Raw genomic sequence first — 41226 nt, 5'->3', positions numbered from 1 at the left:
GTTCACGAAGGCGAAAGCAACGTCGCAGCGCTCATGCTGCAACCGCTCGCTGGTCGCCGTTGGCATCAAGATTGCTTGAGCTGCTTTGCAGCGGTTGCGACGGTTGGCGTGGAGGCCCATCCAACTGTTCGTTCTCTCGGAAAAAATTTGCAAAAAATGCCATGCGCCGTGGCATGGCATTGCTGACAGTTCCAAAATGTATCTTTCTGCGCAAGGGGCTCAAGAATGAAGATTTCAACGCGGTTGATCTTGCTGGTGGGCGTGATGTCCATGCTGCTTCTGGGCATCGGTCTGCTTGGCCTGCGCGGGATGGGGAGCAGCAATGAGGGTCTGAAAACGGTGTACGAAGATCGCACCGTGGCCTTGGGTCAGTTGGGACAGATCCAAAGCTTGATGATGACCAATGCCTATTTGGTCAGCGCTGCAACGCTGGATCCCAGCCCTGAGGTGGTGAATCAGCTCACCACGTCGGTCGACGCCAATATTGGCAGGATCACCAAGCTTTGGGATGAGTACATGGCCAGCTACCTCACGGTGCAAGAGGCCGGGATTGCCAAGAAGTTTGCCCAAGCCCGCGGCACGTACGTCCGGGAAGGGCTCAAGCCCGCAGTGGCGGCCTTGCGCGCGGCCGATATCCAGGAGAGCCAGCGCCTGTCTACCAAGGTGTTGCCGGCGATATATGCTCCTGCCAAAGACGAACTGGATGCGTTGATCCAGCTGCAGCTCGACGTGGCCAAGTCGGAATACGCTGGGGCGGTGGAGCGCTACGATGCTGTGCGCATGTATTCCACGGCATCCATCGTGCTGGGCCTGCTGTTTGCCGTCAGCTTTGGCTATTTCCTCATTGCCGGGCTGGTGCGTTCGCTGAAACAGGCCGAAGACCTTTCGCGTGCGATTGAATCTGGTGACCTGAGCGTGCCGGTGGCGATCACTGGCAAGGACGAGGTGGCGGCATTGCTGCACACGCTGGTGGCCATGCGCGACAGTCTTGCACGAGTGGTATCGCGCGTGCGCCAGGGTGCGGATGGCGTTGCCACGGCCAGTTCGGAAATCGCCCAGGGCAACCAGGATCTCTCGGCTCGCACCGAAAGCCAGGCGAGTGCGCTGGAGGAAACCGCGGCATCCATGGAAGAACTTGACTCCACGGTCAGGCAAAACGCCGAGTCTGCCCGCCAGGCCAACCAGCTGGCCGTGAATGCCAGCCAGGTTGCGACCCAGGGTGGTGAGGTGGTGGGGCAAGTGGTGGAAACCATGAAGGGCATCAACGAGTCGGGCCGCCGAATCGGCGACATCATCGGCGTCATCGATGCCATTGCCTTCCAGACCAATATTCTGGCCCTCAATGCTGCCGTGGAGGCCGCGCGTGCTGGCGAGCAGGGGCGCGGATTCGCGGTGGTGGCCAGCGAAGTACGTTCCCTGGCCGGGCGATCGGCCGAAGCGGCCAAAGAGATCAAGACACTGATAGGCGCGAGCGTGCAGCGGGTGGAACAAGGGACCACGCTGGTAGACAAGGCGGGAGAGACGATGGCAGAGGTGGTGAGCTCCATACGCCGCGTCACCGACATCATGAGCGAGATCAGCGCCGCCAGCCTGGAGCAGAGTGCCGGCGTCTCGCAAGTCGGTGAAGCTGTCATGCAGATGGATAAGGTCACCCAGCAGAATGCGGCGCTGGTGGAGCAGATGGCCGCTGCGGCCGGCAGCCTCAAATCCCAGTCCCGCGACCTGGTGCAGGTGGTGTCCGTGTTCAAGCTGAGCGACGGCGGCAGCCACTACGTTCAGCACCAGATGCTGGACGCCTCCACGGCCTCGGCAATAACTGACGTCGCAGCGACCAAAGCCCCTGCTGCACGACTTCCCGCGGCAAAAACGGCGGCATGGGTGAAAAAATCTCCTGCGGCTGCCGCTCCGGTCCCCATGGTCAAAGCCGCGCCGACAGCCTCCACTGCCAATGAGGCGGATTGGGAAACTTTTTAGCCATTGGCATTCCCACCTGCCATCTTGCAGCCAGCAGCGCGTCCCGGCGGCTCCCGAAAGGATCTTGCCGGCTGGCGCAGTTGCTGCGTGAAGCGCGGGCGGCCATCACCTTGCCATCCCGGGCCTGGTTGGCCAGGCGCATGCGCCGGGCGCGCGCACGCCCCACTGGCCATGGCTTCATCGGGACACCGACACGCATTCCGCGATGCGGATCAACCGCGAGGAGATCTTCGGTCGCGGGGCCAGCGTGACCTGCATCAATGATGCCGATGCAGGGCTTGGCGGAGCGAACGTCACGCCTCGGGCGCAGATCCCCATGTGCCGTTCGGCGGTCGCAAAGGATACAGCTGCGGTCCGCGTGAACCAGGGCGCTGCGCGGCCGGGTTCTTCACCAGCGTCACGACTGCCCAGGTCAACCCTTGAGACGTGCCAGGCGCTCGCGTACGGGCCTTGCGTGCCGGCTCGGCCGAGGCGAACGGGATGGGGCGGGATATGGGCTACATTGCGGCAAGTCGCAAAGCGATACGGTTGTGCCATGAAAGGAGTTTTCCCATGCCCATCGACGATTGCCCCACTCCCGCCGCAGCGCTGGGAGCGCTGTGGCGTGCGCAAGGCCTGAACAAGGAGGCGCTGGCGCGCATCGCTTTCACGGGAGCGGCGGCGGGCTTTACGAGCAGCTTGCGCGTCGTCGAGGCCGCGCAGGTCAGCGCCGGCGCGGCCGCGCTGGCGGCGACCGAAATCGAGCGCTGGCGCGCGCCGGGCCGACTGGCGCAGAGCGTGACTGTCGATGCCCAGCACGCAGCGTTCGAGACCAGCGGGTATTTCACGCTCGACGGCGTACAGCCCGATGCCTGGGCGCCAATCTCCGGCCTCTATGCCTGCGGCCAGGCCGCAGGCGCGCCGGGCTGGGTGCGCATCCATGCGAATTTCGATCACCACCGCGACGGCGCGCTGGCGCTGCTGGGCCTGCCGACCGGATCCGGCACGCCGCGCGCGGCCGTGGAGCAGGCCTTGGCGCAGTGGAATGCCGAGGACTTCGAAGCCCGGGCCGCGGCCAGGGGCCTGCCTATAGCCGCCGCGCGCAGCGCCGCGCAGTGGCAGGCGCTGGGCCACGAAGCCGTGCTGGCAGAGCAGCCGCTGGTGGCCATCACGCGCCTGGGCGATGCGCCGCCCTTGCCCTGGCCGGCGCTGGCCGAGGGCGACAAGCCGCTGGCCGGGCTGCGCGTGCTCGATCTCACGCGCATCATTGCCGGCCCGGTCGCGGGGCGCACGCTGGCCGCGCATGGCGCCGACGTGATGCTGGTCAACGGCCCGCACCTGCCCAACATCGAAGCGATTGCCGACACCAGCCGCGGCAAGCGCTCGGCCACGCTCGATCTGCGCGGCGACAGCGGCCGGCAGGCGCTGCGTGAACTGGTGGCGCAGTCGCAGGTGTTTCTGCAGGCCTACCGGCCGGGGGCGCTGGCGGCCAAGGGTTTTTCCGCCGAGGAGCTGGCACGCCTGCGCCCCGGCCTGGTCGTGGCCGAGCTGTCGGCCTATGGCTGGCAGGGCCCCTGGGGCGGGCGCCCGGGTTTTGATTCGTTGGTGCAGACCGCGACCGGCGTGCAGGCCGACGAAGCGCTGGCGCGCGGCCAGGCCGCGCCGCGCGCGCTGCCCATGCAGATCCTCGACTACAGCGCCGGCTTTTTGCTGGCCTGCGGCATACAGGCCGCGCTGCTGCGCCAGGCGCGCGAAGGCGGCAGCTGGCAGGTGCGCGTGACGCTCGCGGGCGTGGCGCGCTGGCTGCGCGGCCTGGGCGCAGTCGAAGTGCCGGATGGCGACTGGGATCAGCCCAAGCCCGATATCGCGCCCTACCTCGAAACCACCGCCAGCGGCTTTGGCGCGCTGCGCGCCGTGCGCCACTGCGCCGTGCTGTCGCGCAGTGCCCCGGGCTGGCAGCGCCTTTCCGTGCCGCCCGGCAGCGACGCGCCGCGCTGGGATTAGCGCGCGCGGCGCCCGGCGCGCGCCCTGAAATGGGGCATGTTAATTGCTTGCACGGTGGCCGTTCCTCTGTCACCTTGCGCGCGCCATGACCCCCTCCGCCTTGCCCCATCCCGTGCCGCTGAACCTGCGGCAGATCGAAGTCTTTCACGCCATCATGATGGCCGGAACGCTCAGCGGCGCGGCGCGCATGCTGTGCGTCTCGCCGCCGGCCGTGAGCCGCATGCTGGCCACGGCCGAGAGCCGGCTGCGCATGCTGATGTTCGAGCGCGTGCGCGGGCGGCTGCAGCCCACGCCCGAGGCGCGGCGGCTGTTTTCCGAAGTGCAGAGCATCATTGAAGGCGTGCGCCGCTTCAATGCGCTGGCCAGCGACCTGGCCGTGGGCACGCATGGCGAGCTGTCGCTGGTGTCCAGCCCGAGCTATGCCGAATGGCTGATGCCGGTGGCGATACGCCGCTTTCGCGCGCGCTTTCCCGAGGTGCGCATCAAGTACCGGCCCTTGCCCTTCGATGCCTTGCTGCCCCATGTGCTGCTGGGCCAGGCCGACCTGGCGATCTCGTCCATGCCCGCGCCGTCCAGCGCCAACGTGGTGGCGCGCGCCATAGGCCATGGCTTCATTGAATGCGCCGTGCCCGAGCGCCACCCGCTGGCCGCAGCCGAGTCCGTGGGCGCGGCCGATCTCGTCGGCCAGACCTTCATCAGCTACGGCGGCGATACGCCGTTTGGCAATCTGGCCGCGGATTTCTTTGCCGCCTCGGGCCTGGCCCTGCGCGCCGATGTGGAGATCCGCTCCACGCCCGAAGCCATGGGCCTGGTGCGCGCGGGCGTGGGCGTGGCGCTGATCGAGGCCTTTGGCGCGCGCCGCCCCAGCCAGGACGGCGTGGTGCTCAAGCCGCTGCGGCCCATGCTGTCGCACCGCATCTACCAGATCCATGCCAACACCAGCCCGCTGTCGGCCGTGGCCAAGGAATTCCTGGCCACCGTCAAGCGCCTGCTCAAGGAAGAGGGGCGCGACACCGCGCTGGCGCCGGCCGAGCATTGGGACGGCGAGGGCGCGGTGCGCGTGCTGGTGCATCGCGCATGAAGCAGACCTGTGGGCGGCCATCCACAGCCGCTCGCGTCCGCGCTTCATCTTTTGGCTTCAGGCCATAACGATTGGTTAACGGCGTGGACTTTGTGCAAGGCGCGTGATTGTCATTTTTTCCTTGTGAATCAACTGCTTGCGTGAGGTTTGAGGCGGATTGCGCAATGGCAAGAAAGGGGTTGCGGCGCGTTTGGCGCTGCGGCGTTCGGCGCAGATCATTGCCACAGATCCACTTGAAGACCGCCATGAAACGTCTTATCACCGTTGCCGCCGCCCAGCTGGGCCCCATCCAGAGAGCCGAGGGCCGGGATGCGGTTGTCGCCCGCATGGTCCGCCTGCTGGAGCAGGCCCACCAGCGCGGCGCCCATGTCGTGGTGTTTCCCGAACTCGCGCTGACCACCTTCTTTCCGCGCTGGTATGTGGAGGACCTCGATGAAGCCGACGGCTGGTACGAGCAGGCGCTGCCCTCGCCCGCGACCCAGCCGCTGTTCGATGCGATACGCCGCTACGGCCTGACCTGCTATCTGGGCTATGCCGAGATCGCCTACGAGCCCGACGAGAGCGGCGTGCTGCGCAAGCGCCGCTTCAACACTTCGGTGGTGATCGCGCCTTCGGGCGAGATCGTGCTCAAGTACCGCAAGATCCATCTGCCGGGCCACAAGGAGTTCTCCACGCTGCGGAAGGTCCAGCACCTGGAAAAGCGCTACTTCGAGGTCGGCAACCTGGGCTTTCCCGTGGTGCGCGCTCCCGTGGGCCCGGTCGAGGGCGTGAACCTGGGCATGCTGATCTGCAATGACCGCCGCTGGCCCGAGGCCTGGCGCGAGCTGGGGCTGCAGCAGGTGGAGCTGACCATGCTGGGCTACAACACGCCGGCCGTGAACCAGGAAAACCGCGGCTTCGAAGCCCACCATCTGCGCAACTTCCATTCGCAGCTGTCGATACAGGCGGGCTGCTACCAGAACGCGACCTTTGGCGTGGGCGTGGCCAAGGCCGGCAACGAGGACGGCTTCGAGCTCATGGGCCACTCGATCATCGTCAACCCCCAGGGCGAGATCATGGCCATGGCGACCAGCTGGGACGACGAACTGGTGGTGGCCGACTGCAACCTGGCGATGTGCGAGCTGGGCCGCACCACCATCTTCAACTTCGCCCAGCACCGCCGCCTCGAGGCCTATGCGCGCCTCACGGCGCAGACCGGCAGCAGCGCGCCGCCGACCTGGGCGCCCGCGCGGGAGGGGCAGTGATCATGGCCGCTTGCCTGCCTTCCTATATAGAGCATGAAATGCTGGGCACGCTGGCCGTTCCGCGTTTCGCCGACGTGCAGGCCGCGGCCGGCGCCATCGCGCCCCATGTGCTGCGCACGCCGCTGCTGCGCTCGGCGGCGCTGGACGCCATCGCGGGCGGCCCCGTGTGGCTCAAGTGCGAGAACCTGCAGACCACGGGCTCGTTCAAGCTGCGCGGCGCGTTCAACGCGCTGCTGGCGCTGAGCGCCGAACAGCGCGCGCGCGGCGTGGTCGCCTATTCGACCGGCAACCACGGCCAGGCCATTGCCTGGGCCGCGCGCCAGCTGGGCCTGCGCGCCACCATCGTCATGCCCGTCGATGCGCCGAAAAACAAGGTGGCGCGCGCGCTGGCCCAGGGCGCGCAGGTGGTGCATTACGACCGCGAGAAGGAAAGCCGCGAAGACATAGGCATGCGCCTGCTGCTGGACACCGGCGGCACGCTGGTGCCGCCCGGCGATCACCCGCAGGTGCTGGCCGCCCAGGGCACGGTGGCGCTCGAAGCGCTGCAGGATCTGCCCGCGGGCGTGGCCCAGACGCTGGGCCTGTTTGCCGCGCCCTGCGGCGGCGGCGGCCTGATGGCCGGCTGCTGCCTCGCGCTCGATGCGCTGAGCCCGCACGCGCGCCGCGTGGCCGTCGAGCCCGCGGCGTTTGACGACACCGTGCGCTCGCTGGCCAGTGGCCGGCGCGAAATCAATGCCGCGGGCGCGCGCACGCTGTGCGACGCGCTCCAGGCCGCGACGCCGGCCGAGCTGCCGTTTGCCATCAACCAGCCGTTGCTGAGCGAAGCCGTGGCCGTGACCGATGACGAAGTGGCGCGCGCCATGCGCTTTGCGCTCGAGGAGCTGCACCTGCTGGTCGAGCCCGGCGGCAGCGTGGCCCTGGCCGCGCTGCTTGCCGGCCGCCTGCGGCTCGATGGCCGCAGCGCCGTGGTCGTGCTGTCGGGCGGCAATGTCGACATGGCATTGCTGCAGTCCGTGATCGCCCGCACCGATGCCTGAATCCGCATTCCAGAACAACGAGGCCTACGCCGCCGCCCCGCGGTGCAGCGTTGCCCAGGAGACCGAAAGCCCTCTGTTCACCGCGTTTCAGAAAGTCCCCACCATGTCGCTTTTCTCTGTCTCCGTTTCGACTTCCCGCCGCCTGCTGCTCAAGGGCCTCGCGGCGCCGCTGGCGGCGCTGGCGCTTTGCAGCCAGGCCCACGCGGCCTTTCCCGACAAGCCGATCACGCTGATCGTGCCCTTCAACGCCGGCACCACGCCCGACATCGTCTCGCGCCTGCTGGCCGAATCGGTGGGCCGCGACATAGGCCAGCCGGTGGTGGTGATGAACCGCGTGGGCGCCTCGGGAATCATAGGCACCCAGGCCGTGGCCAGCGCCCCGGCCGACGGCTACACCATTGGTTTCGCGAATGTCGCGACGCTGGCCATCAACCAGTCGCTCTACCAGAAGCTGCCCTATGACGCCGACCGGCAGCTCGCGCCCATCACCTTGATCGGCGGGGTGCAGAACGTGCTGGCGGTGCGCGCCAGCCTGGGCGTGAAGGACGTGGCGGGCCTGATCGCGCTGGCCAAGCAGCAGCCGGGCAAGCTCACCGTGGGCTCGGGCGGCAACGGCACGACCGGGCACCTGAGCGCCGAGATGTTCAAGAGCATGGCCGGCGTGTCCATCGTGCATGTGCCCTACAAGGGCGGGCTGGAGGCGGACCTGGCGCTGCTGCGCGGCGAAGTCGATCTGGTGTTCGAGAACATCACCTCGATTGCGCCGCACCTCAAGGGCGACAAGCTGACGGCGCTGGCCGTGACCGGCGCGGCGCGCGACAGCCGCCTGCCCAAGCTGCCGACGCTGGCCGAAACCGGCCTCGCGGGCTACCAGGCCGTGGCCTGGAACGGCTATGTCGCGCCCGCGGGCGTTGACGCCAAGGTGCTGGATTTCCTCAATGCGGCCTTCAACAAGGCGCTGGCCTCGCCGCTCGTCAAGCAGCAGCTCAACGCCCAGGCCTATGAGGTGAACGTGGGCCCGCGCCAGCAGCTGTTCGATCTGGCGAAGAAGGAGCGCCCGGTCTGGGCCGAGGTGATCAAGGCGTCGGGCGCCAAGCTGGACTGAGCCGCGCCAGCTACTGCGCGCCCGCTCCGAGCCGGGCCATTGCCGGGCGCTGCAGGGCAATGGTCACGGTCTTTTCCTCGGTGTAGAAATGGCGCATGCCGTCTATGCCTTCGCGGCCCACGCCCGAACTCTTGTAGCCGCCAAACGGAAAGCGCAGGTCCAGGATCATGGGGGTGTTGACCAGCACCACGCCGGCCTCGATCGCGCGCGCGGCCCGGTGGGCCTGCTGCAGGTCGTTGGTCCAGAGGTAGGAAACCAGGCCAAACTCGGAGTCGTTGGCAATGGCAATCGCTTCGTCGAAATCGTCGAACACCTGGAAGGCCGCGAACGGCCCGAAGATTTCCTGCTGGCACACGCGCGCGGCATTCGAGGGCATCAGCACGGCCGTGGGCTCGAGATAGTAGCCCTTGGCGCCCAGGCCCGGCGGCCGCTGGCCGCCGCACAGCAGCTCGCCGCCGTCGGCGCGCGCCATTTCAATGAAGGAGCACACGCGCGCGTAGTGGGCGGCGTTGGACAGCGGCCCGAGCTCGGTTGCCATGTCGAGCGGGTCGCCCACCCGGATGGCGCGCGCGCGCTCGACGAAGCGGCGCATGAACGCGTCGGCAATCGAGCGCTGCAGCAGGATGCGCGAGCCCGCAAAGCACTGCTGGCCGTTGTTGGTGTAGATCGACGTCAGCGCGCCGTCCAGCGCGTCGTCGAGATTGGCGGTTTCAGTGATGATGTTGGCCGACTTGCCGCCCAGCTCCAGGTCGACGCGCTTGAGCCCGGGCGCGGCGGCCGCGGCAATCGCTCGCCCGGTCTGCGTGCCGCCCGTGAACGACACCACGCGCACGCCGGGGTCGCGCACCAGCGCGTCGCCCGTGACATGGCCGCGGCCGTTGACCATGTTGACCACGCCGGGCGGCACGCCGGCTTCGCTCAGGATGTCCATGAAGCGCGCCACCGCCAGCGGCGTGGTTTCCGCGGGCTTGATCACGCAACTGTTGCCGAAGGCCAGCGCGGCCGCGATCTTGGTCGAGGCCAGGGCCAGCGGCGCGTTCCACGGCGCGATCAGCGCGGCCACGCCCGCGGGCTCGCGCAGCACGAAGCGCAGATAGTCCTGGTCGGTCATGCCGGCCTTCTCTACGTTCTGCGACAGCCAGTCGGCAAAGAAGTCGAAGTTGCGCGTGATGCGCGGCAGCTGGCGCGCGCGCAGGTAGTTGAGCGGCAGGCCGCTGTTGAGGCATTCGAGCTGGGCCAGTTCCTCGATATGCTCCAGCGTCAGCGCGACGATGCGCTGGAACACGCGGCGCTTCTCGGCCGCGCTCTTGCGCGCCCAGATGCCGCTTTTCCAGCTGGCCTGGGCCGCGGCCACGGCGGCCGCGGTCTCGCGCGCATCGGCCTCGCCTAGCTGGGCCACGACCTCTTCGGTCGCGGGGTTGATCACGGGCAGCAGCAAGGCGCCCGCAGGCTGCCATTGGCCGTCGATGTAGCTGGTGATGGTGGTGCGCATGGGAGTGAAGGAGGAAGTGGTCATGCCATGAAGCTCCCGCCGTTGACATGCAGGGTCTGGCCGGTGATGTAGCTGGCCGCGGGGCTCAGCAGGAACAGCAGCGCATGCGCGATCTCGGCCGGCTGGCCCAGGCGCTGCAGCGGCACGCCCTGCACGAAGCGTCCCATGTCCAGTCCGGTCTGCTTGACGTCGCGGCCCGTGCCGCCGCGCAGGAACGCGGTGTCGATCACGCCGGGAGCGACGCCGTTGACGCGGATCTCGGGCGCCCATTCGGTCGACAGCGCGCGAATCAGGTTGATCACTCCGGCTTTCGAGGCCGCGTAGGGCCCGTAGCCCACATGCGGCACGCGCACGCCAAACGTCGAGGACACCAGCACCGCCGCGGGCGCCCGGCCCTGCGCCGCCGCGGCGCGCAGCAGCGGGGCGCAGGCGCGCGCCGCGAGAAACATGCCGCGCAGGTCGGTGTTGAGAATGTCGTCCCATTCGCGCGTCGACATGTCTTCGACGCGCACCCGCTCGCCGGTGTAGCCGGCCAGGTTGACCAGCGCATCGACCGCCCCCCAGGCCGCGCTGATCTGCGCGAACGCCGCCTGCACGGCGGTCTCCTGCGAGACGTCGCAGGCAATGGCCAGCACGCCCTCGGGCGGGGGAAACAGCAGGATGGAACGCTCGAGATCGAGCACCGCCACGCGCAGGCCCAGGGCCAGCGCGGACTGCACCAGCGCGCGGCCCATGCCGCCGCAGCCGCCTATGACCAGCAGGCGCTGGCCGGCGGTCGGTGTAAAGGATGGAAGCAAGGAAATCTCCGAATCAGTCATGGGGGTCCGTCTTTCGCCGGCGGCGTTCATTCGAGCGGGCCGACTTCGGCCAGCACCTTGTTCCAGTTGCGGATATCGGCGAGCTGGCGCTCGCGCAGCTGCGCGGGCGTGGCGCCCAGCCAGGGCTGGTTGGACTGGCTGCGGTACAGCTGCTGGGTCTCGGCGTCGGCCATGATGGTCTTGCCGGCCTCCTGCAGCCTGGCGAGCACGGGCGCGGGCAGGCGCGCCGGGCCGTACAGCGCAACGCCATAGGCCCAGTCCATCTGCCGGTAGCCGTGTTCGGTCAGCGTCTTGACCTCGGGCAGGAACTCGCTGCGCTGCGTGCCCAGCACGGCAAGAATGCGCAGCCGTCCCGACCTGGCCATTTCCCGGCCCTGGCCAATGCCCACCAGGCCCATGTCGACCTGGCCGCCCAGCAGGTCGGCAACCATGGGGCTTTCCCCGCGGTAGGGCACATGCACCATGTCGACCGCCTTGAACTGCTTGCCCAGCAGGTGCTGGACCACATGCGTGGAAGTCGCCGTGCCGTACGAGCCGTAGGCCAGCCGGCGCTTTTGCGCCAGCGCCTCGAGTTCCTGCATGCTGCTCACGCCCAGCGCGGGCGAGACGACAAAGGCCATGGGGGCGATGGTCAGTCCGGCAATCGGCACGAAGTCGGTGGCGGGGTCGTAGACCGGTTTGACGTTGGGCACGCTGCTGGTGAGCTGGGTGGTCACCGTGAGCAGCAGGGTGTGGCCGTCGGGCGCGGCGCGGTGCACGCTGGCCGCGCCTATGGTGCCCGAGGCGCCGGGCTTGTTGTCGACGACGACGGGAGTGTTCCAGAGCGCCGACAGCTTCCTGGCAAACACGCGCGCGATGTTGTCGCCATTGCCGCCGGCGGGGTAGGGCACGACCAGCGTGATGGGCCGCGAAGGGTAGGCCGGCTCCGAGGCCCGGGCCCAGGGCGCGAGGGCCAGCAAAGCCAGCGCGCCGAGATGGCGGCGGCGCAGCGGTGAATACATGAAGCGTCTCCTTGTTGTGGGGAGGTGCCGCCCGCTGCGGCCCTCGGCGTGGATTGTGGGCACGCAGGCGCACGCTTCCAACGCGCAATGCGCTTCAGTTCCGCAGGCCGGAATTGCGTTTCAGGGCTCGTAGAGGCCCGGAGGATTGAGCCGCGGGCGCGGCGCCTGGCGCAGCGCGGCGCGCACTTCGGCCACCAGCGCGACCAGGCGCGGGCCTATGTCCTTGCGGATGCGCGCCAGCGGCATGCGGCTGGCCGGCCCGGCGCAGTGGAAGGAATAGAGAACGTTGCGTTCATCGAGCAGCAAGGGCGCGGCCGCGCCGTTGACATCACGGCCCCACGAGCCCTGGGTGATGACAAAGCCGTGCGCGGCGAAGTCGGCGTGGGCGCGCTCGACGTTCTCGCGCATGGCCGGCCATTCGTCGGGAAAGCGCTTGCGCAGGCCTTCGAGAATCTGCGCGCGCTCCTTGACCGGCGCCGCGACGAGGTAGGCCAGGCCTATGGCCGTGGAGGCGATGGGCAGTACCGTGCCCACGTCGGCGTTGACGACCAGCCGGTTGCTCTGCGGCGGCAGCAGCACTTCAAGCAGCGCCAGGCCCAGGCGGTCGCGCGTGCCCAGCGACACCGTGAGCCCGGTCTCCTGGCTCAGCGCCTGCATGTAAGGCCTGGCCACGCTCAGCAGGCCCAGCTTGCGCTGCACGCTCAGGCCCATTCCCAGCAGCCGCGTGCCCATGAAGTACCTGCGCGTCAGCGGGTCGACGCGCAGATAGCCCAGCTGCACCAGCGTCGAGGTGAGGCGCGAGACCGTGGCCTTGGGCAGTCCCGTCAAGGCGACGAGCTGCTGGTTGCCCAGCAGGTCGCCTTCGGAGAACACCGAGAGGATTTCCAGGCCCTTGGCCAGCGAGTGCACCAGGGCGGGCGGGCGCGCGACGGCGTCGGCGTTCTTTGCGGGGCGGGCGGGAGTCGATGGCATCGCAGGGTCCAGGAAAAGGATTTCGGCAAGCTGCGGCGTTGGCGCAGGCCGCGCCGCCGAGCAGGCCCAGGCCGGATGGTACGCCTGCATCCCGCCATCAGGGGCATTGCGCGGCGCTGGCGCAGCGCGCGCCGGCATCTCGATTCCGCGTCGTGGAACTGCGCCGTTTGTGCGTGGCCAGACCGGGCCCGTCGGCACAAGAATCCGCCACCGCCGACAGAACCGGCGGCGCGCAGGCCCTGGCCGCGCAGCGCACAACACCATTCGAGGAGACATTTGCATGCGTATTACAACCAGAGACATGGGCATAGGCCTGGCATGGGCCTGCATCGGGGCCGCGGCCTCGGCCCAGTCGTCGGCGACGATCAGCGGCGTGGTCGACGCCGGCCTGCGCCATGTGCGCAATGCTCAGGGCACACTGACCTCGCTGTCCAGCGGCAGCAATTCGACTTCGCGGCTGATCTTTCGCGGCAGCGAGGACCTGGGCGGCGGCCTGAAGGCGGGTTTCTGGCTCGAGTCGACGCTGTTCACCGACAGCGGCACGGTGGGCAGCGGCGGCATGTTCTTCGACCGCGCCTCCTATCTGAGCCTGGGCGGCCACTGGGGCGAACTGCGGCTGGGCCGCGACTACACGCCGGGCTTTCGCGCCATTGTCGCGGCCGATCCCTTTGCCTATGTGGGCGTGGGCGGCATAGCGACGGCGTTCAACGCCGCGGCCACGACCACTTTCCAGCGCGCGTTCGGCACGGGTGCGACCACCTTCGCGCGCTCGAACAATGCCATCCAGTACTTCACCCCCAGGACCCTGGGCGGCGTCTATGCCATCCTGGCCTATGCGCCGCGTGAAAAGACCGGCAGCGCGGCCGGCTACGGCCACCAGGCCGCGCGCCTGGGCTATGCGGGCGGCGCGCTCGATATCTCCGCGACCGCGGCGCGCACGCGCATCGATGCGACGGGCGCTGACTTCGCGGTCGACTCCATGGCGGGCAGCTACCGGATGGGCGCGCTGCACCTGAGCGCCAGCGCGACGCAGACCTCCTACCTGTCTTCGCGCCACAACGTGATGGCCCTGGCCGCGAGGCTGCAGTCGGGGGTGCACGAGTTCAAGGCTTCTCTGGCGCGCGTGGACCAGAAGGGCAGCAATGCCGCGGGCGCGGCCATCGATGCCGACGATGCCCGCATCCTGGCCATAGGCTATGTGCACCACCTGTCCAAGCGCACGGCGCTTTACGCCAGCGCGGCCCATGTGGCCAACCGGGGCGCTGCAACCTATGGCGTGCCGGGCGGCATGGCCGGCGCCGCCGACGGGCGCTCGTCAAGCGGCTACGACATCGGCCTGCGGCACAACTTCTGAGCCCGTGCGGGCCCGGCCCAACGCAGTTCCGCAGCGCGGAATGCGCGCCGGAAAGCCGTGCCGCAGCGCCGGTTCCTTCCCACAATCGCGACCATCTGTCCTGCAGCGACGAACGGCTGCAGGGCCCACTTTCACCACCGAGCAACTGCCCATGTTCACTCCCTACCGTTTCCCCGATTACCAGGTGGCCGGCGACGCCGACACCACCGTGTTCCTGCTGCACGGCGCCTATGGTTCCAAAGACTATTTCCGCGCGCAAATCCAGACGCTGGTGGGCGCCGGCCTGCGCGTCGTCGCCTGGGATGCGCCCGGCTACGGCATCAGCCCGCTGCCGCCCGAAGGCCTGAGCATAGAGCGCCTGGCCGAAACCGCGGCCTGCCTGATAGACCGCGAAGGCAGCAAGACCAACGTCGTGCTGGGCCACAGCATGGGCGGCATCATCACGCCCGCGGTCTACGCGGCGCGCCCGGACAAGGTGCATGGCATCGTGATCTCCGCCACGGCCGGCTCGTTCTCGCAAAAGAGCGCCCGGGACCAGGAAACCTTTCTTGCCGAACGCGTGGAGCCGTTGCGCGCGGGCAATACCTTTCGCGACACCGCGGGCGCGGTGATCGACTCGATGTTTGCGCCCACCTCGCGCGGGCCCATGGTGGATCTGGTGCGGGAGGTGGCGCTGGCGACGCCGGCCGACACCTTCTGCGCGGCCATCACCGCGATCACGCGCTACGCGGGCGAGCCCAATCTGCAGAACGTCAAGGTGCCGGCGCTGCTGCTGGCCGGCGAGTTCGACCAGGTGGGCCGGCCGCAGAGCATGCAGCAGGTGCAGCAGCAGTTCATGCCGCATGCCGAGTTCGCCTGCCTGCCCGGCGCCGCGCATTACGCGTTTGCCGAGCAGCATGCGCTGTTCAACGAACATCTGCTGCGCTTCATCCGCCAGCGCGTGCTGGCGCAGGCCTGAGGCCGCAGCGTTTGGCATTCCCATGCGAAAGACATCCATGCACAAGAGATCCCTTCTTCGCCATCTGGTGGCCGGCGCGCTGGCAGCGCTGTGCGCCGCGCCCGCGCTGGCCGGCGCCTGGCCCGAGCGGCCCATCAAGCTGATCGTGCCGTACCCGGCCGGCGGCCTGACCGACATCGTCTCGCGCCTGGTCGGCGACGAGCTCGGGCGCGAGCTCGGCACCTCGGTGGTGATCGAGAACCGCGCCGGCGCGGGCGGGCAGATCGGCCTGCAGGCGCTGCTGCAGGCGCCCAGGGACGGCTACACCATAGGCCTGGTGGTGCCGGCCACCATGGTCACGCTGCCGCTGACCAACCCGGCATACAAGATACGCCCGCTCGAGCAGTTCGAGCCCATCACCATCGCGGTCGACACCTTTCTCACGCTGGTGGTGGACCGCAAGCTGGGTTTCAGGACGGTGGCCGAGTTTGCCGAATACGCGCGCAAGCACCCGGGCAAGATGAACTACGGCACGCCGGGCGCGGGCACGAGCTTTCATTTCAACAACGTGCTGCTGGCGCAGAAGCTGGGCATAGAGGCCCAGCATGTGCCCTACACGGGCGAGGTGCAGATGCTCAACGACATCGCGGGCGGCCAGCTGCAGTACGCGCTGGTCTCCAACGTGGGCAAGACCTTTGTCGAGAACGGCCAGGTGAGCGCGCTGGCCGTGACCTCGGCGCAGCGCGTGCGCTCGCTGCCCGATGTGCCTACGTTCCGCGAGAAGGGCATCGACTTCACCTCCGACGGCTGGGTCGGCTATGTCGCCGCCAAGGGCACGCCCGCGCCCGTGCTCGCGCGGCTGCAGGGCGCCTTCGTGAAGGCGCTGCAGGTGCCCGCCGTGCAGCAAAAGCTGGCCGAAATGGGCTACCAGGTCGTGGGCAACACGCCGCAGCAGTTCCGCCAGATTGTGCAGGACAGCAGCCAGCGCTATGGCGCCTTGCTGCGCTCGGGCGCCGTCAAGCTCCAGTGAGCCCGCGCGTCCTCCTGTTTTTCTCCGTCTTCACCGGATGACACCATGCAGAAAATCCTCCGCACCTATACCTCCACCCTCGCTCCCGACAACGACCATCCGTTCCTGCACGGCCCTTTCGCTCCCGCCATGGAGGAGTGGATTGCCGACACCGACAGCATGCAGGTGATAGGCGAGATTCCCAAGGACTTGCACGGCATTTACGTGCGCAACACGCACAACCAGGTGCACGAGTCGCTGGGCATGTACCACCCTTTTGACGGCGACGGCATGCTGCATTCCATGCACTTCGAGGACGGCAAGGCCACCTACCGCAACCGCTTCGTGCAGACCACGGGCTTTCTGGCCGAGCAGGCGGCCGGCCGCTCGCTGTGGCCCGGCATTCTCGCGCCGCAGCTGCAGGCGCGCCGCGGCTGGGGCTCGATGGGCGCAATGAAAGACAACGCCGGCACCGACGTCAAAATCCACGCGGGCAAGCTGCTGGCAACGATGTCGCAGGGCAGCGAGCCCTGGCGCCTGGACCCGGTCACGCTGGAGACGCTGGGCCCCGACGCCGACTGGGCGCGGCTGGTGCCCGACGGCGTGGCCTCGCACTACAAGGTCGACCCGGCCACGGGCGAGATGATGTTCTTCAACTACCCCGAGCGCTGGCCGCACATGCATTACGGCGTCGTCGACCGCAACAACCGCCTGGTCCACTACGTGCCCATCGAGCTGCCCGGCGCGCGCTGGCCGCATGACCTGGGCGTGACGAAGCGCTTTTCCATACTGCACGACCTGCCGTTCCATTTCGACGCCGAACTGCTGGCCAAGGGCCAGCGCAAGATGACGTTCTACCGCGACAAGCCCGCGCGCTTCGGCATCCTGCCGCGCTACGGCGACTCGGCCTCGGTGCGCTGGTTCGAGGGCACGCCCTGCCATATCCTGCACATCGCCAACTGCTACGAGGACGGCGACGAGGTGGTGATGGACGGCTGCATCATGCCCAATCCGCACAAGCCCAATGTCGGGCAATCGAACGAAGGCGGGCGCCAGGCCGCGTACGACAAGATCCGCGCCCATCTCGACAAGCACAACAACCCGACGCTGATGTATCGCTGGCGCTTCAACCTGCGCACCGGCCAGACGCACGAGGAGCAGATCGACGACGAGATCACCGAGTTCCCCATGGTCAGCAACGACTACGTGGGCCGGCCGTACCGCTACAGTTTCAACGTGCTCTACCAGCCCGGCGAATGGCTGTTTCGCGGCCTCAAGCGCTACGACATGTTGTCGCGCCGCACGCAGTCGCTTGAATACGGCAAGGGCTGCTACGGCAGCGAGCCGCAGCTCGCGCGCAGCGTCGGCGCCGTGGCCGAGGACGACGGCTACATCATCACCTTCGTCAACAACATGGTCGACGCGCGCTCCGAATGCTGGATCATCCCGGCCAGCGACATCGCGCGCGGCGCGGTGGCGCGCATCGTGCTGCCGCACCGCATCTCCGCGGGCACGCATACCGCCTGGGTCGAGGGCGACCGCATTGCGGGCGAACACCGCGACCCGCGCTACGTGGCGGCATGAAGGCGCGGCACGACACCCTGGTGCTGGTGCCGGGGCTGAACAATACCCGGGCGGTGTTTGACGGCGTCGTCGCCGCGCTGCCCGCGGGGGTCACGGCACGCGCGCTGGACAACCCCGCGCTCGACAGCGTGGAGGCGATTGCGCGCGCCCATCTCGCGGCGCTGCCGGAACGCTTCTGGCTCGCGGGCTTCTCGTTTGGCGGTTACGTGGCGCTGGCAATGCTGGAGCTTGCGCCCGAGCGCGTGCTGGGAATTGCGCTGCTGTGCACCGCGCCCTATGCCGACCGGCCCGAGGCCGCGCAAAAGCGCCTGGCCGCGCTCGACGCCGTGGCCCAGGGCCGCTACTTCGAGATGATTGCGCAGCAGGCGGCCAATGCCTTCCATCCGGACAGCCTGGGCAATGCGGCGCTCATGGCCGCGCGCCAGGCCATGGTGCTGGACTACGGGCCGCAGCGCTACGCGGCCCATGTGCGCGCCACGGCCGCGCGGCCCGACCGCAGCGCGCTGCTGGACGGCAGCCGTGCGACGCTGGTGCTGGCCGCCTCGCATGACCGGCTGTTTGCTCCCGCCATGCTGGCCGACTGCGCCGCGGCAATTCCCGGCGCCGTGCTGGCCGTGGTGCAGGACGCGGGCCATCTCGCGCCCATGGAGCAGCCGCAGGCCGTGGCCTCGCATCTGCTGCGCTGGATGGGCGCTGCGGAGCAGGGGGGCGCGGACACGCCGATGACGCGAAGTTGAAATTTTTGTAAATTTTTCTCTGATTTTCGTTTTTGCCCCATTTTGACGATGCTATGATTGCGGGCATTGAAGGGGAGTCGCCAAGTTGGTTAAGGCACTGGATTTTGATTCCAGCATGCGAAGGTTCGAGTCCTTCTTCCCCTGCCAAAATTCAAACCCCGGTTGCGCAAGCAGCCGGGGTTTTTTCTTTGGTGCAGCGCATGGAAGCCATGCGGCCAAGGGATTACCCTGATTGACCTCGCGCTGCTCAGGGATGAACGTGAATGGCGAAAATTGTCGATTGATCAGCCTGGCGTTGCTGTGCCCGTTGCACAGAGCGGACGATCCAGGCTGAGTGATTGGGAGTTGAGCCTTGAAAACAAAAACAATCCCGCCCCTTGGCGGTTGGCGTGTCTGGCTGTATGCCCTGGCACTGGTGCTGCTCGCAGCCGGACTGTTCCTGACCATTGGCGGCGCCGTGCTGGTGCAGCGTGGCGGCAGCCTTTACTTCTTGCTCGCAGGCCTGGTCATCACCGCCGCCGCGGTGCAGGTCGGCCGTGGTCGCAGCTCAGGCGCCTGGCTTTATCTTGCGGCGCTGGCCGGCACCGTGGTCTGGGCGCTGGCCGATGTGGGCCTCGACTTCTGGGGACTGATCTCGCGCCTGCTGGCGCTGGTGTTCCTGGGCGCCGTGGTGGCCTTCACCTTGCCGCTGCTGCGCCGCGCCCAAGGGCTGGCGCCCGCGCGTGCGCAAGGCGTGGCGATAGGCGGCGTGCTGCTGGTGCTGGGTGTGATCGGCTTTGGCGGCATGTTCGTCAAGCATCCCGAAGTCGTGGCCGCGGCGCCCGCTGCCAAGCAGGTGCCGGTGCAGCCCGGAGCAGAGCAGAAGGACTGGGCCCACTACGGCAATGACGCCGGCACGCAGCGCTTCGCCGCGCTCGACCAGATCAATGCCTCCAACGTCGGCCAGCTGGCCGTGGCCTGGACCTTCCAGCACGGCGACATTCCCCAGTCGACGGGCGCGGGCTCCGAAGACCAGCTCACTCCCATGCAGGTCGGCGACAAGCTGTTTGTCTGCACGCCGCACAACAACGTGATCGCGTTGGACGTCGACACCGGCAAGCAGCTGTGGCGCCGCGATTTCAACGCTTCCGTGGGCGGCGTCTGGGAACGCTGCCGCGGCCTGGCGTATTTCGACATCAACGCCGCGATTGCCGCGCCCACGGTGGCCGGCTCCAGCCCGGTGACGCCCGTGTCGCTGCCGGCTTCGGGCGGCTGCGAGCGCCGCGTGGTGATGAACACCATTGACGCGCGTCTGGTCGCGATCAACGCCGACAACGGCGAAATGTGCGCCGAGTTCGGCGACAAGGGCGAGGTCGACCTCAAGGCCGCAATGGGCAACATCGCCAACAAGGCGTTCTACACCATGACCTCCGCGCCCACGGTGGCCGGCACCGCCATCGTGGTCGGCGGCCGTGTCGCCGACAACGTCCAGGTCGACATGCCCGGCGGCGTGATGCGCGCCTTCGATGTGATCAGCGGCAAGATGCTGTGGCACTTCGATCCCGGCAGCGACAACCCCAACGCTCCTTTGAACGCCGAGCAGAACTTCCAGCGTTCCACGCCCAACGTCTGGGCCGGCATTTCCTACGACCCGACGATGAATGCCGTGTTCCTGCCCGTGGGCTCGGCTTCGGTCGACCTGTATGGCGCGACGCGCAGCGCGCTGGACCGCAAGTACGGCGCCTCGGTGCTGGCGCTGGACGCCGCGACCGGCAAGGAAAAGTGGGTCTACCAGACCGTGCACAACGACCTGTGGGACTTCGACGTTCCCATGGCGCCGTCGCTGATCGACTTCCCCAAGGCCGACGGCAGCAAGGTGCCGGCCGTGGTGGTCGCCACCAAGGCCGGTCAGATCTATGTGCTGGACCGCCTCACCGGCCAGCCGCTGACCGCCGTGGAAGAGCGTGAAGTCAAGCCCGGCCGCATCGCGGGCGAGCACTACTCGAAGACCCAGCCGTTCTCCGTGGGCATGCCGCAGATCGGCGCGCAGACGCTGACCGAGTCCGACATGTGGGGCGTGACGCCGTTTGACCAGCTGCTGTGCCGCATCGACTTCAAGGGCATGCGCTACGACGGCCTGTACACCGTGCCCGACACCGACAAGTCGCTGTCCTTCCCCGGTTCGCTGGGCGGCATGAACTGGGGCGGCCTGTCGAGCGACCCGAACAACAACCTGCTGTTCGTCAACGACATGCGTCTGGGCCTGTGGGTCACCATGGTCGAGCAGAAAAAGAACGACAAGCTGTCCGACGGCGGCGAAGCACCCAACGTCGGCATGGGCCAGGTGCCGCTGGGCGGCACGCCGTACTCGGTGATGAAGAACCGCTTCCTGTCGGCGCTGCAGATTCCTTGCCAGAAGCCGCCGTTCGGCACCATGACCGCCATCGACCTGAAGACGCAGAAGGTGGCGTGGCAGGTGCCGCTGGGCACGGTGCAGGACACCGGTCCTTTCGGCATCAAGATGCTGCTGCCCATGGAAGTCGGCATGCCCACGCTGGGTGGCTCGGTCGCCACGCAGGGCAACCTGGTGTTCTTTGCGGGCACCCAGGATTACTACCTGCGCGCGCTCGACACCGCCACCGGCAAGGAAGTCTGGAAGCAGCGCCTGCCCGTGGGCAGCCAGGGCACGCCCATGACCTACAAGTCGCCCAAGACCGGCAAGCAGTACGTGGTGATCTCGGCCGGCGGCGCACGCCAGTCGCCCGACCGCGGCGACTATGTGATTGCCTACGCCTTGCCCGACAAGAAGTGAACGCCGCCGGCTTGCCGGCACGCGCATGGAAAAAGGCCACCCCAGGGTGGCCTTTTTCGTGGGCGAATGCCGCGCTCCGGACTACTCTTCCAGCAGCGAGCGCAGCATCCAGGCCGTCTGCTCATGCACCGACAGGCGCTGGGTCAGCAGGTCGGCCGTGGGCTCGTCGGCGGCCTTGTCGGCAATCGGAAACAGGGCGCGCGCGGTGCGCGCCACGGCTTCGTGGCCGTTGACCAGAATGCGCACCATATCGAGCGCCGCCGGCGGCTTGATGGGCGCGTCGTCCAGCGAAGTGAGCTGGCCGTATTGCGCGTACGAGCCCGGCGCCACATGGCCCAGCGCGCGTATGCGTTCGGCAATCATGTCGGCGGCATTCCACAGCTCGGTGTACTGCTGCATGAACATCTGGTGCAGGCTGTTGAACATCGGGCCGGTCACGTTCCAGTGGAAATTGTGCGTGGTCAGGTACAGCGTGTAGTTGTCGGCCAGCAGGCGCGACAGGCCTTCGGCAATGGCCTGGCGGTCCTTGGCCGAGATGCCGATATTGATGGTATGGGCCTGGGCTGCGGGGATGACTACGGATTTCTTGGGCACTGCGGACTCCTTGGGGTTGAAACAAGCTGTGGTTGAAATCGCTGCTGCACGTTGTAGGGGCACTAGGCAGACTCTAGCGCGTAACGGCCAGGCTCGCCACCCGTCCATGGCGCGTTGTTCAAGGCGGCGGGCGCGCGCAGTTCGCGCGGGCCGGCACGGCGGGCGGCAGAAAGCGTATGCGCGTGCGCCGCACCAGTTCCTCGTAGCTGATGGGCGGCAGCGCCGTGGTGCCGGCGTCATTGGCCAGCCAGTGGGCCCAGCTCTTGCCGCTGCAGGGGTCGTAGACCAGCTTGAACAGATGGCTGGGCACCTGCACCTTGCCCGGGCCTATGGTGGGCGCGGGCGCGGCAAACACCGGTCCGGTGAAGACATAGACATCGGCCTGGGCGCGCAGCACATATTGGCGCGTGTGCTGCTCGATTTCCGACCAGGCACCGGCGTTGAAGGTCTGGTCCTGGGGCACCATGTTGGCCAGGCTGAAGCTTTGCGCCATGGCGTCGGGCGAGCCCATGTCGCCGGCCGGCGCCATGTGGCCGCGCGAATAGCCCGAATCGCGGTAGTCGGCCAGCTCCGCGCGCTCGCCGCGCGGCAGGCGCGCATCGGCAAAGAAGCGGTTGGCGCGCTTTTGTCCGCGCGCGGCGTTGATCAGCGCGCGATCCAGGTGTTCCACCACGAAGACCGGCGTCTTGGTCTCGCCGCTGTGCAGCACGGCAAAAGCGCTGTAGCACAGCTCGCGCAGCGCGGGCGCGCCCGGCACCACGGGAGGCTTGCGCGCAGGGAAGAACTGCGGGCATTCGGAGAACGCCGTATCGATGGGCGAGAGCTGCGGCACGGGCTGCAGCGCGCAGCCGGCGAGCAGTGCCAGCAGGCCGCTGGTGGCGTGCAGTTTCCAGCGCCCACGCGCCATGCCATGGCGTGTCTTCATTGCACCTCCTGCGTGAAGGGCGCGTGCATGACAAGGCGCATGTGTCTGGCATTGCCAAGGCCCCTGAATTTCCATCATAGGGGGACTATGTCTGCGCAAAGGGAAGAAACCATGGCCGGTTATCTGATGAAAAGCGCCGCATTTTTCGGCGCCTTGTGCCTGCTCGCGGCCTGCGCGCCCCAGCCCATACGGCCCGCGGGCCTGGTCAATCCCGCGACCAGCTACTGCCATGCGCGCGGCGGCAGGACGCTGCTGGGCTACACGGCCGAAGGCCGCGAAGGCCTGTGCTTTCTGCCCGATGGATCGCTGGTCGATGAGTGGCAGCTGTATCGCGCCGACCACCCCTGCAGATAGCGCGTTTACGGGGGGGCCGCGGCGGGCCCGGGAGCCGTGCGCCCGCCGAGGTCATGGCATGGCAGGCACAATGCCGTTCTGCGCCGGCCACCCCTGCTGGTTTGCTGTTTTGATTGAGTGCAATGAATACCAAGACTTTATATGCTGCCGCAGCCCCTTTCGAGGCGGCGCGGCAGCTGACCGGGCACGCGCCAGCGCACCCGGCATCCCGCCTGCATGGCCATGGCTTCACGGCCCGCGTCCAATGCGCCATAGAAGCCGGCTGGGCTGATTATCCCGGCGGCGAAGTGGAAAAGCTCCAGCAAAGGCTGGCCGCGGCCCTGGTGCCGCTGGACTATCGCCACCTGAACGAGCAACTGGCCGATCCCAGCGACATCAACATCGCGCGCTGGCTCGCCCGGCAGCTGGCCGACCCGGCGCTGGGCCAGATGGAAATCGGCGTCGACAGCACCGAGCGCCAGGGCGCGCTGCTTGACGCCGCAGGCCAGGCCCATGTCTGGCGCCGCTATGTGTTCCAGTCGGCGCACCGGCTGCCCAACGTGCCCGAAGGCCACAAGTGCGGGCGCATGCACGGCCATGGCTTCGAGGTCATTGTCCAGGCGCGCGCCGACGAAGGCGTCGATTACGACCGGCTCGACGCGGTCTGGGCGCCGCTGCAGCACGCCTTGCACTATGCCTGCCTCAACGAGCTTGCCGGGCTCGAGAACCCGACCAGCGAGATGATGTCCAGCTGGATCTGGCAGCGGCTGCAGGCGCAGCTGCCCTCGCTGTCGCTGGTCACGGTCTACGAGACCGCATCCTGCGGCGCGCGCTTCGACGGCCGGCAGTACCGCATCTGGAAGGACCTCACGCTCGACAGCGCGCGCCAGCTGCGGCGTGCGCCCGAAGGCAGCGTGCAGCGCCGCCTGCACGGCCACACCTATACGCTGCGCCTGCACCTGAGCGCGCCGCTGGACCAGATCATGGGCTGGACCGTGGACTTCGGCGACGTCAAGCAGCTGTTCAACCCCTTGTTCAAGGCGCTGGACCACAGGCCGCTGCACGAGATCGCCGGCCTCGAAGACTGCGATACCGCAACCCTGGCGCAGTGGATTCTGGCCCAGGCGCGCGCCGATCTGCCCCAGCTCGATGGCGTGGACCTGTTTGAAACCCGCGGCTGCGGCGCGCTGGTCGCGGCCCAAGGAGTGACGCCATGACCTATTCCGTCAAGGAAATCTTCTACACGCTGCAAGGCGAGGGCGGCCAGGCCGGGCGCGCGGCGGTGTTCTGCCGCTTTGCGGGCTGCAACCTCTGGACGGGCCGGGAAAAGGACCGCGCCAAGGCCATCTGCCAGTTCTGCGACACCGATTTCGTCGGCACCGACGGCGAGGGCGGCGGCAAGTTCGCCACGGCCCAGGCGCTGGCCGAGAAAGTGAAGTCGCTGTGGCCCGACTCGCCTTCGGGCAAGCCGCTGGTCGTCTGCACCGGCGGCGAGCCGCTGATGCAGCTGGACCAGGCGCTGGTCGATGCGCTGCATGCCTGCGGCTTCGAGATCGCGGTGGAGACCAACGGCACCCAGCCCGCGCCCCAGGGCCTGGACTGGATCTGCGTGAGCCCCAAGGCCGGCGCGCCGCTGGTGCTGAGCGCGGGCTCGGAGCTCAAGCTGGTCTTTCCCCAGCCCGGCGCCATGCCCGAGCAGTTTGCCGATCTGGCGTTCACCCACCATTTCCTGCAGCCCATGGACGGGCCCGACCAGCAGCGCAACACGCGCCTGGCCATCGACTACTGCATGGCCCACCCACAATGGCGGCTGTCGATACAGACCCACAAGGTGGTGGGCATCGCCTGAGCGGCAAGGCTGCAGCGAGCCCCTGCGGCGTTATTGCTCCTGGCGCTTGAACACGATCCAGGCACTCCAGAAAAGGCTGGAGAAAAACCGCAGCGGTTGGTCAAAGCCCGCGCCCTGCAGCAGCGACTCGACTTCGGCTTCCGAAGCCGGCGGCACCGCACCCTGGCGTATCTTGCCGAGCTTGGCCTCGACTTCCGCCTCGCTGGCACCCGCCAGGCGCCAGCGCTGCGCCCATGCGGCAAGAAACAGCGGCTGGGATTCATAGGCGCAGCGGTTGCAGGCCAGAATGAACGGCGCTCCGGGCGCGAGCCGGTCGGCGACGGCGCGCAGAATGTCCTTCTTGGCCTGCTGCTGCGGCAGGTGGTGCAGCACGCCGATCAGCGTCGCGGCATCGAAGGCGGCGCTCGCGGGCAGCGCGTCCAGCGTTCCCGCGAACGGCGTCACGCGCTCGCCCAGGCCGGCCCGGGCAATGCGCTCCATGGCGGTATCCAGCATGGTTTGCGCGGGATCGACGGCAACGAATTGCCAGGCAGGCTGCAGCTGCGCGGCGCTGATGATTTCCTGGCCCGTGCCGCCGGCGCCGCCCACCAGAATGCGCGCCTCGCCCGCGCCCAGGTGGGCCGACAGCAGGCAGGCCGCGAGCTCATGGCAGGCGTCGTAGCCGGCCAGCGCGATGCGGCTTTGGGTGGCGTACTCCTGGGCACGCGACTGATCGAACTTGGTGATGGATTCAGCGGCAGACATGCGGCTATCTTAGGCAGCTCCGATGCGCGCAAAAAGCCGTGGTCGGCGATTGGCGGCATCGCCGTTGCAGAAGCTCACTGCCGCTGATCGATGGGCACGAACGCCAGATCGTCGGGCCCGGTGTAGTGGGCGCTGGGGCGGATGATCTTGTTGTCCTGGCGCTGCTCGATCACATGCGCGGCCCAGCCGCTGGTGCGCGCGATCACGAACAGCGGCGTGAACATGGCCGTGGGCACGCCCATCATGTGATAGCTCACGGCGCTGAACCAGTCGAGGTTGGGGAACATGCGCTTGCTGTCCCACATCACGGCCTCGATGCGCTCGGCAATCGCATACATCCTGGTGCTGCCCGCCTGCAGCGACAGCTCTTCGGCAACGCGCTTGATGATGGTGTTGCGCGGGTCGCTGACGGTGTAGACCGGGTGGCCGAAGCCTATGACCACTTCCTTGGCATCGACGCGCCGGCGGATGTCGGCCTCGGCCTCGTCGGGGTTCGCATAGCGCTTCTGGATCTCGAAAGCGACTTCGTTGGCGCCGCCGTGCTTGGGGCCGCGCAGCGCGCCTATCGCGCCCGTGATCGCCGAGTGCATGTCGCTGCCCGTGCCCGCGACCACGCGCGCGGTGAAGGTCGAGGCGTTGAACTCGTGCTCGGCATAGAGATTGAGCGAAGTGTGCATCGCGCGCTCCCAGGCGGCGCTGGGCTTTTCGCCATGCAGCAGGTGCAGGAAATGCGCGCCTATCGAGTCGTCGTCGGTCTCGACATCGATGCGCTTGCCCTGGGTGCTCCAGTGGTACCAGTACAGCAGCATGGAGCCCAGGCAGGCCAGCAGCCGGTCGGCGATGTCGCGCGCGCCCGGCGTGTTGTGGTCATCCTTTTCGGGCAGCACGCAGCCCAGCGTCGACACGCCGGTGCGCATCACGTCCATGGGATGGGCATTCGCGGGCAGCTGCTCCAGCGCGTCCTTGACGCTGGCCGGCAGGCCGCGCATGGACTTGAGCCTGGCCTTGTAGGCCTTGAGTTCGGCGCGCGTGGGCAGCTTGCCGTGCACCAGCAGGTGGGCAATTTCCTCGAAAGTGCAGACTTCGGCGATATCGAGAATGTCATAGCCGCGGTAGTGCAGGTCGTTGCCGGTCTTGCCTACGGTGCACAGCGCGGTATTGCCCGCGGTGACGCCGGACAGCGCGACCGATTTCTTGGGCTTGGGGAGGTGGGGGGTGGCGAGGGCGAGTGTCATGTCAGGTCTCCTGGAATGCGGCTTGGGATTGGGTGGCGGGGGAAACGGTGGCGCTGCGCTGCAGGAAGTCCTGGGCAAAGCGCTGCAGCACGCCGCCGGCTTCGTAGATGGACAGTTCCTCGGCGGTGTCGAGCCGGCATTGCATGCGCACGTCGTGCTGGCGGCCGTCGCGCCGCGTGATGCGCAGCACCAGCGATGCGCTGGGCGCGGGCATGCCCAGCACGTCGTAGGTTTCCGTGCCGTCGAGCGCCAGCGTGTGGCGGTCGCAGCCCGCAAGGAATTGCAGCGGCAGCACGCCCATGCCGATGAGGTTGGTGCGGTGTATGCGTTCGAAGCTTTGGGCGGCGATGACTTCGACCCCTGCGAGCCGCACGCCCTTGGCCGCCCAGTCGCGCGACGAGCCCTGGCCGTAGTCGGCACCCGCAATGATGATCAGCGGCTGGCGGCGTGCCATATAGGTTTCTATGGCTTCCCACATGCGCAGCACCCGGCCTTCGGGCTCCAGCCGCGCCAGCGACCCCTGGCGCGTGCGGCCCTGGTCATCGACCACCATTTCATTGCGCAGCTGCGCATTGGCCAGCGTGGCCCGCTGGGCCGTGAGGTGGTCGCCGCGGTGCGTGGCGTAGGAGTTGAAATCCTCCTCGGGCAGGCCCATTGCGGCCAGGTACTCGCCCGCGGCCGAATCGCGAGTGATCGCGTTCGACGGCGACAGGTGATCGGTGGTGATGTTGTCGGGCAGCAGCGCCAGCGGCCGCATGCCGCGCAGCGAGCGTTCGCCGGCCAGCGCGCCTTCCCAGTAGGGCGGACGGCGGATATAGGTGCTCTGCGCGCGCCAGTTGTAGAGCGGCGCGACGCGGGCGGCGCCGATGGAGCGCAGGAACATGGGCGCATAGACCTGTTCGAATTGCGCGGGCTGGACCGCAGCCTGGACCACGGCGTCGATCTCGGCATCGTCGGGCCAGAGGTCGTGCAGGCGGATCTCGCGGCCGGCGTGCACGCCCAGCACATCGCGCTCTATGTCAAAGCGTATGCTGCCCGCGAGCGCATAGGCGACGACCAGCGGCGGCGAGGCGAGAAAGGCCTGGCGGGCCTGCGGGTGGATGCGGCCGTCGAAATTGCGGTTGCCCGACAGCACGGCCGTGGTGTGCAGCTGGCGCGCCTCGATTTCCTGCGCAATCTGCGGCGCGAGCGCGCCCGACATGCCGTTGCAGGTGGTGCAGGCAAAGCCGACGATGCCGAAGCCCAGCTGCTCGAGTTCGCGGTCCAGGCCCGCGGCCCGGAGATACAGCGCGACGGTGCGCGAGCCCGGTGCCAGCGACGACTTGACCCAGGGCTTGCGCGTCAGCCCGAGCCGGTTGGCATTGCGCGCCAGCAGTCCCGCGGCAATCACATTGCGCGGATTGCTGGTGTTGGTGCAGCTGGTGATCGCGGCAATGATCACCGCGCCGTCGGGCATCAGGCCGTCGGGCTGTGGCGACGCCGGCTCCTGTGCGATGCCGCGCGCCGCAAGCTCCGAGGTCGGCACGCGCGCATGCGGATTCGACGGCCCCGCAATGCAGCGCACCACGCCGGCCAGATCGAACTCCAGCACGCGGTCATACACCACCTGTTCCAGCGTCTCGGCCCACAGCCCCGCGTGGCGCGCATAGGTTTCGACCAGCGCGACCTGCGCTGCCGCGCGCCCCGTGAGGCGCAGATAGGCCAGGGTCTGCGCGTCGATGGCGAACATCGCGGCGGTCGCGCCGTACTCGGGCGCCATGTTGGAAATCGTCGCGCGGTCGCCCAGCGTGAGCCCGGCGACGCCGTCGCCGTGGAATTCGAGATAGCTGCCCACGACCTTGTGCGCGCGCAGGAACTCGGTCAGCGCGAGCACGATGTCGGTGGCGGTGATGCCCGGCTGGCGCGCGCCCGTGAGCCGCACGCCCACGATGTCGGGCACGCGCATCCACACGGCCCGGCCCAGCATCACGCTCTCGGCTTCCAGCCCGCCCACGCCCACGGCCAGCACGCCCAGCGCGTCGACATGGGGCGTGTGGCTGTCGGTGCCGACCAGCGTGTCGGGGAAGGCGACGCCGCCTTGCACCTGCACCACGGGGCTCATCCGCTCCAGATTGATCTGGTGCATGATGCCGTTGCCCGGCGGCACCACATCGACGTTCTCGAAGGCTTTCTGGCACCAGTCTATGAAGTGGAAGCGGTCGGCATTGCGCCGGTCTTCGATCGCGCGGTTGGTCGCAAACGCTTGCGGGTCGTCGCCGCCGCATTCGACGGCCAGCGAATGGTCGACGATCAGCTGCACCGGCACCACGGGGTTCACCTGCGCCGGGTCGCCGCCCTGCGCGGCGATCGCATCGCGCAGCCCGGCGAGATCGACCAGCGCGGTCTGGCCCAGGATGTCGTGGCACACGACGCGCGCCGGAAACCAGGGAAAGTCGCTGTCGCGCCGGCGTTCGATCATCTGTCGCAGGCCTTGGTCGCGCAGCGCGGGCGCGCAGCGGCGCAGCAGATTCTCGGCATGCACGCGCAGCGTATAGGGCAGGGCGGCCCAGGCGCCGGGGCGCAGCGCCTCGACGGCGGCGCGCGCGTCGAAGTATTCAAGCGCCGTGCCGGGCAGGGCGCGCAGAAAGTCGTTTTTCATGTTCGTCGTGGGCGTGATAGGCTTGCGAAGATTTGCAATTTACGCAAGACCTTGCACTGCGAACAGTCCTGAATTGGCGAATGTTTGCGAATCACAAACCGCTAATTTGCGAAGTTTGCGAATTTCTGGAGACCGACTTTCATGGCCAAGACTTTCATGGGCGTGCGCCTGCGCTCGCTGCGCGCCGAGCGCGGCATGACACAGCTGGCGCTGGCCCACGCGCTGGGGCTGTCGCCGAGCTACGTCAACCAGCTCGAGCAGGACCAGCGCCCGTTCACGGTGTCGGTGCTGCTCAAGATCCACCGCCTGCTGGGCGTGGACATCCAGCAGTTTTCCGAAGACGAGCAGGCGCGCGTGCTGGCCCAGCTGGGCGATGCGTTGGCCGCGCTGCCGGGCGCGCCGGCCGTGCCCCAGCCCGAGCTGCGCGAAGTCGCGGCCAAGCTGCCGCAACTGGCCCAGGCCATCCTGGCGCTGCACCGCCGCCACACCGAAGATGTGCAGCGCCTCGAAGCGCTGTCGGCCCGGCTGGGCGACAGCCGCGCCGAAGGCGAGGACTGGGCCGCGGCGCCGCTGCGCCAGATGCCGTTCGAGGAGGTGCGCGACTTCTTCTTTGCCCACCGCAATTACTTCGACGCGCTGGACCGCGCGGCCGAAGCCTGGGCGGGCGAAGCCGGCGCCCAGGGCGCGGCGCTGGTCGACTGGCTGGTGGCGCGGCTGCGCGCGCAGCACGCCGTGCAGGTACAGCGCAGCGCGCGCGCGGCCCAGGGCCCGCTGCGCAGCTACGATGCGGCCAGCCGCACCTTGTTTCTGTCGGCCGAGCTCGCGCCGGGACAGCAGGCATTCCAGATGGCAACGCAGCTGGCGCTGCTCGAAATGGCGCCGCTGATGGACGAATGCCTGGCGACCGGCAACTGGCAGGACCAGGCCACGCGCCGGCTGGCGCGCATAGGCCTGGCGCACTACGCCGCCGGCGCGCTGGTGCTGCCCTACGGCGAATTCCTGCAGGCCGCGCAGACGCTGCGCCACGACATCGACCGGCTTGCGCGCCAGTTCGGCGTGGGCTTCGAGACCGTATGCCACCGGCTTTCCACGCTGCAGCGCCCGGGCGCGCCGGGCGTGCCGTTCTTCTTCATCCGCGTCGACCGCGCGGGCAACATCTCCAAGCGGCAGTCGGCCACGCATTTCCACTTTTCCAAGACCGGCGGCACCTGCCCGCTGTGGAATGTCTACGAAGCCTTTGCCCAGCCGGGGCGCATCCTGCCCCAGCTCGCCAGCATGCCCGACGGACGCACCTACCTGTGGGTCGCGCGCAGCATCTCCCATGCGGGCGCGGGCTGGGGCACGCCGGGCAAGATGTTTTCCATAGGCCTGGGCTGCGATGTGCAGCACGCGGCGCGGCTGGTCTACTCGGAAGGCATGGATCTCAAGGGCGCGCATGTGGCCACGCCCATAGGCATGGGCTGCAAGGTCTGCGAACGCAGCGCCTGCCCGCAGCGCGCGTTTCCGTTCGTCGGCAAGCCGCTGCTGGTCAATGAGAACGCGCAGGGCTTTGTGCCTTATGCGGCGGTGCAGGGCCAGCCGGACTGAGCGCGGGCAAGCGCCGCTTGTGGACCGCCAGCCACAGCGCGGGTGAGCGGCGATTTTTCACGACTACAATGAGAATACTTCTCATCTGCGCTGGATTCCGTTCATGCCCATGCCGTTTGCCGCCGACCCGGTACACACGCTCTACGTCGACCACCACCGCTGGCTTCAGGCCTGGCTGCGACGCAAGCTGGGCGATGCACACCAGGCGGCGGATCTGGCGCATGACACGTTCGAGCGCGTCATCGTCGCCCGCCAGGCGCATGCGCTGCAGGAGCCCAGGGCCTATCTCACCACGCTGGCGCAGCGCGTGCTCTACAACTTCTGGCGCCGGCGCGAACTGGAGCAGGCCTGGCTGGACGCGCTGGCCTCGATGCCCGAAGAATGCGCCCCCTCACCTGAAGACTATCTGCTGGTGCGCGAGGCCATCGAGGCCATCGACGCCTGGCTGGACGGAATGCTGCCCAAGGTGCGCCAGGCTTTCCTGCTGCGCCGCATCGATGGACTCAAGTACGCCGAGATCGCCGCGGCCATGGCGGTGTCCGAAGCCAGCGTGGAGCGCTACATGAAACAGGCGCTGGTGCATTTGTGCAGCGCGCCGTTTGCGCCCGGAGACTGAGCGCGTGGACACCGTGATGGAGCAGGCCATCGACTGGATGGTGTGCCTGGATTCGGACCGCGCCACGGCCAGCGACCGCCAGCGGTTTGCGCAGTGGCTTGCGGCCTCGGGTGCGCATGCCAGCGCCTGGGAGCATCTGCAGGCGCGTCTGCAGGGCGCAGACGTGCAGCCCGCGATTGCGCAGTTGCGCGACGGCGGCCTGGCGGCACGCGCGGGCGTGCAGGCGCTGGCCGTGCCGCCTCCCACGGTTGCGCGCCGGCGCGCGCTGCATGGCGGCCTCGCGGCGGTGCTGCTCAGCGTAGGCGCGGGCTGGCTGCTGCACCGACAGACACCGCTGGGCACGCTGAGCGCCGACCTGCGCACCGGCACGGGCGAGCGCGGTCGCCACGCACTGCCCGATGGCAGCACGCTGACGCTCGATGCGCGTTCGGCGGTGGACATTCTCTTCAGCGACACGCAGCGACTGGTGCGTCTGCGCGCCGGCGCGGTCATTGTCGCCGTGGCGCCCTGGCAGGGCGCGGGCTGGCGGCCTTTCGTGGTGCAGAGTGCGCAAGGCAGTGTCCAGGCGCTGGGCACGCGCTACATGGTGCGCCAGGAAGAGGAGCGAACGCTGGTGCATGTGATGGAGCACAGCGTACGCATCACCACGCGCTCGGGCCGCCGGCACACGCTGGAAGAGGGCGCGACGGCATATTTCAGCGCCAGCGAAGTCACTCCCGTGGACGCATCGCTGATGGCACCCGCGGCCTGGGCAGGCGGCGTGCTCCAGGTGCGTGACCAGCCGCTGGGCGTGGTGATCGATGCCTTGCGTCCCTACCAGCCCGGGCTGATACGCGTGAGTGCGGCCGCGGCGCGGCTGCGCGTGTTTGGCCGGTTCTCGCTGGACAGGCCTGAGCGGGTGCTGCAGGACCTGGTCGATACCCAGCCGATCACGGTCGTGCGGTGGAGCGATTGGCTCACGCTGATCGACGTGCGGGCGCCGCACGCCTGAGCCGGGCCGGGCCGCAGCAGTTTTTTTCGCGCCTGGTGAGGACTTTTCGCGGGCTCATTGCACAAGGGGAATGAAGCAACGTTTTTCATTTCAACCAGGATTCGTTCAGACCATGGCCTCCTCCTGCCGGCGCGCATTCGCGTCTTTCGCATTTTCCCGTCCACCCCAGGCGCTGCGTCCCGCGGCCGCAGCCCTGCTGCTGCTGTGCGGCGCACCCGCCAGCGTCCTGGCCCAGCCGTCCCCGCCGGCGGCGGGCAGCGCGCTGCTTGTCTGGAACATTCCCGCCGGCGACCTGAGCGACACGCTGGCGCGGATTGCCGACCAGGGGCAGCGCAGCGTGGTCGCCAGCGCCAGCTTGCTGCAGGGCAGGCGCGCGCCGGAGATACGCGGCAGTTTCAGCGTGGAGCAGGCGGCGCAGCGCGCTCTGGCCGGCAGTGGCCTGGTACTGGCGCGCACCGGCAGCAACTCCATGACCGTGGTGGCCGGCGCCGTGCCGCATTCCCAGGCAGATGATGCGGCGGGTGCGGCGCTGGCCACCGTGACCGTGGCGGCCCTGGCCGAGCGCAGCGGCGCCACCGAAGGCACGGGCGCCTACATCGCGCGCACCTCCACGGTGGGCGCAAAAACGGAATTGACGCAACGCGAAGTCGCTCAGTCGGTTTCTGTCGTCACGCGCCAGCAGATGGACGACATGGGAATGACCACGCTGCCCGACGCGCTCAAGGCCATGCCTGGCGTGACGGCCTTCCAGGGCTCCATGCTTGCCGATCGCTTCCTGGCGCGCGGCTTTGAAGTGGGCAACGAAAACCTGCGTGTCGACGGCGCGTCGCCGATGTTTCGCGGTTTCTCGGTCGATCATGACCTGGCGTTCTACGACCATGTCGAAGTGCTGCGCGGGGCGGACGGTCTGTTTGGCGGCAATGGCGATCCCGGCGGAGTGATCAATCTGGTGCGCAAGAAGCCCACGCGTGAAAAGCAGGTCCAGGTACAGGCCCAACTGGGCAGCTGGAACTTCCGGCGCGCCGATCTCGACGTCAGCGGCCCGTTGAGCGAAGACGGCCGCATCCGTGGGCGCGGTGTGCTGGCGCACGAAGACAAGGATTTCTTTTTCGATGTCGCGCACAGCAAGCGCAGCATGGCCTATGGCGTGATCGAGGCGGATCTGACGCCCGAGACAACGGCGTTGCTCGGCGCGTCGTATATCCGGCGTGATTCGTCGTACCAGGGCTACGGCCTGCCCCGGGCGCGCACCGGGGAAGACCTGGGCCTGGCGCGCACGCTCTATCTCAGCGGCGCCGACGACCGCGCCGACAAGAACATCACCGGCCTGTTCGCCCACCTCACGCACCGTTTCAGCCCGGACTGGACGCTGGACGTTGATGCCAACCACGAGCGCGCCGACCAGGACCGCTTCGACCACTATTTCAACGGCGCTGCCGATGCGCTCACCGGCGTGGGCACGACGGGTGGCGCCAACTTTCAGAAAGAGCACTGGAGCAATGCGTCCCTTGACGCCGCGCTCAAAGGCCGGTTCAGCGCCTGGGGCCGGCAGCACGATGTGCTGGTCGGCGGCTCATGGTCCAGATTCAGCGTCGACGCGCTGCTGCAGCGCCCCGTGCCCTATGTGGCCACGCCGGTGCCCGACATCTACCGCTTCGACCCCGCTGCCTACCTGCGCCCCGCAGCGCTCACGCCCTGGAGCCGCCAGCCTTCGCGCTCGGACAATGCCGGCATCTACGGATCGCTGCGCCTGCATCTGAGCGAGCCGCTGCACGTCATTGCGGGCGGGCGCATAGGGCGCTACAAGTACGCGTTCGAGAACACGCTGCTCAACCCCAGCGGCACCGTGACCTCGAGCTCGATCACGCGCTACGAGGACAGCAGCGTCTTCACGCCTTATCTCGCCGCCACCTACGATCTGGATCGCACGTGGACGGCCTACGCCAGCATTGCCGAGACCTTCAAGTCGCAGGCCGACAAACGTGCCGGACCGGCGCCCGGTGCACCGCTGGACCCGGTGACTGGGCGCAACTACGAGCTGGGCCTCAAGGGCGCGCATTTCGACGGCCGCTTGCAGAGCGCGCTGGCGGTCTACCGCATTGACCGCGACGGCGCCGCGGTACGCGACCGCAGCTTTCCCGCCAGTACGTTGGACCTGGGCAGCAGCTGCTGCTTCCTGCCCACGGGCCGCATTGTCTCCAAGGGGCTGGACGCCGAGTTGACGGGCGAGCCCGTGCGCGGCCTGCAGCTTTCGCTGAGCTACAACTACAACGACAACCGCGACAGCAATTCAACCTCGGGCGGCCGCTTCAACGGCACCTCGCCCGCACATATGGCGAAGATTTTCGCCGCCTACCAGCTGCCCGGCCATTTCGGCAAGTGGAAGATTGGCGGCGGTGCGACGGTCCAAAGCAAGACCTTCATCGACGACTACGCCTACCTGCGCAACGCCGACGGCACGGTGAGCAGCCGCACCGGGGACTACCGCATCACGCAGGCCGGCTACACGGTCTACAGCGCTTTTGCCGAATACAGAATCGACAACCAGTGGACGGCCTCGCTGAACATCAACAACCTGTTTGACAAGACCTACTACAGCAGCATCGGCTATCTGGACTACGGCAGCTTCTATGGGGCGCCGCGCAGCGTGATGCTGGCACTGCGCGGGAAGTTCTGACGCGCGGACTGCTCAGAACACTCCCAGCCCCAGCCCCGCCGCCATGGCTTCGCCCAGCGCCCGGCATTGCTGCAGATCTTCCTGGGCAATGTGCTTGGGCGCGAGAATCGCCTCGGGCGTCTGCGCATGGGTGCAGACAATCAGCGGCTCGGCCACGGGCCTGAGCCGCCAGCCGGTGGCGATGCGCGCGATCTGGCGCGCGGCGTTGGAGCCGTCGCTGCCCGCGCAGATCAGGCTCGCATAGGGCCGGCCGTTGATGCGCTCGAGCGCGCCGTAGTAGCTGCGGTCGAAGAAATCCTTGAGCTGGCCGCTGATGGCCGCGAGGTTTTCGGGCGTGGCAAAGAGATAGCCGTCGGCCGCCAGTACATCGTCGGCGCCGGCCTCGCGCGCGTGCAGCAGGCGCACGGTCACGCTGCCTTCGGCGGCCGCGCCGTCATGCGCGGCCTGCGCCATCTGGCGTGTGCCGTCGGTGAGCGAGTGGTAGACGATGAGCAGGGTCTTGCGTGGCATGGCACCAGCATAGTGCCAATGCGGCCGCAGGGCCATTGAACGTATGGCGCTGCAGCGCAGCCCAAGGGGGAGTTGCCGGGACAGACCTTGCTCCACGTCAAGCAGCGATCGGGTGCGAAGGCATATGCTGGCAATTCAGCACAGCTCTCTTTCCTCTGTTCTTCAAGGAGATCCCATGGCCCAGATGATGAAAGCGGCGGTATTCGTCGAACCCGGTCGTATCGAAGTGGTGGACAAACCGATTCCCGATGTCGGGCCCAACGATGCGCTGATCAAGATCACCACGACCACGATCTGCGGCACGGACGTGCACATTCTCAAGGGCGAGTATCCGGTCGCCAAGGGTTTGACGGTAGGCCACGAACCCGTGGGCGTGATCGTCAAGCTCGGCAGCGCGGTGCGCGGCTACGAGGAAGGCCAGCGCGTGATTGCCGGCGCGATCTGCCCGGATTTCAACAGCTATGCGGCGCAGGATGGCGCGGCATCGCAGGACGGCAGCTACCTGGCCGCCAGCGGGCGCTGCGGCTGCCACGGCTACAAGCTCACCGCGGGCTGGCGCTTCGGCAATCTGATCGATGGCGCGCAGGCCGAGTACCTGCTGGTGCCGGATGCGCAGGGCAATCTGTCGCCGGTGCCGCAGGGGCTCAGCGACCGCCAGGTGCTGATGTGTCCCGACATCATGTCGACCGGCTTTGCGGGCGCGGAAAACGCCAACATCCGCATAGGCGATGTGGTGGTGGTGTTTGCGCAGGGCCCCATCGGCCTGTGCGCGACCGCGGGCGCGAAGCTGCGCGGGGCGAGCACCATCATTGCGGTCGATGGCAACGATCAGCGCCTGGGCGTGGCGCAACAGCTCGGTGCCGACATCACCTTGAATTTCAAGACCCAGGACGTGGTTGCCGAGGTGCTCAAGGCGACGGGCGGCAAAGGCGCCGACAGTGCGATCGAAGCGCTGGGCACGCAGCAGACGTTCGAGAGCGCGCTGCGCTGCATACGCCCCGGCGGCACGTTGTCGAGTCTGGGTGTGTATTCAACGGACCTGAGGATTCCGCTCGATGCCTTTGGTGCGGGCCTGGGTGACCACCGCATCAACACCGCGCTGTGCCCGGGCGGCAAGGAACGCATGCGCCGGCTGATGGCGGTGATCGCCAGCGGACGCATAGACCTGGGCCCGCTGGTGACCCATGAGTACGGGCTGGAGGACATCGCCGCGGCCTACGAGCTCTTCAGCCATCAGCGCGACGGGGTGCTGAAGATCGCGATCCGGCCCTGAGCGGCCGGATGCGCCTGTTCTCAGGCCTCAGGAAGGCATGGGCAGCGGATCGCCATTGAGCGCCCAGCTCACGCCGAAGCGGTCGGTGAGCATGCCAAATGTCTTGGCCCAGAACGAGGGCGCGAGCGGCATCGTGATCCGGCCGCCTTCGGCCAGCGCGGCGAAAGCGCGCTCGGCTTGTTCGACGGTGTCGTATTCCAGCGTCAGCATCACGCCCTTGATGCCCTCGAAAGGCATGCCGGGAGGCGTGTCGCCGGCAAACAGCAGCGCGCCGCCGGGCAGCACCAGGCTGGCATGCATGATGCCGTCGCCCGTGGGCGCGGGCTGCCCGCCGCAGCTCTCTGCGGCCGAGCCTGCCGGCGGCGTAGGCATGTCTGCGTAGCTCATCATCGCCTGGATCTGCGCGCCCAGCGCTTTTTCGTAGAAGGCGAAGGCTTCGCGCGTCGTGCCGTCGAAGCTCAGGTAGGGGGTCAGGGTGGTTGTCACACAAGTCTCCTTTGTGCCGACGTTGCAGGGCCGGTAGGGCCAGTGTATCCGCGCCGCTGCGCCGCCGTCCAATACATCGCCGACGCCGCACGACGCCAGGCCTGCCCAGCCTCATCTGCTTGCCGAGTGCCCGGTCGCGCATGAGGTGGTGCCGCAGGCAGCACGGCGCAGCATCGGGTATCCCCTGTACAGGCCTGCGTCCACTGTATTTACATTACGTTCGAAATGCAAAATGTAAATTCCATGAGCCCGCCCGCGATCGCGCCCCGACGCACCCAGGCGCAGCGCAGTGCCGCCACGCGCCAGCATTTGATCGACACCGCGATCGAAGTCATCGAGCGCCGCAGCCTGGAGGACGTCTCCATTCACGAGATCGCGCGCAGCGCGGGAATGACCTCGGGCGCGGTGCAGCACCACTTCGAGTCCAAGGCGGTGCTGATGATGAACATCCTGAGCGCGCTGCTGCAGGCGCAGCTGGATGCCGGCGCGCTGTGGCCCGCGGCCAGTCTGAGCGCGCGCGAGCGCGCGGCGCGCTTTGTCGACACCGCCTGGCGGTTGATCTACGCCCAGCCGCGCTTCATCGTCGCCTGGAACATCTATCTGGGCAGCCGCAGCCAGCCCGAAATCCTGCAGCATGTCGCGCGCCTGCGTGCGGAAATCGGCGCGCAGCTCGAGGCCGGATTCTTCGACGCGTTTCCCGAACTTCTGGCCACCCCGGACCGCCAGGCATTTCTGGGTCTGGTGTTTTCCGCGTTGCGTGGGCTGGGCCTGCTGCAACTGTTTCCCGCCGCGGCGCAGCCGCTGCCGCTGGGCCAGGCCGGCGCGCAGCTTGCCTGCCTCGCCGACCTGATCGCCGCGCGTTGCGAGAACGCGCGTTGAATTTTTTCCTCCATCTCAAGCCCATGAAATTTCCTGATTCAGCGCTGTCCCGCGCCTGCCTGCTTGCCGCTACCGGTCTGCTGTGCGCCGCGGGCGCATCGGCGCAGGCCTATCCCGCCAAGCCCATCCAGTTGATCGCGCAGCAGCCCCCGGGCAGTGCGTCGGATGCGATGACGCGCATCTGGGCCGATTGCGCGGCACATGAGCTGGGCCAGCCGGTGGTGGTGATGAACAAGCCCGGCGCGAACGGCGTGCTGGCAATCAACGGCCTCAAGGGCCAGCCAGCGGACGGCTACACGCTGATGAGCATAGGCATGTCGCAGATGAGCATCACGCCTTATACCTACCGCCAGCGCCCTTACGATCCCGGCAGCGACTTCGATGGCGTGGCCGTGCTCGGCACGTCGGCGCTGGTGCTGGCCGTGCCTGCGGGGGAGGGCCTCACGCGACTCGCGGATCTGCAGAAACTCGCCAAGGCCACGGCCGGCGGACTGAACTTCGGCTCGCCGGGCAAGGGCAGCCCTGCGCACCTGCTGACCACGGCGCTGCTCGACAAGCTGGGCGCGACCGGAACCCATGTGCCGTTCGTCGGTGAAGGCGCGGGCGTGACGGCGCTGATAGGCAAGCAGATCCAGGCAATGACGCTGGTGATAGGCACGGCCGCGGCCCAGGTCAAGGCCGGCAGGCTCAACGCCATCGCGGTGTTCGACACCCAGCGCTCGCCTTTGCTGCCCGATGTGCCCACGGTGGCCGAACTGCTGCCCGCGGCGGCCGATCTGGCGCGGCCGTCCTGGATCGCCATTGTCGCCAAGGCGGGCACGCCCGCGGCCGCGCTCGCGCGGCTGGGCGCGGCCACCGAGCAGTGCCGCGCCAATGCCCAGTACAAGTCGCGGCTAGAGGCCATGAGCGTGGTGCTCACGCCGTCGACGCCGGCCGATGTGCGCGCCTGGGCGGCGCGCGACGCCGCAGTCTGGCGCCCATTGATCGACCGGCTGGGCCTGGCGTCGGAATGAGCGCCGAAGCGAGTGCTGCAACCGGCGCCAGTCGCGCCGCGCCCGAAGTCGTGCTGCCCCATGGCGGGCGGCTGCGCGGAGTCTGGGACGGCGAACTGCGCGTGTTCAAGGGCCTGCGCTATGCGCGCCCGCCCGTGGACAGCCTGCGTTTCGAGCCGCCCCAGGCCGAGCCGCCGTGGCAGGGCCTGCGCGAGGCCGCGGAGTTCGGACCGGTGGCGCCGCAGTGGCCGCGCAGCGGCGCGCGCCAGCTTGGCGACCCGGACTGCCTGCGGCTCAATGTCTGGGCGCCACCGGTGGAGGCGGGCCAGCGCCTTCCGGTCATGGTCTGGGTGCATGGCGGCGGATTTTTTCGCGGCAGCGCCAGCGATGCGCTCTACGACGGCGCCTCGTTCGCGCGCCAGGGCCTGGTGTTCGTGTCCATCCAGTACCGGCTGGGCGTCGACGGCTTTGCATATCTGCCCGGAGCGCCGGCGAACCGCGGCCTGCTGGACCAGATCGCGGCCTTGCGCTGGGTGCAGGATTGCATAGGCGCCTGGGGCGGCGATGCGCAGCAGGTCACGGTGTTCGGCCAATCCGCGGGCGCGGGCGCGCTTGCCTGTCTGATGGGCATGGCGCAAAGCCGCGGACTGTTCCAGCGCGCCATACTGCAAAGCCCCAGCGTGGCCTGCCAGACGCGCGCCGAAGCCGAGACCGCGTTGCAGGCGATTGCGGCGCTCGCCGGCGTGCCGGCCACGCGCGCTGCGTTCGCCGCCGCGCCGCTCGAGCCGCTGCTGCAGGCCGTGCACCGGCTCGCGGCCGATCCTGCGCTGCGGCGCGCGCATGGCATGGGCAGCCGCCAGTTCTTTCCGCTGCGCCCGGTCATCGACGGCGAATGCCTGCGCGCCGAGCCGCTGGCGGCGCTGGCCCAGGCCTGGGCCGCGCAGCCGTCCGCGCTGCAACTGCTGGTCGGCCACAACGCCGAGGAAATGCGGCTCTACCATGTGCCGGGCAACGGGCTGGCGCGCATAGGCCAGGCCGATCTGCAGGATTTCAGCGCGGCCACGGGCCTTGCGCCCGATGCCGCCGCCGGCAGCCCGGGCGAGCAGCTGTGCCGGATGCAGTCGCATTATTACTATGCCGAGCCCGCGCGGCGTCTGGCGGAACTCGCGGGCCTTGCAGCGCGCTCGTCGCACCGCTATGTGTTCGGCTGGCGCTCGCCCCAGTGGGCGGGGCAGCTCGGCGCGGCGCATGGGGTGGAGCTGCCGTTCGTGTTCAACAACCTCGCCGCTGCCACGGCGCAGGAACTCGCTGGCCGGGCTGCGCCCGCGCCGCTCGCCCAGCGCATGCATGGCGCCTGGGCGCGTTTCGCGCTCACGGGCGAGCCCGGCTGGCCGCCCCATGCGGAGGCTGCGCCCTGGACCGAACGCATCGACGGATCCGTGGCTGGCGCTTGAGCGGGGTGTTGAGCATTGAGTGAGTGGGCGAGTGGTGCGGGGCTGTAACAAAATTTAGTGCCGTGCTTCCTCAAGTCGGTTGCAGGCTTTCCGAAAAAGTGTCGAGTCTCTTTTTTGGCCGCCTTCCAACCTCGCGCACTGCCGCCCCTCGTATGCTTCAGACCCTTCGCTCAAAGATTCTCGCCATCAGCACCGCCACCGTCGTGGGCGCGCTCGCGATCACCGGTGGCGCGACCTACACCATCACGCGTGCCAGCACCTTCCAGACGCTGGAGCAGGACCTCGACGCGATCACCGCGGGCAACACCATGGCGATCGACCAGT

The 41226-nt window shown here is 68.1% G+C and carries 35 protein-coding genes and 1 tRNA gene; 24 read left to right on the top strand and 12 right to left on the bottom strand.

Annotation, left to right across the window (positions count from 1 at the left end):
* The coding region (locus RR928_RS05165) for a hypothetical protein (RefSeq protein WP_332681673.1) at positions 1–195 on the bottom strand (195 nt) is incomplete at its 3' end.
* Positions 196–225: 30 nt separating this feature from the next.
* Between RR928_RS05165 and RR928_RS05160 the strand changes: the two genes are divergently transcribed.
* The 6 genes from RR928_RS05160 (at position 226) to RR928_RS05130 (ending at position 8424) form a co-directional block, all read left to right on the top strand.
* Complete coding sequence (locus RR928_RS05160) at positions 226–1974, top strand: methyl-accepting chemotaxis protein (RefSeq protein ID WP_332539422.1); 1749 nt, start codon at positions 226–228, stop codon at positions 1972–1974.
* A 552-nt stretch (positions 1975–2526) separates the two neighbouring features.
* The gene (locus RR928_RS05150; RefSeq protein ID WP_332547677.1) at positions 2527–3957 is read left to right on the top strand and encodes a CoA transferase; all 1431 of its coding nucleotides are present in this window, start codon (positions 2527–2529) and stop codon (positions 3955–3957) included.
* An 85-nt stretch (positions 3958–4042) separates the two neighbouring features.
* Entirely contained in the window at positions 4043–5038 is a 996-nt protein-coding gene (locus tag RR928_RS05145; protein WP_332537391.1) for a LysR substrate-binding domain-containing protein, read from the top strand.
* A gap of 245 nt (positions 5039–5283) precedes the next feature.
* Complete coding sequence (locus RR928_RS05140) at positions 5284–6282, top strand: N-carbamoyl-D-amino-acid hydrolase (RefSeq protein ID WP_332681669.1); 999 nt, start codon at positions 5284–5286, stop codon at positions 6280–6282.
* Between the two features lie 2 nt (positions 6283–6284).
* On the top strand, positions 6285–7319 hold the full coding sequence (locus RR928_RS05135; RefSeq protein ID WP_332681667.1) for a threonine ammonia-lyase: 1035 nt from the start codon (positions 6285–6287) through the stop codon (positions 7317–7319).
* A 103-nt stretch (positions 7320–7422) separates the two neighbouring features.
* A complete protein-coding gene (locus RR928_RS05130; protein WP_332537396.1) occupies positions 7423–8424 on the top strand; it encodes a Bug family tripartite tricarboxylate transporter substrate binding protein in 1002 nt (333 codons plus the stop codon).
* Positions 8425–8434: 10 nt separating this feature from the next.
* On the opposite strand, the gene RR928_RS05125 is transcribed toward RR928_RS05130, so the two are convergent.
* The 4 genes from RR928_RS05125 to RR928_RS05110 form a co-directional block, all read right to left on the bottom strand.
* Positions 8435–9940, bottom strand: coding sequence for an aldehyde dehydrogenase (locus tag RR928_RS05125; protein ID WP_332681665.1), 1506 nt, complete (start codon positions 9938–9940; stop codon positions 8435–8437).
* Positions 9937–10713: an SDR family NAD(P)-dependent oxidoreductase gene (locus RR928_RS05120; protein WP_332537400.1), complete on the bottom strand. Its 777-nt coding sequence runs from the start codon at positions 10711–10713 to the stop codon at positions 9937–9939. Before RR928_RS05120 ends, RR928_RS05125 begins: the two co-directional genes overlap by 4 nt.
* Positions 10714–10760: 47 nt before the next feature.
* On the bottom strand, positions 10761–11735 hold the full coding sequence (locus tag RR928_RS05115; RefSeq protein ID WP_332537402.1) for a tripartite tricarboxylate transporter substrate binding protein: 975 nt from the start codon (positions 11733–11735) through the stop codon (positions 10761–10763).
* Positions 11736–11855: 120 nt separating this feature from the next.
* Positions 11856–12707 carry an IclR family transcriptional regulator gene (locus tag RR928_RS05110; RefSeq protein WP_332537404.1) on the bottom strand — a complete coding sequence of 284 codons (852 nt, stop codon included), beginning with the start codon at positions 12705–12707 and terminating at the stop codon, positions 11856–11858.
* Positions 12708–12987: 280 nt separating this feature from the next.
* Between RR928_RS05110 and RR928_RS05105 the strand changes: the two genes are divergently transcribed.
* The 7 genes from RR928_RS05105 to RR928_RS05075 all read left to right on the top strand — a co-directional run bounded on the left by RR928_RS05105 (position 12988) and on the right by RR928_RS05075 (position 21119).
* Positions 12988–14061 carry a porin gene (locus tag RR928_RS05105; protein ID WP_332547671.1) on the top strand — a complete coding sequence of 358 codons (1074 nt, stop codon included), beginning with the start codon at positions 12988–12990 and terminating at the stop codon, positions 14059–14061.
* 151 nt (positions 14062–14212) lie between these two features.
* Positions 14213–15019 (top strand): alpha/beta fold hydrolase, encoded by an 807-nt coding sequence (locus tag RR928_RS05100; RefSeq protein ID WP_332537408.1) that lies wholly within the window; start codon positions 14213–14215, stop codon positions 15017–15019.
* Positions 15020–15056: 37 nt separating this feature from the next.
* Positions 15057–16028 (top strand): Bug family tripartite tricarboxylate transporter substrate binding protein, encoded by a 972-nt coding sequence (locus tag RR928_RS05095; protein ID WP_332537410.1) that lies wholly within the window; start codon positions 15057–15059, stop codon positions 16026–16028.
* Between the two features lie 45 nt (positions 16029–16073).
* Entirely contained in the window at positions 16074–17591 is a 1518-nt protein-coding gene (locus RR928_RS05090; RefSeq protein ID WP_332537411.1) for a carotenoid oxygenase family protein, read from the top strand.
* Positions 17588–18328, top strand: coding sequence for an alpha/beta hydrolase (locus tag RR928_RS05085; protein ID WP_332537413.1), 741 nt, complete (start codon positions 17588–17590; stop codon positions 18326–18328). The genes RR928_RS05090 and RR928_RS05085 overlap by 4 nt, the downstream gene beginning before the upstream one ends.
* Before the next feature lie 70 nt (positions 18329–18398).
* Positions 18399–18475: transfer RNA gene (locus RR928_RS05080), tRNA-Gln, on the top strand.
* Between the two features lie 205 nt (positions 18476–18680).
* Positions 18681–21119 (top strand): membrane-bound PQQ-dependent dehydrogenase, glucose/quinate/shikimate family, encoded by a 2439-nt coding sequence (locus tag RR928_RS05075; protein WP_332681660.1) that lies wholly within the window; start codon positions 18681–18683, stop codon positions 21117–21119.
* An 81-nt stretch (positions 21120–21200) separates the two neighbouring features.
* Here the strand turns inward: RR928_RS05075 and RR928_RS05070 are convergent, their stop codons facing one another.
* Positions 21201–21713: a Dps family protein gene (locus RR928_RS05070; RefSeq protein WP_332537417.1), complete on the bottom strand. Its 513-nt coding sequence runs from the start codon at positions 21711–21713 to the stop codon at positions 21201–21203.
* 118 nt (positions 21714–21831) lie between these two features.
* Positions 21832–22638 carry a DNA/RNA non-specific endonuclease gene (locus tag RR928_RS05065; RefSeq protein WP_332681658.1) on the bottom strand — a complete coding sequence of 269 codons (807 nt, stop codon included), beginning with the start codon at positions 22636–22638 and terminating at the stop codon, positions 21832–21834.
* A 111-nt stretch (positions 22639–22749) separates the two neighbouring features.
* Here RR928_RS05065 and RR928_RS05060 point away from each other — a divergent pair, with 111 nt between their 5' ends.
* The 3 genes from RR928_RS05060 (at position 22750) to queE (ending at position 24820) form a co-directional block, all read left to right on the top strand.
* Positions 22750–22992, top strand: a complete 243-nt coding sequence (locus RR928_RS05060; protein WP_332537421.1) for a putative hemolysin — start codon at positions 22750–22752, stop codon at positions 22990–22992.
* 122 nt (positions 22993–23114) lie between these two features.
* Entirely contained in the window at positions 23115–24188 is a 1074-nt protein-coding gene (locus RR928_RS05055; protein ID WP_332549786.1) for a 6-carboxytetrahydropterin synthase, read from the top strand.
* Positions 24185–24820, top strand: a complete 636-nt coding sequence (gene queE / locus RR928_RS05050) for a 7-carboxy-7-deazaguanine synthase (RefSeq protein WP_332537423.1) — start codon at positions 24185–24187, stop codon at positions 24818–24820. Before RR928_RS05055 ends, queE begins: the two co-directional genes overlap by 4 nt.
* 30 nt (positions 24821–24850) lie before the next feature.
* Here queE and RR928_RS05045 read toward each other — a convergent pair whose 3' ends face one another.
* From RR928_RS05045 to acnD, 3 genes are all read right to left on the bottom strand, one after another.
* Positions 24851–25564, bottom strand: coding sequence for a class I SAM-dependent methyltransferase (locus tag RR928_RS05045; RefSeq protein WP_332537425.1), 714 nt, complete (start codon positions 25562–25564; stop codon positions 24851–24853).
* A 74-nt stretch (positions 25565–25638) separates the two neighbouring features.
* Positions 25639–26799, bottom strand: a complete 1161-nt coding sequence (prpC, locus tag RR928_RS05040; RefSeq protein WP_332537427.1) for a bifunctional 2-methylcitrate synthase/citrate synthase — start codon at positions 26797–26799, stop codon at positions 25639–25641.
* Between the two features lies 1 nt (position 26800).
* Positions 26801–29437, bottom strand: a complete 2637-nt coding sequence (gene acnD, locus RR928_RS05035; protein ID WP_332681655.1) for a Fe/S-dependent 2-methylisocitrate dehydratase AcnD — start codon at positions 29435–29437, stop codon at positions 26801–26803.
* A gap of 141 nt (positions 29438–29578) precedes the next feature.
* On the opposite strand from acnD, the gene RR928_RS05030 reads away from it, so the two are divergent.
* From RR928_RS05030 to RR928_RS05015, 4 genes are all read left to right on the top strand, one after another.
* A complete protein-coding gene (locus RR928_RS05030) occupies positions 29579–31024 on the top strand; it encodes a short-chain fatty acyl-CoA regulator family protein (protein WP_332681653.1) in 1446 nt (481 codons plus the stop codon).
* Positions 31025–31127: 103 nt separating this feature from the next.
* Positions 31128–31640 carry a sigma-70 family RNA polymerase sigma factor gene (locus RR928_RS05025; RefSeq protein WP_332537432.1) on the top strand — a complete coding sequence of 171 codons (513 nt, stop codon included), beginning with the start codon at positions 31128–31130 and terminating at the stop codon, positions 31638–31640.
* A gap of 4 nt (positions 31641–31644) precedes the next feature.
* Positions 31645–32631, top strand: a complete 987-nt coding sequence (locus RR928_RS05020; RefSeq protein WP_332537434.1) for a FecR domain-containing protein — start codon at positions 31645–31647, stop codon at positions 32629–32631.
* A 112-nt stretch (positions 32632–32743) separates the two neighbouring features.
* On the top strand, positions 32744–35308 hold the full coding sequence (locus RR928_RS05015) for a TonB-dependent siderophore receptor (protein WP_332549760.1): 2565 nt from the start codon (positions 32744–32746) through the stop codon (positions 35306–35308).
* 12 nt (positions 35309–35320) lie between these two features.
* Here RR928_RS05015 and RR928_RS05010 read toward each other — a convergent pair whose 3' ends face one another.
* Entirely contained in the window at positions 35321–35818 is a 498-nt protein-coding gene (locus RR928_RS05010) for a flavodoxin family protein (RefSeq protein ID WP_332549759.1), read from the bottom strand.
* A gap of 175 nt (positions 35819–35993) precedes the next feature.
* On the opposite strand from RR928_RS05010, the gene RR928_RS05005 reads away from it, so the two are divergent.
* A complete protein-coding gene (locus RR928_RS05005; protein WP_332537439.1) occupies positions 35994–37091 on the top strand; it encodes an NAD(P)-dependent alcohol dehydrogenase in 1098 nt (365 codons plus the stop codon).
* Between the two features lie 27 nt (positions 37092–37118).
* Here the strand turns inward: RR928_RS05005 and RR928_RS05000 are convergent, their stop codons facing one another.
* Positions 37119–37577, bottom strand: coding sequence for a VOC family protein (locus RR928_RS05000; protein ID WP_332537440.1), 459 nt, complete (start codon positions 37575–37577; stop codon positions 37119–37121).
* A 243-nt stretch (positions 37578–37820) separates the two neighbouring features.
* Here RR928_RS05000 and RR928_RS04995 point away from each other — a divergent pair, with 243 nt between their 5' ends.
* From RR928_RS04995 to RR928_RS04985, 3 genes are read left to right on the top strand one after another with little or no spacing between them, the layout of a single operon-like run.
* Positions 37821–38456, top strand: a complete 636-nt coding sequence (locus RR928_RS04995; RefSeq protein ID WP_332537441.1) for a TetR/AcrR family transcriptional regulator — start codon at positions 37821–37823, stop codon at positions 38454–38456.
* 23 nt (positions 38457–38479) lie between these two features.
* Positions 38480–39469 carry a Bug family tripartite tricarboxylate transporter substrate binding protein gene (locus RR928_RS04990; RefSeq protein ID WP_332537443.1) on the top strand — a complete coding sequence of 330 codons (990 nt, stop codon included), beginning with the start codon at positions 38480–38482 and terminating at the stop codon, positions 39467–39469.
* The gene (locus tag RR928_RS04985; RefSeq protein WP_332681649.1) at positions 39466–40902 is read left to right on the top strand and encodes a carboxylesterase/lipase family protein; all 1437 of its coding nucleotides are present in this window, start codon (positions 39466–39468) and stop codon (positions 40900–40902) included. Before RR928_RS04990 ends, RR928_RS04985 begins: the two co-directional genes overlap by 4 nt.
* Positions 40903–41226: the final 324 nt, after the last annotated feature.

This window comes from Comamonas sp. (assembly GCF_036666375.1).
In the GTDB taxonomy this organism is placed as follows: Bacteria; Pseudomonadota; Gammaproteobacteria; order Burkholderiales; family Burkholderiaceae_C; genus Comamonas.
The sequence above is the reverse complement of the archived record's forward strand: the minus strand, read 5'-3'. Positions and strand labels throughout refer to the sequence as shown.

What these genes read in the sequence shown, in the direction of transcription:
- RR928_RS05015 (WP_332549760.1), top strand. Translation starts at nt 32,744, where the DNA reads ATGGCCTCCTCCTGCCGGCGCGCATTCGCGTCTTTCGCATTTTCCCGT.
- queE (WP_332537423.1), top strand. Translation starts at nt 24,185, where the DNA reads ATGACCTATTCCGTCAAGGAAATCTTCTACACGCTGCAAGGCGAGGGC.
- RR928_RS05100 (WP_332537408.1), top strand. Translation starts at nt 14,213, where the DNA reads ATGTTCACTCCCTACCGTTTCCCCGATTACCAGGTGGCCGGCGACGCC.
- RR928_RS05090 (WP_332537411.1), top strand. Translation starts at nt 16,074, where the DNA reads ATGCAGAAAATCCTCCGCACCTATACCTCCACCCTCGCTCCCGACAAC.
- RR928_RS05140 (WP_332681669.1), top strand. Translation starts at nt 5,284, where the DNA reads ATGAAACGTCTTATCACCGTTGCCGCCGCCCAGCTGGGCCCCATCCAG.
- RR928_RS05055 (WP_332549786.1), top strand. Translation starts at nt 23,115, where the DNA reads ATGAATACCAAGACTTTATATGCTGCCGCAGCCCCTTTCGAGGCGGCG.
- RR928_RS05065 (WP_332681658.1), bottom strand. Translation starts at nt 22,638, where the DNA reads ATGAAGACACGCCATGGCATGGCGCGTGGGCGCTGGAAACTGCACGCC.
- RR928_RS05160 (WP_332539422.1), top strand. Translation starts at nt 226, where the DNA reads ATGAAGATTTCAACGCGGTTGATCTTGCTGGTGGGCGTGATGTCCATG.
- RR928_RS05130 (WP_332537396.1), top strand. Translation starts at nt 7,423, where the DNA reads ATGTCGCTTTTCTCTGTCTCCGTTTCGACTTCCCGCCGCCTGCTGCTC.
- RR928_RS04995 (WP_332537441.1), top strand. Translation starts at nt 37,821, where the DNA reads ATGAGCCCGCCCGCGATCGCGCCCCGACGCACCCAGGCGCAGCGCAGT.
- RR928_RS05145 (WP_332537391.1), top strand. Translation starts at nt 4,043, where the DNA reads ATGACCCCCTCCGCCTTGCCCCATCCCGTGCCGCTGAACCTGCGGCAG.
- RR928_RS05060 (WP_332537421.1), top strand. Translation starts at nt 22,750, where the DNA reads ATGGCCGGTTATCTGATGAAAAGCGCCGCATTTTTCGGCGCCTTGTGC.
- RR928_RS05095 (WP_332537410.1), top strand. Translation starts at nt 15,057, where the DNA reads ATGCACAAGAGATCCCTTCTTCGCCATCTGGTGGCCGGCGCGCTGGCA.
- RR928_RS04985 (WP_332681649.1), top strand. Translation starts at nt 39,466, where the DNA reads ATGAGCGCCGAAGCGAGTGCTGCAACCGGCGCCAGTCGCGCCGCGCCC.
- RR928_RS05150 (WP_332547677.1), top strand. Translation starts at nt 2,527, where the DNA reads ATGCCCATCGACGATTGCCCCACTCCCGCCGCAGCGCTGGGAGCGCTG.
- RR928_RS05125 (WP_332681665.1), bottom strand. Translation starts at nt 9,940, where the DNA reads ATGACCACTTCCTCCTTCACTCCCATGCGCACCACCATCACCAGCTAC.
- RR928_RS05005 (WP_332537439.1), top strand. Translation starts at nt 35,994, where the DNA reads ATGGCCCAGATGATGAAAGCGGCGGTATTCGTCGAACCCGGTCGTATC.
- prpC (WP_332537427.1), bottom strand. Translation starts at nt 26,799, where the DNA reads ATGACACTCGCCCTCGCCACCCCCCACCTCCCCAAGCCCAAGAAATCG.
- RR928_RS05030 (WP_332681653.1), top strand. Translation starts at nt 29,579, where the DNA reads ATGGCCAAGACTTTCATGGGCGTGCGCCTGCGCTCGCTGCGCGCCGAG.
- acnD (WP_332681655.1), bottom strand. Translation starts at nt 29,437, where the DNA reads ATGAAAAACGACTTTCTGCGCGCCCTGCCCGGCACGGCGCTTGAATAC.
- RR928_RS05110 (WP_332537404.1), bottom strand. Translation starts at nt 12,707, where the DNA reads ATGCCATCGACTCCCGCCCGCCCCGCAAAGAACGCCGACGCCGTCGCG.
- RR928_RS05085 (WP_332537413.1), top strand. Translation starts at nt 17,588, where the DNA reads ATGAAGGCGCGGCACGACACCCTGGTGCTGGTGCCGGGGCTGAACAAT.
- RR928_RS05115 (WP_332537402.1), bottom strand. Translation starts at nt 11,735, where the DNA reads ATGTATTCACCGCTGCGCCGCCGCCATCTCGGCGCGCTGGCTTTGCTG.
- RR928_RS05045 (WP_332537425.1), bottom strand. Translation starts at nt 25,564, where the DNA reads ATGTCTGCCGCTGAATCCATCACCAAGTTCGATCAGTCGCGTGCCCAG.
- RR928_RS05135 (WP_332681667.1), top strand. Translation starts at nt 6,285, where the DNA reads ATGGCCGCTTGCCTGCCTTCCTATATAGAGCATGAAATGCTGGGCACG.
- RR928_RS05025 (WP_332537432.1), top strand. Translation starts at nt 31,128, where the DNA reads ATGCCCATGCCGTTTGCCGCCGACCCGGTACACACGCTCTACGTCGAC.
- RR928_RS05010 (WP_332549759.1), bottom strand. Translation starts at nt 35,818, where the DNA reads ATGCCACGCAAGACCCTGCTCATCGTCTACCACTCGCTCACCGACGGC.
- RR928_RS05105 (WP_332547671.1), top strand. Translation starts at nt 12,988, where the DNA reads ATGCGTATTACAACCAGAGACATGGGCATAGGCCTGGCATGGGCCTGC.
- RR928_RS04990 (WP_332537443.1), top strand. Translation starts at nt 38,480, where the DNA reads ATGAAATTTCCTGATTCAGCGCTGTCCCGCGCCTGCCTGCTTGCCGCT.